52 protein-coding genes and 2 tRNA genes (2 of these 54 cut by a window edge) are annotated in these 57,208 nt (G+C 53.6%); 36 read left to right on the top strand and 18 right to left on the bottom strand.

Going from position 1 to position 57,208, the window contains the following annotated elements; genetic code table 11:
* Positions 1-501: the 5' portion of a glycosyltransferase family 9 protein gene (locus tag NQF89_RS06515; protein ID WP_266137802.1), read on the bottom strand. It extends 465 nt beyond the left edge of the window; the window shows 501 of its 966 coding nt (coding positions 1-501); it begins with the start codon at positions 499-501; its stop codon lies beyond the left edge, outside the window.
* Between the two features lie 24 nt (positions 502-525).
* A complete protein-coding gene (locus tag NQF89_RS06510; protein ID WP_155573823.1) occupies positions 526-1,125 on the bottom strand; it encodes a nucleotide exchange factor GrpE in 600 nt (199 codons plus the stop codon).
* 411 nt (positions 1,126-1,536) lie between these two features.
* Here NQF89_RS06510 and NQF89_RS06505 point away from each other — a divergent pair, with 411 nt between their 5' ends.
* From NQF89_RS06505 to NQF89_RS06480, 6 genes are all read left to right on the top strand, one after another.
* The gene (locus NQF89_RS06505) at positions 1,537-2,313 is read left to right on the top strand and encodes a response regulator transcription factor (protein ID WP_155573822.1); all 777 of its coding nucleotides are present in this window, start codon (positions 1,537-1,539) and stop codon (positions 2,311-2,313) included.
* Between the two features lie 22 nt (positions 2,314-2,335).
* Positions 2,336-4,132 (top strand): sensor histidine kinase, encoded by a 1,797-nt coding sequence (locus tag NQF89_RS06500; RefSeq protein WP_230880649.1) that lies wholly within the window; start codon positions 2,336-2,338, stop codon positions 4,130-4,132.
* 30 nt (positions 4,133-4,162) lie between these two features.
* Entirely contained in the window at positions 4,163-5,098 is a 936-nt protein-coding gene (gene rapZ, locus NQF89_RS06495) for an RNase adapter RapZ (protein WP_155579649.1), read from the top strand.
* Positions 5,095-5,646, top strand: coding sequence for a transcriptional repressor (locus tag NQF89_RS06490; protein WP_155579648.1), 552 nt, complete (start codon positions 5,095-5,097; stop codon positions 5,644-5,646). Before rapZ ends, NQF89_RS06490 begins: the two co-directional genes overlap by 4 nt.
* A gap of 71 nt (positions 5,647-5,717) precedes the next feature.
* Positions 5,718-7,127, top strand: a complete 1,410-nt coding sequence (locus NQF89_RS06485; RefSeq protein WP_155573819.1) for a sugar porter family MFS transporter — start codon at positions 5,718-5,720, stop codon at positions 7,125-7,127.
* 86 nt (positions 7,128-7,213) lie between these two features.
* Positions 7,214-8,647 carry a sugar porter family MFS transporter gene (locus NQF89_RS06480; RefSeq protein WP_370513606.1) on the top strand — a complete coding sequence of 478 codons (1,434 nt, stop codon included), beginning with the start codon at positions 7,214-7,216 and terminating at the stop codon, positions 8,645-8,647.
* A gap of 77 nt (positions 8,648-8,724) precedes the next feature.
* On the opposite strand, the gene NQF89_RS06475 is transcribed toward NQF89_RS06480, so the two are convergent.
* The gene (locus NQF89_RS06475; RefSeq protein WP_266137801.1) at positions 8,725-10,260 is read right to left on the bottom strand and encodes a glycosyltransferase family 2 protein; all 1,536 of its coding nucleotides are present in this window, start codon (positions 10,258-10,260) and stop codon (positions 8,725-8,727) included.
* 39 nt (positions 10,261-10,299) lie between these two features.
* The gene (locus NQF89_RS06470) at positions 10,300-11,358 is read right to left on the bottom strand and encodes a quinone-dependent dihydroorotate dehydrogenase (protein ID WP_155579645.1); all 1,059 of its coding nucleotides are present in this window, start codon (positions 11,356-11,358) and stop codon (positions 10,300-10,302) included.
* A 158-nt stretch (positions 11,359-11,516) separates the two neighbouring features.
* Here NQF89_RS06470 and NQF89_RS06465 point away from each other — a divergent pair, with 158 nt between their 5' ends.
* From NQF89_RS06465 to hflX, 7 genes are all read left to right on the top strand, one after another.
* The gene (locus tag NQF89_RS06465) at positions 11,517-11,810 is read left to right on the top strand and encodes a hypothetical protein (protein WP_155573816.1); all 294 of its coding nucleotides are present in this window, start codon (positions 11,517-11,519) and stop codon (positions 11,808-11,810) included.
* A gap of 80 nt (positions 11,811-11,890) precedes the next feature.
* The gene (gene dusB, locus NQF89_RS06460; protein WP_155579644.1) at positions 11,891-12,940 is read left to right on the top strand and encodes a tRNA dihydrouridine synthase DusB; all 1,050 of its coding nucleotides are present in this window, start codon (positions 11,891-11,893) and stop codon (positions 12,938-12,940) included.
* Positions 12,940-13,671, top strand: a complete 732-nt coding sequence (locus NQF89_RS06455) for a helix-turn-helix domain-containing protein (protein ID WP_155573814.1) — start codon at positions 12,940-12,942, stop codon at positions 13,669-13,671. The genes dusB and NQF89_RS06455 overlap by 1 nt, the downstream gene beginning before the upstream one ends.
* Positions 13,672-13,682: 11 nt before the next feature.
* A complete protein-coding gene (locus NQF89_RS06450; protein WP_266137800.1) occupies positions 13,683-16,046 on the top strand; it encodes a sensor histidine kinase NtrY-like in 2,364 nt (787 codons plus the stop codon).
* Between the two features lie 9 nt (positions 16,047-16,055).
* Positions 16,056-17,483 carry a nitrogen assimilation response regulator NtrX gene (gene ntrX, locus NQF89_RS06445; protein WP_155573812.1) on the top strand — a complete coding sequence of 476 codons (1,428 nt, stop codon included), beginning with the start codon at positions 16,056-16,058 and terminating at the stop codon, positions 17,481-17,483.
* Between the two features lie 11 nt (positions 17,484-17,494).
* Positions 17,495-17,722 (top strand): RNA chaperone Hfq, encoded by a 228-nt coding sequence (gene hfq, locus NQF89_RS06440; protein WP_155573811.1) that lies wholly within the window; start codon positions 17,495-17,497, stop codon positions 17,720-17,722.
* On the top strand, positions 17,719-19,035 hold the full coding sequence (gene hflX, locus NQF89_RS06435) for a GTPase HflX (protein WP_099026986.1): 1,317 nt from the start codon (positions 17,719-17,721) through the stop codon (positions 19,033-19,035). The genes hfq and hflX overlap by 4 nt, the downstream gene beginning before the upstream one ends.
* A gap of 24 nt (positions 19,036-19,059) precedes the next feature.
* On the opposite strand, the gene NQF89_RS06430 is transcribed toward hflX, so the two are convergent.
* Complete coding sequence (locus NQF89_RS06430; RefSeq protein WP_099026985.1) at positions 19,060-20,514, bottom strand: SulP family inorganic anion transporter; 1,455 nt, start codon at positions 20,512-20,514, stop codon at positions 19,060-19,062.
* 213 nt (positions 20,515-20,727) lie between these two features.
* On the opposite strand from NQF89_RS06430, the gene NQF89_RS06425 reads away from it, so the two are divergent.
* A tRNA-His gene (locus NQF89_RS06425) sits at positions 20,728-20,803 on the top strand.
* A 51-nt stretch (positions 20,804-20,854) separates the two neighbouring features.
* Here the strand turns inward: NQF89_RS06425 and NQF89_RS06420 are convergent.
* Entirely contained in the window at positions 20,855-22,471 is a 1,617-nt protein-coding gene (locus tag NQF89_RS06420; protein WP_266137799.1) for a hypothetical protein, read from the bottom strand.
* Between the two features lie 345 nt (positions 22,472-22,816).
* Between NQF89_RS06420 and rplM the strand changes: the two genes are divergently transcribed.
* The 3 genes from rplM to NQF89_RS06405 all read left to right on the top strand — a co-directional run bounded on the left by rplM (position 22,817) and on the right by NQF89_RS06405 (position 25,081).
* Positions 22,817-23,290 carry a 50S ribosomal protein L13 gene (gene rplM / locus NQF89_RS06415; protein ID WP_155573808.1) on the top strand — a complete coding sequence of 158 codons (474 nt, stop codon included), beginning with the start codon at positions 22,817-22,819 and terminating at the stop codon, positions 23,288-23,290.
* 11 nt (positions 23,291-23,301) lie between these two features.
* On the top strand, positions 23,302-23,790 hold the full coding sequence (gene rpsI / locus NQF89_RS06410) for a 30S ribosomal protein S9 (RefSeq protein ID WP_155573807.1): 489 nt from the start codon (positions 23,302-23,304) through the stop codon (positions 23,788-23,790).
* Positions 23,791-23,995: 205 nt separating this feature from the next.
* On the top strand, positions 23,996-25,081 hold the full coding sequence (locus NQF89_RS06405; protein ID WP_266137798.1) for a branched-chain amino acid aminotransferase: 1,086 nt from the start codon (positions 23,996-23,998) through the stop codon (positions 25,079-25,081).
* A gap of 13 nt (positions 25,082-25,094) precedes the next feature.
* On the opposite strand, the gene NQF89_RS06400 is transcribed toward NQF89_RS06405, so the two are convergent.
* The 5 genes from NQF89_RS06400 to NQF89_RS06380 form a co-directional block, all read right to left on the bottom strand.
* Positions 25,095-25,850, bottom strand: coding sequence for a tetratricopeptide repeat protein (locus tag NQF89_RS06400; RefSeq protein ID WP_266137797.1), 756 nt, complete (start codon positions 25,848-25,850; stop codon positions 25,095-25,097).
* 78 nt (positions 25,851-25,928) lie between these two features.
* Positions 25,929-26,015: transfer RNA gene (locus NQF89_RS06395), tRNA-Leu, on the bottom strand.
* A gap of 13 nt (positions 26,016-26,028) precedes the next feature.
* A complete protein-coding gene (locus NQF89_RS06390) occupies positions 26,029-26,700 on the bottom strand; it encodes a M48 family metallopeptidase (protein WP_266137796.1) in 672 nt (223 codons plus the stop codon).
* Between the two features lie 3 nt (positions 26,701-26,703).
* Positions 26,704-27,201: a YcgN family cysteine cluster protein gene (locus NQF89_RS06385; protein ID WP_266137795.1), complete on the bottom strand. Its 498-nt coding sequence runs from the start codon at positions 27,199-27,201 to the stop codon at positions 26,704-26,706.
* Between the two features lie 17 nt (positions 27,202-27,218).
* Positions 27,219-28,214, bottom strand: a complete 996-nt coding sequence (locus tag NQF89_RS06380) for an extracellular solute-binding protein (protein ID WP_266137794.1) — start codon at positions 28,212-28,214, stop codon at positions 27,219-27,221.
* A gap of 335 nt (positions 28,215-28,549) precedes the next feature.
* Between NQF89_RS06380 and NQF89_RS06375 the strand changes: the two genes are divergently transcribed.
* From NQF89_RS06375 to NQF89_RS06360, 4 genes are all read left to right on the top strand, one after another.
* Positions 28,550-28,993, top strand: a complete 444-nt coding sequence (locus tag NQF89_RS06375) for a hypothetical protein (protein ID WP_155573801.1) — start codon at positions 28,550-28,552, stop codon at positions 28,991-28,993.
* A 174-nt stretch (positions 28,994-29,167) separates the two neighbouring features.
* On the top strand, positions 29,168-29,362 hold the full coding sequence (locus tag NQF89_RS06370; protein ID WP_155573850.1) for a DUF1656 domain-containing protein: 195 nt from the start codon (positions 29,168-29,170) through the stop codon (positions 29,360-29,362).
* Between the two features lie 15 nt (positions 29,363-29,377).
* Positions 29,378-30,289 carry an HlyD family efflux transporter periplasmic adaptor subunit gene (locus NQF89_RS06365; protein ID WP_155573800.1) on the top strand — a complete coding sequence of 304 codons (912 nt, stop codon included), beginning with the start codon at positions 29,378-29,380 and terminating at the stop codon, positions 30,287-30,289.
* Between the two features lies 1 nt (position 30,290).
* Positions 30,291-31,799: an efflux transporter outer membrane subunit gene (locus NQF89_RS06360; protein ID WP_155573799.1), complete on the top strand. Its 1,509-nt coding sequence runs from the start codon at positions 30,291-30,293 to the stop codon at positions 31,797-31,799.
* Here NQF89_RS06360 and NQF89_RS06355 read toward each other — a convergent pair.
* Positions 31,789-32,727 (bottom strand): glycosyltransferase family protein, encoded by a 939-nt coding sequence (locus NQF89_RS06355; RefSeq protein ID WP_155573798.1) that lies wholly within the window; start codon positions 32,725-32,727, stop codon positions 31,789-31,791. The two genes, NQF89_RS06360 and NQF89_RS06355, sit on opposite strands and share 11 nt — an antisense overlap.
* Before the next feature lie 103 nt (positions 32,728-32,830).
* Here NQF89_RS06355 and NQF89_RS06350 point away from each other — a divergent pair, with 103 nt between their 5' ends.
* From NQF89_RS06350 to NQF89_RS06325, 6 genes are all read left to right on the top strand, one after another.
* Positions 32,831-32,989, top strand: coding sequence for a hypothetical protein (locus tag NQF89_RS06350; RefSeq protein ID WP_196424626.1), 159 nt, complete (start codon positions 32,831-32,833; stop codon positions 32,987-32,989).
* A complete protein-coding gene (locus NQF89_RS06345) occupies positions 32,989-33,939 on the top strand; it encodes a DnaJ C-terminal domain-containing protein (RefSeq protein ID WP_266137793.1) in 951 nt (316 codons plus the stop codon). Before NQF89_RS06350 ends, NQF89_RS06345 begins: the two co-directional genes overlap by 1 nt.
* A gap of 6 nt (positions 33,940-33,945) precedes the next feature.
* A complete protein-coding gene (locus NQF89_RS06340) occupies positions 33,946-34,092 on the top strand; it encodes a hypothetical protein (protein ID WP_155573796.1) in 147 nt (48 codons plus the stop codon).
* A gap of 57 nt (positions 34,093-34,149) precedes the next feature.
* Entirely contained in the window at positions 34,150-35,688 is a 1,539-nt protein-coding gene (locus tag NQF89_RS06335; protein WP_266137792.1) for a peptide MFS transporter, read from the top strand.
* Positions 35,689-35,905: 217 nt separating this feature from the next.
* Complete coding sequence (locus tag NQF89_RS06330; RefSeq protein ID WP_230873322.1) at positions 35,906-37,504, top strand: carbohydrate porin; 1,599 nt, start codon at positions 35,906-35,908, stop codon at positions 37,502-37,504.
* Between the two features lie 76 nt (positions 37,505-37,580).
* On the top strand, positions 37,581-38,891 hold the full coding sequence (locus NQF89_RS06325; RefSeq protein WP_230880647.1) for an outer membrane beta-barrel protein: 1,311 nt from the start codon (positions 37,581-37,583) through the stop codon (positions 38,889-38,891).
* Positions 38,892-38,903: 12 nt separating this feature from the next.
* Here the strand turns inward: NQF89_RS06325 and queF are convergent, their stop codons facing one another.
* Positions 38,904-39,386: a preQ(1) synthase gene (queF, locus tag NQF89_RS06320; RefSeq protein ID WP_155579633.1), complete on the bottom strand. Its 483-nt coding sequence runs from the start codon at positions 39,384-39,386 to the stop codon at positions 38,904-38,906.
* A 142-nt stretch (positions 39,387-39,528) separates the two neighbouring features.
* Here queF and typA point away from each other — a divergent pair, with 142 nt between their 5' ends.
* Together typA and NQF89_RS06310 are read left to right on the top strand one after the other, a co-directional pair.
* Positions 39,529-41,349, top strand: coding sequence for a translational GTPase TypA (gene typA / locus NQF89_RS06315; protein ID WP_155573793.1), 1,821 nt, complete (start codon positions 39,529-39,531; stop codon positions 41,347-41,349).
* A gap of 92 nt (positions 41,350-41,441) precedes the next feature.
* Positions 41,442-41,735, top strand: coding sequence for a putative quinol monooxygenase (locus NQF89_RS06310; RefSeq protein WP_180794229.1), 294 nt, complete (start codon positions 41,442-41,444; stop codon positions 41,733-41,735).
* 16 nt (positions 41,736-41,751) lie between these two features.
* Here the strand turns inward: NQF89_RS06310 and NQF89_RS06305 are convergent, their stop codons facing one another.
* Positions 41,752-42,780: an NAD(P)/FAD-dependent oxidoreductase gene (locus NQF89_RS06305; RefSeq protein ID WP_155573792.1), complete on the bottom strand. Its 1,029-nt coding sequence runs from the start codon at positions 42,778-42,780 to the stop codon at positions 41,752-41,754.
* Between the two features lie 131 nt (positions 42,781-42,911).
* On the opposite strand from NQF89_RS06305, the gene tsaE reads away from it, so the two are divergent.
* The 6 genes from tsaE (at position 42,912) to NQF89_RS06275 (ending at position 52,801) form a co-directional block, all read left to right on the top strand.
* On the top strand, positions 42,912-43,394 hold the full coding sequence (gene tsaE / locus NQF89_RS06300) for a tRNA (adenosine(37)-N6)-threonylcarbamoyltransferase complex ATPase subunit type 1 TsaE (protein WP_266137791.1): 483 nt from the start codon (positions 42,912-42,914) through the stop codon (positions 43,392-43,394).
* On the top strand, positions 43,394-46,474 hold the full coding sequence (gene addB / locus NQF89_RS06295) for a double-strand break repair protein AddB (protein ID WP_266137790.1): 3,081 nt from the start codon (positions 43,394-43,396) through the stop codon (positions 46,472-46,474). Before tsaE ends, addB begins: the two co-directional genes overlap by 1 nt.
* Positions 46,471-50,115, top strand: coding sequence for a double-strand break repair helicase AddA (gene addA, locus NQF89_RS06290; RefSeq protein ID WP_266137789.1), 3,645 nt, complete (start codon positions 46,471-46,473; stop codon positions 50,113-50,115). The genes addB and addA overlap by 4 nt, the downstream gene beginning before the upstream one ends.
* A 248-nt stretch (positions 50,116-50,363) precedes the next feature.
* The gene (trxA, locus tag NQF89_RS06285) at positions 50,364-50,693 is read left to right on the top strand and encodes a thioredoxin TrxA (RefSeq protein ID WP_155573790.1); all 330 of its coding nucleotides are present in this window, start codon (positions 50,364-50,366) and stop codon (positions 50,691-50,693) included.
* 143 nt (positions 50,694-50,836) lie between these two features.
* Positions 50,837-52,051, top strand: a complete 1,215-nt coding sequence (gene rnd, locus NQF89_RS06280) for a ribonuclease D (protein WP_266137788.1) — start codon at positions 50,837-50,839, stop codon at positions 52,049-52,051.
* Positions 52,052-52,141: 90 nt separating this feature from the next.
* On the top strand, positions 52,142-52,801 hold the full coding sequence (locus tag NQF89_RS06275) for a GcrA family cell cycle regulator (protein WP_196424625.1): 660 nt from the start codon (positions 52,142-52,144) through the stop codon (positions 52,799-52,801).
* 98 nt (positions 52,802-52,899) lie between these two features.
* On the opposite strand, the gene NQF89_RS06270 is transcribed toward NQF89_RS06275, so the two are convergent.
* Positions 52,900-53,400 (bottom strand): bactofilin family protein, encoded by a 501-nt coding sequence (locus NQF89_RS06270; RefSeq protein WP_155579628.1) that lies wholly within the window; start codon positions 53,398-53,400, stop codon positions 52,900-52,902.
* Positions 53,401-53,650: 250 nt separating this feature from the next.
* Between NQF89_RS06270 and NQF89_RS06265 the strand changes: the two genes are divergently transcribed.
* Positions 53,651-54,637 (top strand): adenosine kinase, encoded by a 987-nt coding sequence (locus NQF89_RS06265; protein WP_155579627.1) that lies wholly within the window; start codon positions 53,651-53,653, stop codon positions 54,635-54,637.
* A 27-nt stretch (positions 54,638-54,664) separates the two neighbouring features.
* On the opposite strand, the gene hpnK is transcribed toward NQF89_RS06265, so the two are convergent.
* The 3 genes from hpnK to hpnI form a co-directional block, all read right to left on the bottom strand.
* The gene (gene hpnK / locus NQF89_RS06260) at positions 54,665-55,501 is read right to left on the bottom strand and encodes a hopanoid biosynthesis-associated protein HpnK (protein WP_266137787.1); all 837 of its coding nucleotides are present in this window, start codon (positions 55,499-55,501) and stop codon (positions 54,665-54,667) included.
* A gap of 12 nt (positions 55,502-55,513) precedes the next feature.
* Positions 55,514-56,938, bottom strand: a complete 1,425-nt coding sequence (gene hpnJ / locus NQF89_RS06255) for a hopanoid biosynthesis associated radical SAM protein HpnJ (protein ID WP_266137786.1) — start codon at positions 56,936-56,938, stop codon at positions 55,514-55,516.
* 84 nt (positions 56,939-57,022) lie between these two features.
* Positions 57,023-57,208, bottom strand: the end of a protein-coding gene (gene hpnI, locus NQF89_RS06250; protein WP_155573783.1) for a bacteriohopanetetrol glucosamine biosynthesis glycosyltransferase HpnI. 1,005 nt of this gene lie beyond the right edge of the window; 186 of the gene's 1,191 nt are visible here — the last part of the coding sequence; its start codon lies off the right edge, out of view; it ends in the stop codon at positions 57,023-57,025.

Genomic DNA, 57,208 nt, shown 5'->3' with positions numbered 1-57,208 from the left:
GACAAGCACCACATAAGGTTCAGTAAGGAATGGGCCTTCATCCTTTAGAAAGGTTGGAATCGTGCGGGGCTGTAAAGGGACATTTGCGCTGCGGAGCTGGTCGCGTTGTCGGCAGAGCGTATGCATCTGGCGGGCTTGGGGATTATGATGAGGGAGGCTCGCCCGCTTTTGTTGGCCTGACCATAGGATAGTACGCGGTGCAAGCGTGCGATAACGGCTCGTACGACCAGAGTTTTGGAGGTCGAACACAAGGTCCATCTTGTGTAACAGGGCGCGGATATTACGCCAATGCCGCCAATGTGTGATGGGGGGGCGGTCATCAATCGCGATAGCGTCAAACCAAGGGGTGGAGACAGCAAGAGCCTGATAAGGGCTGCTGGTGAGGAGGGTAATATGGGCATGCGCAAAGGCCTGCCGAATGGAGGCAAAGGCCTCAAAGGCCTGACAAACATCCCCCAAGGCCCCATGACGAATAATAAGGATGTTCTGAATGTTCGTCATGGAGCCATGAGGGTGTTGTTTTTCTTAATCCTTCTTCGGTGCTTGACCGGTTGAGGAAGGGTTGGAGACTATAACCATAGCAGGTTTAAGCAGCCGGTCTTTGAGTAACCATGTTGGTGTCCATGCTTGGACGACATGCCCTGGTGGGAGGTGATCGACCTCTTGCTCCTGCATGGCTTGATGAAGATTGGCATCAAAAGGCTCATGGGTGGGGTCTTGTTTGGTGATGCCATGCCGCTCCAAAATGGAGAGGAAGGCACGCTCTGTCCCCTCAAACCCTTCACGCAGGCGGGTGATGAGTCCATCTTCGCCTTCTTCATGCGGGGGTAAAGCAGAGAGGCCTCGTTGAAGGTTCTCGGCAGCCTCTACAACATCGCGCGCAAATTTCTGCACCGAGTAATGACGGGCATCCTCAAGTTCACGCTTATGGCGGGTGCGAAGATTCTGGTTTTCCGCTTCAGAGCGTTTCCAGCGGTCTTCCATCTCGGCCAATTTCTCTTCTAAGGCGGCGATGCGTTCTTCGGCAGTACCCTCTTGCCCTTGCGTGTGGCCTTCATCTGCTGGGGCTTCATGCGGGGTGGGGTTAGGTTGTTCTGTATCGGTATGAGATGTTTGTTCTGTCATATCGTGACCCTATTCGCGTCTTATGGGATAGCGAGCCTGCTTTATATGGCAGAGACCATCATCGCACGCTAGTCTCCTGAGATTTTGAATGTCGTGGCTTTGCACGTCTTTTGCAAGGCCTTGGGCTGGGGGGAGGTGATTTCGTACAATATCGATAAGAGATAATAGCTGCATCGATAGATATGAGGAAAAAGGTTCTGTGCGGCATTCATAGGTTAATGAAAAGTAAAATAGAGGTACAATAACTTACATAGACCATATTATTAGGTATTTAAAAATTATGAATTTTTGGTGTATAAATTATGACCGGATATGGATTTTAGATATATCCGTCAGTTTTGAAATTATATTGTGCCATAGGGGCGAGATTCTCGGTTGTTTCTAGCTCCGTGGTTAATGGTAGGAGTTCCCATGGTGAAGAGTTCCTTCCCTGGTGTTTATAAACCTTTTGGGGAAGAAACATGTGGCGGCGGTGGGCAGAAGGCCCCCATCATCGCCCTTGTAGATGATGATCGTAATATTCTAGCCTCTGTGCAGATGACATTGGAGGCTGAGGGATTTACCGTCCATACCTATACGGATGGGGAAAGTGCCTTACAGGGTATTTTATCGCGTGCGGCGTCTTTGGCCGTGTTGGATGTTAAAATGCCGCGTATGGATGGGATGGAGCTTTTACGCCGTCTACGGATGCGCTCGAGCAGTTTGCCCGTTATTTTTCTGACCTCCAAAGATGAAGAATTAGACCAGTTGATGGGCTTACGGCTTGGAGCGGATGATTACATCACTAAGCCTTTTTCTGTTCGTTTGTTAGTTGAGCGTATTCGGGCTTTGCTACGGCGGCATGAGATAAGCCAAACCGGATTGGATGGTGAAGGCTCAGGGCGTAATGAAATCATCGTTCGTGGGGGGTTATCGCTTGATGAGGCGCGCCATCAATGTATGTGGAGTGGGCAGGATGTTGCCTTAACCGTGACGGAGTTTTTGCTCGTTAAGGCCCTTGTATTAAGGCCGGGGATGGTGAAATCGCGCGACCAGCTTATCGATGCGGCTTATGGCGATAGTATTTATGTTGATGACCGCACAATCGATAGTCACATTAAGCGGGTCCGCAAAAAGTTCCGCCATATAGATGACAGCTTTAACCATATCGAAACCCTTTATGGTGTTGGATATCGGTATCGGGAGTAATACAGCAAAGGTTGAGTACGTGATGGCGGGATTAGAGGCGGCGCGGCGATGGATGGCGCATATGTGGCTTGCATCGCGTTTGCCTAAATTGCGGCGGTGGGTGTCCCCACTTACAAGCCGTCTCTTGCTGGTTAATTTCTTACCCTTACTTTTTATGGGGGGGATGCTGCTCTCCATCAATGCGGTACGCAATACGCTATTGGAGGATAGTATTGAGGCCCTGCGCGAACAGGCGCGGATTTATGTCTCGGTCCTACGGCACGCACAATGTGATGATGTATCGTCCGGTAAGCAGTTGGATGTAACAAAAGCTCATGCTCTTTTAGAGGGCATGGTGCGGTTTAGCCGCAATGCAGAAGCCCGCCTTTATGCACCGAATGGCCATATTCTAACAGAAAGCCAAAAGCAGTCCTCCCCGATTGGAGGGGTAAGCTGGCAGCCGAATGTCAGTATGGCTGATAAGCTTTATACATGGGTTTTAGCGTTAATCCCGTTACATACGAAGGAAGGGCCGGTCCCATTAGATAATTCAACAACATCTCAAAACTTTGGCAATGAGACAGGCGATGGGGTTTTAATCAGTTCGCCGTTAGACATTCCACCTTATATACGTCTGACAGATGCTCATGAGCTTGTCATGACGGTTGTAGAGCCTGTCCTCATAGAGGGGCAGACGGTGGGTGTCCTTCAATTAACGCGCTTTAATGCGGATATTGATCGCTCTTTGATGAAGGTGCGGTGGGTTATTATCGTGATGATGTTGCTGAGCATGGGTGCGGCGGTTTTGCTCTCATGGTATCTTGCGATGACCCTCGCTATTCCTTTGCGGCGGCTTGTGGTGCGCTCTCGTGATATGCGCGAGCCGGGGGCGGGGCATATAGATAGCATGCCCTATACATTACTACGCCGCCGCGATGAGATAGGTGAGCTTGCGCGCGCTTTGCGGGAGAGTGCCTTGGCCTTATGGGCACGTATGGATGATGTGGAGCGTTTTGCTGCAGAAGTTAGTCATGAATTGAAGAATCCACTCTCTTCCATCCGTTCCGCTTTAGATACGTTACCGCGGATTACGAATATGCAGGCGCGGGACCGTCTTTTATCTATCCTCGGGGGCGATGTGCGGCGGTTAGAGCGGTTAATCTCTGATATTTCCTTTGCTAGCCGTGTGGAAGGGGAGTTGCAGCGGGAAGACAGGGTTATTGTAAATCTTGTTGAGTTATTAGAACAATTTGTTGATGTTCATGAGACTGTTCGTGAGGAAGGCGGGCCACATTTAGTCCTCATCGTGCCAGAGGGGCAGCGTATCATTTGTGTGCAAGTGGTGCGGGATCGCTTAATGCAGGTCTTCCATAATCTGATAGGTAATGCTGTATCCTTTTCTCCGGCAGAGGGAACAATACGGCTTGTGATTCGCCCTGTTATTGGGCCGCCTCAGTTAGAGGAGGACGGCTTCATCACCCCCGGTAGTCCAGCTGTAGAAATCGCTGTTGAGGATGAAGGCCCCGGTATCCCCCCAGCAAAACTTGATAGTATTTTCGACCGATTCTATTCAGAGCGTCCAGCGGGGGAGCATTTCGGGGGACATTCTGGGTTAGGGCTTGCCATTAGTCGGCAAATTATTGTGGCGTTTGATGGTGCCCTTTATGCCGAAAATTGTGAGCGTGTGGATGAGGAGAGCGGGGAGAGGCATATTTGTGGGGCCCGCTTCGTGATTCGCCTGCCTTTGCTTACCTGCTTTAGGCAGAACTACTCTATGCGCCAAGGGGGGGAGTGTTTCTTGCCTGTTGGAGAGTGTGTTATGCTGCGTAAAGGGGTTTAGTTTTACCATTTAAGCGCGGGATAGAGAGCTATGGGTATCAGGGCGAAGGAACACTCTGCGCAGCATATTGTGTTGGTAACTGGCCTCTCTGGTGCTGGTAAAGCCTCCACTTTGCGGATGTTGGAAGACCTTGATTATGAGGTCGTGGATAATCCTCCGCTTGATTTATTTGAGGCCCTAGTTAGCCGGGCAGGTCAACGCTTGGCTATTGGGCTTGATGTCCGCAGCCGTGGCTTTGAGGCGCATCGTGTGGCGGATTTCTTAACCCGCGCGCGGCGTCATCAGGATTGTGCGGTCCAGTTGCTGTTTGTGACAGCGGATTATGATGTGCTGTTGCGCCGCTTCACAGCGACAAGGCGGCGGCACCCTCTAGCTGGTGATGGGGGTGTGCGTCCCGCCTTGGAGTTAGAGGCCGAGATGCTGTCGCCCCTACGGGCTATGGCGGACCTTGTGATTGATACGAGCGACCTCCCCGTGCCAGATTTGCGCCAGATGATAAATGCTCGCTTTAGTGCGGGGGTTGAGGCGATGTTGTCGGTTACGTTGATGTCTTTTGCATATCCGGCGGGCCTCCCACGGGAGGCAGACCTCGTTCTTGACGCCCGCTTTTTGCGGAATCCTCATTATGATGAGACGTTGCGCCCTCATACAGGGTTAGAAAAGCCCGTGGCGGATTATGTCAAAGCGGATTCCTTTTATCAGCAATTCTACGCTCATGTTTTGGGGCTAATACGCACAGTCTTGCCGCGCTTTGCCGCAGAGGGGAAGAAATACGTTACCATTGCCGTGGGCTGCAGCGGCGGGCGGCATCGTTCTGTCACATTGATTGAAGCCCTCGCGCGGGATTTAGCAGAAGACCCCATGATTGATGAGCTGCGCACAGCTGTTATGGTGGTCCATCGGGAATTAGCGCGTGAGGGGTTGGCCTCATGGCGTTGGGCTTTTTTGCCAGATGATGCATCATGAAGGGACGAAGCGTCATGCCGCCGCATGTTGAGACGCCTTTTCCCGCTTATGTTACAGCGCGTTTGGAGGAGGTTGCACAATGGTGCCACCAACAGGGCCAGCGTCTCACACCAACAAGACGCCTTGTTTTGGGGCTTATTTTGGCAGAGGAGCGGCCATTAGGGGCTTATGATATACTCTCTTTATTGCGGGAGCATCACCCCAAGGCCGTACCGCCGACCGTTTATCGGGCGTTGGAGTTTCTTCTTGAGCAAGGGCTTATCCATCGCATTGAACGCTTGAGTGCCTTTGTAGGCTGTCATCATCGTTTGGCATGCCATGCGGATTGTAAATCGCATAGAGCGTGGGGTGTGCATCGCGCTCAGTTTCTTATCTGCCGCCATTGCGGGCGTGTGCAAGAGCTAGAGCAGGATGTCGTTGCGGCTGTTCTGCTGCAATCGGCCCGCGGGCAGGGCTTTCATGCAGAAGCGGCAACAGTGGAGATTGAAGGGACCTGTGCTGAATGTGCGGAAAAGAAAGTGGATAAACATGATATGATAAAGCATTAGGGTAAATTATAGTTTATGCTATCGCATGATTCTGATGCAAAATGCCCCTGAGATAGGAGAGGCTTGAGATTATGAACGAGACAGTTGAGTCCCCGCATTCGACTATTGACCCAACAGCTAGGCGACGTGTGTTGCTAGTCTGTATCCTTGCCTCCCTTGCCGGGTTGATGTGCGGGATGGATATTGGTGTCATCTCTGGTGTGTTGCGTCCTTTTGGGCAGCAGTTCCATGCCACAACGGTGGAGTTGGAATGGGTTGTCGGGGGGATGCTGGTTGGGGCGACCATTGGTGCGCTGACAGGCAGCAAGATAACATCATGCTTAGGCCGGAAGTTTACGCTAACAGTCGCTGCGGCAGCATTCTCGATTGGGGCGATTGGCTGTGCCACATCGCAATCAGTCGCGATGATGATTGCATGCCGTTTGATTGTCGGCTTCGGGATGGGCCTGTCAGATTTTGCAACACCGCTTTATCTCTCAGAGGTCTCACGCACAGAGCAGCGCGGGGCGATGGGTTCACTTTACCAGCTGCTTAAGACGATGGGCATTTTCTTAGCCTTCTTCTCTAATAGCTGGTTTGCCCCTTCTGGTGCATGGCGGTCTATGATGACGGTGGAGGCTATCCCGGCTGTTATTTTCTTACTTATCTTCCTGTTCCTCCCCCAAAGCCCACGCTGGTTGATGATTCAGGGGCGGAAGGAAGAAGCTTTGGAGACCATGACGCGTCTGCGTGATGGGCCTGCACAGGCACATAAGGAGCTGGCAGCCATCAGCGAGCAGCTGAAAACCAAGGAAGAAGGGTGGAAGCTCTTTAAGACGAATGGCAATTATCGCCGCTCTGTAGGGTTGGGGATGTTGTTGCAGATTATGCAGCAATTTGCCGGTATTAACATTATCATGTACTACGCCCCTCGCATTTTGGAGGCCGCCCATTTTGGCCTTTCTGCTCAGATGTGGTGTACAGCCCTTATCGGCCTTGTGAATGTGCTGATGACCTTTGTCGCTGTTGGATATTCCGATAAATGGGGTCGTAAGCCTATCCTTTATGCCGGTTATGGCATCATGGCTGCGAGCATGGCGATTTTGGCCTTCCTTCTCTCGATTGGGACGACAACTCTGCCCCAGCAGCTTCTTGCCTTGGCGATGATCATCATCTTCGTTGGTGGGTTTGCGATGTCCGCTGGGCCGCTTATGTGGGTTATTTGTGCAGAGATTCAGCCAGCAGAAGGCCGTAACTTGGGGATTTCCATCTCCACAGGGACGAACATGCTCAGCAACCTCCTTATCGGTACAACCTTCCTGAGTGTGATGGAGGCTATCGGCAGTGCAAATACCTTCTGGCTTTTTGCGATATTAAACGCTGTTGGTGTGGTTCTGCTCTATCTCTTTGTGCCAGAGACAAAGGATGTCCCGCTGGATGTTATTGAAAAAGACCTGATGAGCGGCGTAAAATTGCGCGACCTTGGTCATCGGAAAGATTGACCTTAGTGTGAGGGTGGGGGCGCTCTAGAGTAGAGGCCCCCATTTAGGTTCATTTATCTTTATTGTAGAGAGGGTATACTTCGCACATGGTAGATGATGTTGACCCCCGCATAGTTCCTCCCGGTATGAGTGATGAGGATGAAGATACCTCATTCTTTGACCCAACAAAGTTTAAGATTTTAGTCATTGGCGTTGTTGCCGCTTTGGCTGGGTTGATGTCTGGTATTGATATTGGTGTGGTGTCTGGCGCGTTAGACTTCTTCTCGCGGGAGTTCCATCCCTCTACGATGGCCCTTTCTTGGGTTGTGAGTGCTATGATGGCCGGGGCGGCGATCGGCTCTGTTAGTGCGAGTACCCTTGCCCATAAGATTGGCCGTAAACGGGCGTTAATCTGTGGTGCGTCTGTGTTTGTGATCGGTGCGGTAGGCTGTGCGATTAGCTGGTCTATCTCATCGATGATTTGCTTTCGTGTTGTGATGGGCTATGCGGTGGGGCTTTCGGCTTTTACAGCACCGCTTTACCTCTCCGAGATTGCCAGTGAGGACACGCGCGGGGCGATGATTTCTACCTACCAGCTGATGCTTACGGTGGGGATTTTCATCGCCTTTTTGGCTGATACATTCTTCTCTTATCGGGGGAATTGGCGCGGGATGTTCTGGTTTGCTTCAGCTCCTGCGGTGCTGTTCTTTGTTGGGGTGCTGTTTTTGCCCTATAGCCCGCATTGGCTGGTGATGAAGGGACGCCATAAAGAAGCACGCCGTATCCTGCTGGATTTGCGTAATGACCCGCTAGAAGCGGCTAAAGAGATTCAGGCCATTCGCGCGCAATTAGAGACAAAGCAAGAGGGCTTCTCTCTATTGAAGCGGAACAAGAACTTCCGCCGGTCTGTGCTGCTGGGGATTGTCTTGCAGGCTATGCAGCAATTAGCGGGCATTAATATCGTGATGTTCTACGCGCCGAAGATTCTCCATGCGGCGCATTTCGATACCCATTCGCAGGTTTGGTGTACGGCCATTATTGGGCTGGTGAATATGCTGGCGACCTTTGTGGCTGTAGGGCTGGTGGATCGCTGGGGGCGTAAGCCGATTCTATATGTTGGTTTTGCGGTGATGGCTCTGGCTATGGGCGCATTAGCGGGCTTGTTGAATGAGGGTATGACCGAGCAAGCCTCCCAAATGATGGCGGTGTTCGTGTTGATGATCTTCTGCGCAGGCCATGCCATGTCCGCTGGGCCATTAATGTGGGTGCTATGTGCGGAGATTCAGCCCATCCAAGGGCGGGATTTTGGGATGTCCATCTCTACCCTGACGAACTGGCTGGCTAATATGGGCGTGAGTGTCAGCTTCCTCCCTTTGATGGAGTTTTTCGGCGCGGCAGGGACGTTCTGGCTCCTTGCGGTGCTGAACTTCCTCTTTATTGGGCTGACCTACCTTTATGTCCCAGAGACAAAAGGCATGTCCCTTGCGAAGATTGAGGAGCGGCTGATGAGCGGTGTGAAGCTGCGTAATCTGGGCCGCTAAAGCGTCTTTTTAGAGTGCTACAAAAAAGGCTCCCCAAGAGAGGGAGCCTTTTTTATGGGTAAAAGAGTTTGTGCCTCTTATAGTATGAAGGGCGCAAAGGGGCCTAGATAGCTTCGTAGAGTCCGGGCTTCGGCTTCGTCCAGATGCGCTGCGAGTAGTGGCAGCAACCATGTTGTTATATGGCGGTCCAACGCCGTGAGGAGGGAAATATCCTCCAAGGTCAGGGCGGGGGCTGTAAGGAGCATCTCTGCAAGGTTTAAAGTAGGGAAGGTAAGCCAAGATTGCCCCGTGGGTAGAGTTGGCTGAGGGATAGCGGTAAAACATTCCCACATATCCGCTTTAAGACGGTTGGTGGTTAGAGGCTCTTTAGGGGGAGCGGAAAGGAAATAACCGCGTCGGGAGAACCCCCCTTTCTGGCGCAGCACAATCGCTTTTTGCTCCATAATTGGCAGCAGGTCATAACGGGGCAGCCCGCCTAGTCGTCCATCGCCAAGGAGGGCAAAATCCACAATTTTATGATTTTGGTCTAAAGCAAAGAGGAAGGCCGCTGTAGGGACGCGGCGGCTTTGGAGCATAAAAAGGCCAACGCCATTTTTATGCTGCTCTAGCTCTTGAGCCTCCACATCCTGAATCAGGCCCTCTTTAAGGCCGAGATGGCGTTCCTCTTTGGGGTAAAGAGCAAAAATAGTGAAGGAGGAGGGATTCTGGGTGGAGGATGGGGGAAGATGCTTTGTTAAGGGAGGATGGCGGCGGTGGAGTTGCTCCAACGCGCTGACAGCCCCGGAGGTAATAACAGGCCGTACCCAATTTAAAAGGGAGGCTGTGACGGCACGAGGCGAGTGGTCTTCCAGCTCATTCCATTGGGAGAAATTAACATCTGCTAGGTTAAGGTGAATATCCTTGCGGTTGCGTGTACGCTCAACAAATTGCTCCACACTACGGTTTTGAAAATGCCTTAAAAAGGCAACAGACCAATCCGCTTGCTCTGCTGTGATGCCTTGCGCCTCGGCCGACCATGTGACGGGCTTGCCGCTTGCGGTAACATATTGTCCTTTTTTGAGGGGGAAGTAATGAACATTCACCCAGCTTTTTTGGTCCCAATAAGACGGGCGGATGAAGCATTTCACATGCCGGTTTATGGCTTCCTCAACCATGCTATGTTGGATGAAGCTGTGGGAGGGCGGTAAAGTAGGGGCCGTGATATGGCCATTATGACCATAAACACGCCAATGCAGAGCCACCGCACCAACATCCGTCCCCATCGTAGCGAGGAAGTCAGGTAAGGTTTCGTGTTCGCATAGGGTGAGATATTCATCTGTATCAAACAGGCCCACCCAGTCGAACTGCCCCTTCACGGCATTGAGCGCATCGCAATAGACTTGCTGTTGCCGTTTAAGGTGGCTTTGCTCTGTGAGGTCTAAACTATGCTCACGAATGTGAAAAAGACGAATATCCCAATGCACACAAGCAGCGCGGATAAGAGCGCGGGTGCCATCATCTGAATCGTCATCAAAGAGGATGAAGCTATTAATGCCTAAGCGGGCATGCCAGCCAAGCCAGTATAGGATGTCATGGGCTTCATTCTTGATGATGCCGACCAGAGCAAGTTTCATAAGATGGTCCGTGGTCCTATGGTAATTCGTCAGGAGTGTTTAGCGTGGTAGAGAGGCAAGGCTGCGAATACCATCGCGGCTCATTTCTTGCAAAAGCTCCTGCTTTAAACGTGTGAGCGCAGCAGGCCCTTCATAAATAAAGGCGGTATAGATTTGGACAAGATTAGCCCCCATTTTGAGGCGGTCTAAGATGTCACGCCCGCTCTCAATACCGCCAGATGATATGAGGCAGAGCCGTCCTTTATTCAAGTCAGCGACCAGTTTTAGCACATCGCGCGCCCGGGTAGCGAGCGGTGCGCCAGAGAGGCCGCCTGTCTCTGTACGGTGGGAGCTTGTTAAGCTCTCGGGGCGGGCGAGAGTCGTGTTGGTGAGGATGAGGCCATCCGCCCTACCATCAATCGCCGCTTGGAGGATGGGACCGTAAGCCTCGTCCTCAAGGTCGGGTGCGAGTTTGATGAGCAAAGGTGGCCGGTCTGGATGGGCCGTTTGGATGGCTTCTAACAGGCGGGAGAGCATGTCCACCTCTTGGAGGTCACGCAAACCCGGCGTGTTGGGGGAGGAAAGATTGATTGTAATATAATCGGCGTAGGATTTTACCCTGCCAACAAGGGCGGGATAGTCCGTTAAGGGGTCGGCCCCCGTTTTGTTAATGCCTAGATTAATGCCCAGAGGGACGCCAGCCGCTTGGACGTGGCCTTCTTTATTGGGGCGGAATAGCGGTGTGAGATTTTGGCAGAAGCGATCAATCCCGCAGCTATTAAAGCCCATGCGGTTGATGATAGCATGGTCATTAATTAAGCGGAAGAGGCGTGGTTTGGGGTTGCCGGGCTGGGGGCGGGGGGTAACGGTCCCTGTTTCAATATAACCGAAGCCCAATTTTGCGAGGCCTCTTACAGCGCGGGCATTTTTATCAAACCCCGCGGCAAGGCCAATGGGGTTGGGGAAGGTTAGGCCCAAAGCGTGCGTCTTTAGGGCGGAGTGGTCGGCTTTGCCACGGCCTGCTAAGCCGTATGCAATGCTGTGGATGGCGATTTCATGAGCCGTTTCGGGGTCGAGGCGGCGTAGGAGCTGTGTGGCGATTTGTCCGAGGTCCAGCATTCTCTTTCCCCTTCATATCAATGGTCTTGGCTGTTTCAGACCTCATAGCGAGGGTTTGTCAAGTAGTTTCACGCCATTCATGCCGTGTGATGATGATAGTTTAATGATATTCGTGGACGCAATAAAGTGATGAAGCGGCTCATCAGAGAGGAAAACGCATGAGTTGGGATGAATTATATTTAGAGACATGCTGCCGCTCAGCCTTGCATAGGGTGGTGTTAAGCGGCGCAACGGGGCGGCCTGTTGGCCCCCCGCCGGAGGGGAAGATGCCGGACTTCCGCGCCCCGTTAAAGGACCGTGCATGCTTAGAGCGTCTTGCAAAAAAGGGGTTTACCCAGCAACGAGAGGATGGCCGGTTTGAGGTCACTGCGGCGGGACGACAACGCCATGAGCGGGAGATTCTGGCTATGCGGCGGGTACGTCATCGTAGAGGTGGTGGAGGGGCAGGGTAGGCCCTTGTTTGCTCTTTAGCAGGGAGAGCGGTAAAATCCCCCTCATGCCCTTTATAAAAACCCGTAGGTCTTAACGAGCGATGCCCACCCCGATTCCTTTGCCTCCTATCACATTAGGGCCGGATTGCGTGATTGAGGACCCTGTCATCCTCGCGCCTATGTCTGGTGTGACGGACCTTCCTTTCCGCCGCTTAACACGCGAGCTAGGGGCGGGGTTGGTGATTTCGGAGATGATTGCCTCTTGGGCCATGGTGCGGGAGAATGAACGTACATTGAGTATGGCGCGTAGTGCTGGGGCTGGCGGGATTAATGCCGTACAGCTTGCAGGCTGTGACCCTCAAGCTATGGGTGAGGCTGCTAAAATCGCCGTGGCAGGTGGGGCGGATGTGGTGGATATTAATTTCGGCTGCCCGGTTAAGAAGGTGGCGATCGGGCAGATGGCAGGCTCCTCCCTCATGCGGGATGAGGCATTAGCCGCGCGACTTTTGGAGGCGACCGTTAAGGCAGTAAATGTCCCTGTGACGTTGAAGATGCGTATGGGGTGGGACCATGCCAGCCTTAATGCGCCTCAGTTGGCGCGGATTGCGGAGGATGTGGGCATCCGTATGATTACCGTCCATGGGCGGACACGGCAGATGTTCTATAATGGTCATGCTGATTGGCGATTTGTGCGGACGGTAAAAGAGGCCGTAAAGCTACCTGTGATTGTAAATGGGGATATTATCAGCATGGCTTCAGCCCGTCAGGCTTTGGCGGAATCAGGGGCGGATGGCGTGATGGTAGGGCGGGGCTGTTACGGGCGGCCTTGGTTTTTAGCACAGCTTGTACAATCCTTGCGCAGTGGGGTGGATGTGCCAGACCCTGACCTCGCCACCGAGAGAGATATTGTCCTAAAGCATTATCATATGATGATGGAGTATTTTGGAGAGCGTCCCGGCCTGCGTCTCGCTCGTAAGCATGTATCTTGGTATTCGGCAGGGTTGCCGGGGTCTGCGGCTTTTCGTGCTGAGGTAAATCGGCTGGATGATCCGGGTGCTGTCATCGCGCTGCTTACGCGTTTTTATGATGAGGCGATCGCCGCAGGCATTGTAAGGGACCGAGAAGCCGCCCTTGCTCGGCATGCCGCATAATGGCAGAGCGTACTGCCCGCGAGGCCCGTGCGATGCGGCCTTTATTCCTCCACGGGGCTAGCGCGCGGGAGCGGCTGGATATTGCCCAGCAGATTCATGTTCACAGCCCTTGCGCGCATGGGGCATTTGTGGTGGCGGGCCTAACAGGCGTGCCACGGGCTTTGCGGGAGGAGCGTCTCTTTGGCACGGCAGGGAATGGCTGGTTAGAGCAAGCTCAAGGAGGCACGCTCTTAATTGATGAGCTGGATTGCCTCTCCCCCCAGATGCAGCATCGCTTTGCGCTGTTTTTAGCCGGGCGGACTCATGTGAGGCGGGAGGAGCGCGTACGGATTATTGTAGCGAGCTGCCATGACCATGCGACTTTGTTGCGTCATGGGGGGCTGGAGGACGGCTTGCGGCATTGGCTAGCCTCTTTGCCGGTGGAGCAATGTTTAGGCCCGGAGCGTTTGCAGGCTGTGGGTAGTTTAGCGGCGGCCTCTAAAGGCGGTTTGGCGGCGATGTTTGAGCCTGTGATGCGGAGCTACGTGCGTGCAGGGTTAGAGGCAGGGAGTTGTAACCTCCATAATAGTGTGGTGGGCGCGGTAGAGAAGCCTCTTATTATGATGGTCTTGCAGCATACGGGGGGTAATCAGCTTAAAGCCGCTGCTTTATTAGGGTTGAACCGGAACACATTGCGCAAGCGGATTCAGGAGCTTCAGATTACGATTCCCCGTCCGCCAGGGGCGCGGTAGGAGAGCGCGTGATGAGGCGGTTCTTTTCTGGGAAAATGAGGGCCTCCCTCTGGCGGCTTACCAGCCCTAACGGTATGGTGGTGCTGACGGTTGTGGCGTTGGTACTGACCTTTGTGACCTTCATCGTCTTAGCTGGGGGTGTGTCTCTCGCGCGTGTGCCGCGGGCCCAAGCTTTGCTTTTTCTGCTCGATTTCATCACAATTATGCTCATTGGGGCGGCGGCAGTGCGGCAAATTGGCCGGATGTTGGCCGAGCGGCGCATGGGCCAAGCAGGTGCGCGGCTGCATACCCAGCTGGTTATGCTCTTTGGTGTTGTGGCTGTAGCCCCTGCTTTGATGGTCGGGGTATTGTCTGCGCTATTCTTCCATTACGGGGTGGAGATTTGGTTCTCCAATCGGGTGAATAATGCGTTGAGTGAGGCACGCTCTGTCGCGGCGGGGTATTTGCGGGAACATAATGAGAATACACGGACAGAAGCCTTCGCTTTAGCTAATACGCTGCTGACGGTTCAGAATGATGAAATGTTCACCCATGGGACAGATTTGTTCCATGATCATTCCCGCTTACAAGCGTTGTTAGAAGATGAGGTGACCGAGCGCGGGTTGAATGATGCGATTATCTTTAACCCGCTGACTTATAAAATCATCGCCACTGGGGGATTGCTGGCCATTCGGGCGGAGGACCCGCAAAAGGAGCTTCCTCCACGCTCTGTTGCGGCTATGGCGCGGACGGGTGAGGTCGTGCTGCTGGACCAACCAGAGGCAAAACTGGTCCGCGGGGTCGTCTCGCTGGGGGGTAATTCTGGCTTGATGCTCGTCATTACCCGCCCGGTGGACCCTGAGATTCTTCATCATATGACACGGACAAATGCGCTGGTGCAGGATTATCAGCGCATGCTCAATAATCGTGGGAAGGCGCAGCTTGTCCTTATTGTGATTTTGGCTCTTATGGGGCTGCTGGTGTTAGCGGTGGGGATGTTAAGTGGCCTCTCCCAAGCTAATCGCATTACACGGCCGCTTAGCCAGTTAATCCGCGCGGCACAGCGTATCTCACGGGGGGATTTAACAGCGCGTGTTCCCGTGGAGGGTAAGGGGAATCGGGAAGATGAGTTGATGGCACTCTCTCGGGCGTTTAACCTCATGGCCAGCCAGCTTGCTGACCAACGCTCTGAACTCATGCTGGCTTATGACCAAATTGATGAACGCCGCCGTTTTACCGAGACAGTCCTTGCCGGTGTGTCTGCTGGGGTGATTGGCTTAGACCATAATCAGCTTGTTGAGCTGCCTAACCGGGCAGCGTCTTTTATTCTTCAGCGGGATATGGAGCAAGCAAAGGGGCGGCCCTTAGTGGCCTTCGTGCCAGAGTTTGCCGCTTTGCTGCAAGCGGTGAAGGAGCAGCCTGATAAAGAGCATGGCGCGGAGATTCAAATTGATGCTGAACATGCTCATGCCCCCGGTGGCCCGGGGAGTGGTGGCGGGGCTGGGGCAGGGCGGACCTTGCTTGTTTGTGCTGTGGCGGACCAAAATGATCATGCAGGGTCAACGGGTTATGTTGTCACGTTTGATGATATTACCCTCCTCCAAGTCGCGCAGCGTAAAGCCGCATGGGCGGATGTGGCACGCCGTATTGCTCATGAGATTAAAAATCCACTCACGCCGATTCAATTAGCGGCAGAGCGATTGCGGCGGCGTTTTCATAAAGAAATTACCAGCGACCCGGAGATTTATGACCGTCTCATCAGCACGATTGTGCGGCAGGTGGGGGATATAGGGCGCATGGTGGATGAGTTTTCCTCCTTTGCGCGGATGCCCCAGCCGGAAATGGCCGAGCATGACCTCGTCCGGCTTTGCCGGGAGACGTTGTTCCTCCAGCAAAATGCCCATCCCGAAATTGCTTATCAGTTGGATATGCCAGAGGGAGGGGCGGTTATTGTACGGTGTGACCATCGTTTAATTAGTCAGTCTCTTATCAATCTGTTACAAAATGCAGCAGATGCTATCCTCATGACCAAGCGGCAGGTTGGGGAAGGGCACCCTGTTATCGGGACGATTATCCTGCGCTTGACGCAAGAGGAGGGAGCGGCAATCATAAGCGTTGCAGATAATGGCGTGGGTCTGCCTGCTGGGGAGCATCAACGCCTTACCGAGCCTTATGTAACCCATAAGGAGAAGGGGACGGGGTTGGGGCTGGCCATCGTTCATCGTGCGATGGAGGCTCATCACGGTCAGGTGCGGTTACGCCCGTTGACAGAGCAGGAATGTCAGATGTTCGTTGGGCCTCTTGAGGCAGGACAAGAGGCAACAGGGACGTTGGTCGCATTGCATATCCCTTTGATGGATAAAGACCTTGCAGGAGATGGCGAAAGCAGAGCATGAAGGTAAGTCATGGAGCATGAGATTCTGATTGTTGATGATGAGCCGGATATCCGCTTTCTCTTAGCTGGGATTTTGGAGGATGACGGCTATCTAACCCGTGAAGCGGCGAATTCTGATGAAGCGATTCGTCTCTTTAGGGAGAGCCGTCCCTCGCTCGTCATTTTGGATATTTGGCTGCAAAACTCGCAGCTTGATGGTATGGCCCTTTTAAAGCTCTTTAAGGAGCAACGTCCTGATGTGCCCGTGATTATGATCTCTGGCCATGGGACGATTGAGACCGCCGTCTCTAGCCTTCATCATGGGGCTTATGATTTTTTAGAGAAGCCATTTCAGACGGACCGGCTATTGGTCATTGTGCGCCGTGCGTTAGAGGCAGCACGGTTGCGAAAGGAAAATGCCGAGCTACGTTTGCGGGCGGGTGAGCAAGGGACATTGATGGGCGATAGCGCGCTGATTAATGCTTTGCGTGGGCAAATTAGCCGTGTGGCCCCTACAAACTCACGCGTGTTGATTTCCGGCCCGGCTGGGGCAGGGAAGGAAGTGGTCGCGCGGATGATTCATGCGCAATCTAAACGCGCAGAAGGCCCTTTCGTGGTGTTGAATTGCGCGGCTCTTGCGCCTGATCATTTTGAGGAAGAACTTTTTGGGGTGGAAGGGAGTGAGGGCAAACCCGGCCGTCCCGGCTTGTTAGAGCGCGCCCATAAAGGCACGCTCTTGTTGGATGAAGTCGCAGATATGCCGCTGGAGATTCAGGGCAAAATTGTGCGCGCTTTGCAGATTAATACCTTCGAGCGTCTCGGTGGGACGCATAGTATGAAGGTGGATGTCCGCGTTTTAGCGGCAACAAGCCGGGATTTGCAGGCAGAGATTACAACACGGCATTTCCGGGAGGATTTATATTACCGCCTCGCTGTTGTGCCGTTGCAGGTCCCCTCTTTGGCGGAGCGGCCAGAGGATATCCCCATGCTGGCCCAATATTTTTTGGAAAGTTGCGCACGCTCCTCTGGCTTGCCTGTGCGGACATTGTCGGTCGATGCGTTGGCGTGTCTGCAAACTTACGATTGGCCGGGCAATATTCGTGAGCTGCGTAATTTGATGGAGCGTATGCTCATTATGCTTCCCGCTGGGGAGGGGGAGCAGTCCAACATCATCCGGGCGGAGATGTTGCCTGATATTGTGCGCGAGGGGGCCCCCTCTATGACATGCCTTACTGCGGAGGCCGATGTGATGAGCCTGCCCCTGCGTGAGGCGCGGGACCATTTTGAGACGCAATATCTGCAAGTCCAGCTTATGCGCTTTGGTGGTAACATCAGCCGGACAGCGAATTTTGTGTGTATGGAGCGCAGCGCGCTACATCGTAAATTAAAACAACTGGGCGTCACGCAAGAGGATCGCTCTGCTGCTCAATCAGCGCGAAGCGGGCAGGAAGCAAAGTGAAGAAGGACCATATGGTAGAGCCAAAAGGGAGCGATGTGCAGAGGCAGTTTTTGGCCTATGTGCAGCAGCAGGAAGAAGCGGTGACGGTCTTTTTAGTCAATGGGGTGAAGCTACAAGGCGTCATCGTTCAATTTGATGATGAGAGCGTGTTGCTACGCCGGGATGGTCATGTGCAGCTCGTCTATAAACATGCGGTGAGCACGATTATGCCTGTTGCTGCTTTGCCGGACATGCTGTGAAGCAGCCTTTGCACGATACAGCCCGTAAGCCGACCCTCGCTGCTGTTATCCTTCCCGCAGAGAAGCAGGCTTTTCTTGAAGGGCGCGCGGCTGCGGCACGCCTTGAGGAAGCCGTAGGGCTGGCGGCATCGATTGGGTTAGAGATTGTCCATACGGCGATTTACCCGCTAAGGGCGCGGCGGCCAGCGACCTTGCTGGGGGCAGGGCAGGTGGAGGAACTGACGGAGATTGTCAAAGCAGAATCCGTTGGGGTTGTGGTAGTAGATGCGCGCCTCTCACCTGCGCAGCAACGTAATTTAGAAAAAGCGATGGGCTGTAAGGTCGTGGACCGTACGGGCTTAATCCTTGATATTTTCGGCGCACGGGCTGCCACGCGGGAAGGTGTGTTGCAGGTCGAGCTTGCACATTTGGAGTATCAACGCTCCCGCCTTGTAAGGCTTTGGACGCATTTGGAGCGGCAACGCGGTGGGTTTGGCTTCCTCGGGGGGCCGGGGGAAACGCAGATTGAGGCTGATAGGCGGATGCTGGATGAGCGTTTGGTCAAGCTGCGTAAGGAGCTAGAGCAAGTCCGCCGGACGCGTGGGCTGCACCGTCATGCGCGCCGGAAGGTGCCCTTCCCCGTTGTGGCGTTGGTTGGCTACACGAATGCAGGGAAATCAACCCTTTTTAATAAAATCACAGGGGCGGGTGTGCACGCGCAGGACCAGCTTTTTGCAACGCTAGACCCCACAATGCGCAATCTGACGCTCCCTTCCGGGCGGCGGGTGATTTTATCGGACACGGTGGGGTTTATTAGCGACCTCCCTACGGAGTTGATTGCCGCCTTCCGCGCAACTTTAGAGGAAGTGGCGGAGGCTGATATTATCCTCCATGTCCGCGATGCTGCGCACCCAGATAGTGCTGCCCAACGTGATGATGTGTTGTCCGTACTTAATGATATGGCGGCCGATGGCATGTTGGATGAAGCATGGCCGGAGCGCGTTATCGAGGTCCTCAATAAAGCGGATTTGCTTGGTGGGACAGCCAGTATTCCTGTGCGGGAGGGGAGTGTTGCTGTCTCTGCCCTGACAGGGGAAGGCCTCCCAGACCTTATGGAGGCGATTGATGCCTTCATGACCCGCTCTATGAAGCGTTTTAGCGTATCCATCCCCGTGACAGAGGGAGCCGCTTTAGCGTGGCTCTATGAACATGGGGAGGTGACAGAGCGGCATGATGGGGAGGAGCGTCTCACCCTCATGGTCCGTCTCTTCCCAGCTGACCAGCAGCGTTTTGTGCGGCATTACCCGCATCTCACCCTCCAGCCAGAGGGTTAGAGTACGGCGTAAAGAGAGCTGCCTTCAGAGAGTGAAGGCATCCTCGTTAGATTGCTCGGTCAGGATGGCATGTTGGGCGTGATTTAACCCGCAGACAGTGACCTCCTTGCCGTGTTTACGGAACTTCTCGACAATCTTTTCCAAGGCTTGCACGGCGGTAATATCCCAAAAACGGGCATGGGAGAGGTCTAGCGTTACGCGGGGGGCTGAGGTTTCATAATCCATGAAATCGGCCATGAGGTCAGCTGAGGCGAAGAAGATTTGCCCCTGTATCTGGTAGGTGAGGATGTTATGTTCCTCCACGGCATGGACATGAACAAGCCGTGCTGTATGCCAAGCAAAGAACAAGCCAGAGAGTAAAACACCGACCAACACACCAGCTGCGAGATTATGGGTCAGCACCACCACGATGACGGTGATAATCATCACAAGGCTGGTTAATTTGGGATGATGGAAAATATCCTTTAGGCTCCCCCATGCAAAGGTGCTGATGGAGACCATAATCATGATGGCCACCAAGGCTGCCACAGGCACACGGGCGACCCATGGATGCAGCACAACCATGAGGAGCAATAAGAAGGCCCCTGCGGTGAAGGTAGAAAGCCGGCCCCGCCCGCCATAGCGGAGATTACCCACTGTTTGGCCAATCATCCCACAACCGGCGATTCCACCAAACAACCCGACAAAAATATTGGAGATTCCAAGGCCGGTACATTCTTGTTGGGGTTTCCCATGTGTATCGGTGAGGTCATCTACCACGCTGGCTGTCATGAGGGATTCCAACAACCCAACAGCAGCTACAGCAAGAGCGTAAGGGAAGGTGATGGATAATGTTTCTGCCGTGAGGGGGATATGCGGCAGTGTGAAATGCGGCAGGCCAGTCGGTAGGGGGCCGAGGTCCGCAATCGTGCGGACAGGCATAGGATGAATCACGGTGATGAGCGTGAGAATAACAATGCAAATTAGAGGTGAGGGAATGGCTTGGGAGAGGCGCGGCAGCAAGTAAATCACCGCTAGCCCAATGAGAATCAGCATATGAGTTTGCCACCCGACCCCCAGCATTTGAGGCACTTGGGCAGAGAAGATGAGAATCGCCAACGCATTGACAAAGCCCGTGCGGACTTCGCTGGAGACAAACCGCATGAGGGAATGAAGGCGCAGCACGCCAAAAAGGATTTGCAGTCCCCCCGCCATGAGGGTGGCGAGGAGCATGTAATCGACCCCATGAGCATGGACCAGTGGGGCTAAGACCAAGGCAACGGACCCCGCCCCGCCAGAAATCATCCCCGGTCTCCCCCCAAAAATAGCGATGGAGACGGAAATGACAAAAGAGGCAAAGAGCGAGACGGAAGGGGCGACCCCCGCAACATAAGAAAAAGCGATAACTTCGGGAATCAGCGCAAAAGTCCCCACCATCCCAGCGAGGAGTTCTTTAACGGGGCGTTGGGTCCATTGTTGGATGTAATGATTCATAGCCATAGATGCTGTACGTTGTTCCCTATTATTATAACGATATGCCAAGGATTCATGCGGTGATATGTCTCGCAACTATAAGCTGCTGGCTCGGGAGTGTGAAGCCCGCGCCCCCGTTTGGAAGGGGGGCTGTGTCATCTTGCAAAAAAAGATGACAAAAATCTTTGTAAGGGGCTGGACGCGGCAAGCAGGATTTAATAAATATCGGGTCGCTGTGTGGCGGATGTAGCTCAGTTGGTAGAGCGCCGGTTTGTGGTACCGGTGGTCGCGGGTTCAAGTCCCGTCATTCGCCCCAGCCTCTTTCCCTTACAAAATGATGATAGACGCCTCTGTAAGAGCTTAAGGCTTATTGCATCTCCTGCGTTGTGACGCTGAGGATATGTAACCGGTCGAAGCGGGATTCATCAGTGGCATCGGTCGAGATATGGGCGAGGTCCTCCAAGGAGAGGGGGCCGGTTTTGATAGATAAAGTGCGTCCCTTCGGGCTGAGGAGAAAATCCAACACAGGGGCAAGAATGGGCCGTTGTAAGGCTAACGCGTTAAAGCGTGGGGCAATGGTTTTGTTCGCTTCTGCGGGCGGGGTATTCTCACCACTGCTTTCTCCCTCTGTAGGGGCAGGTGCAGCAGGTTGATGGGTGAAGAGTTTGTAATAAGAGAAGAAATCCGCCCCTTGGATAGAAAGCTCCGTGCTCAGGCACTGGCCTGTATGGAGGAATCGTGCTGCGTTATTATCGGTAAGATGGAGCGGGTTAATCTCTGGAAGGCTCAGCTCCATGGAGAGCAAGGTGGGACTATCGGTGCCAAAAGTGGTCCGTAATTGGAGGCTCTCACGCCATGATCCCATCTCAAGGCGTGAGTTCGCGTTAAGATGATACATAGCGGGCATGCTCACTGAGGGCGCGGTAAGCGATGACGGAGGGGCGAGTCGTGTTGTCAGCCCTTGTAAGTCGGCTTCCGTATGGAGGTTATTTTTCTCATTACGCCGTTCTCCTGTGAGATGAGCGAGATTGATCGTGCGGCGGTGGTCAGCTTGATTAACGATGAGCGACAGCCCTGCAACTTCAATTTTACCCGGTTTTTCCCATAGAGGGGCAGCAGGGTCTTGCCAAAAAACCTCTGCAGGGTCGCTATCGTGATGGGTGGGATGTTTCAGCCATTGAATATAGCCTTGCCGTGCCTCCAAATGCTGGAGAGCAAGATGAGCAGCAAGCGGAGCTTTTGCTTGCGGTGCTGATAAGCCCTGTGAGGGGAGGAGGATTTGCCGCAGAATAGCGGGAATTGCGCCATTTGGCTCGCTAGGGAAGCGGACATCCAGCGTAACATTATCCATTAATGTATGGACGCGGACCCCTTTACCATAACCCTCTACAATAAAATCCTCTGCTGAGAGGGCTTGTATCGTGAAGGGGCGTGGAGGTGTGGGTGTTTGTGGCGTTGTGGGGGGGAGGCTACTTACTTGCAAATGCGTAAGTTCCATATGCTCAAAGCGTAAGGAAGTAATATCTTCTGGCTCGAAGGACATAATCGCCACGAGGGAGTGCATACTATCGGCTTCATCATGGCCTTCATGCAATGTCTCGGCGGAGGAGGGGATGAGCAGATGATGGAAGTTAGCTTGTGTGACTGTGATGTGATGGGTGTGGTTTGTATAGCTTGGGGTTTCTAAGCGGAGGCTAGAGAGGCTTAATGTCCCGTTGGAGAGAAGTTTAGGATAGCCAAAACGGACCCGCTGCGCTTGGAAGGTTGTATCTTTATAATGGAAGGATACGTCATAAAGGGTGATTCCTCCCAATAGGAGGGCTGGGCGAACCTTACGGTAATGAAAGCTGGCCTCTGCGGGCAGAGCGGTACGAAAACGCTCTAACGCATGGGAAAGGCGTACGCCGGCCTCGCGATAGATGCCGAGTCCTCCCATAATAATGACAAGGGAGGCCAGACATAGGGAGAGCCATAACCGTTTCATGCAGAAAAACCTTATCCGGGCACGCCATTAACAGGCCGTACAATAGCATTGGTAGGCTTATGGGCAAGCGGGGGGCAGGTAGGAGAGCGAGAAAAAGGGTAAAAGAGGGTCATTATTTTGCGGTAATATAATACCATACACTAAAAAACGGCTATTTTCTGCCCGTCTCTCGCATGGGGATGGAAAAGAAAAAGCTTGACCTTTTCGCTGCTGCTCGCGATAAGGCACCCATCTTAGAACTGTTCTTTGCATCTGGTGCCTTCATTTATAGGGGAGAGCCGTGCTGGGGCGGTCCTTTTTCTGGCACTATTATGGTGTGGTGCCTCAAACAGGAAATGATACGTCATGAAGACTACACTTTCGCTGAAACCCGCGGAGGTGACGAGAAAATGGATCCTGATCGATGCCGAAGGGCTGGTCTTGGGTCGTCTCGCCACCATCATTGCTAACCGCCTGCGTGGTAAGCATAAGCCGCAATACACACCGCATGTTGATTGCGGGGATGCGGTTGTCGTTATTAATGCAGAGAAGATTGCTCTGACAGGCAACAAGGTCGGCCAGAAGCTCTTTCACTATCATACCGGTCATCCCGGTGGGATTAAAGAGCGCAGCATCACTCAGCGTCTTGAAGGGAAAAACCCCGGTCAAGTCGTAGAGAAAGCTGTCGAACGGATGATTTCTCGTGGCCCGCTTCAGCGCGCACAGATGAAGCATCTCTATGTTTATGCGGGTACAGAGCATCCGCATGATGGGCAGAAGCCAGAGGTGCTGGATGTTGCATCCCTGAATCGTAAGAATATCCTGAAACGTCAGTCGTAAGGCCTGTCACTATGTCAGAAACTCAAGAGCGTACCGGCACATTGCAGGACCTCGCCAATGCGGCCCCTGCTGTTGCTAATGCAGCCCCCGTTTATGAAGTTAAGCGCGATAAGCAAGGCCGGTCTTACGCGACAGGCCGCCGTAAGGATGCCGTTGCCCGCGTATGGATTAAGCCTGGTAAGGGTGAGATTGTTGTTAATGGTCGCCCGGTGGCAACATATTTTGCCCGCCCCGTGCTGCGCATGCTCATCAATCAGCCTTTCTTGCTGACGGATCGTGATAATCAGTTTGATGTTTATTGCACTGTGAGCGGTGGTGGTCTGTCTGGGCAGGCTGGGGCTGTTCGTCATGGTATTTCCCGTGCTTTGACTCATTATGAGCCAGAGTTGCGTGGCGTGCTGAAGATGGCTGGCTTCCTGACGCGCGATAGCCGTGTTGTCGAGCGTAAGAAATACGGTAAGGCCAAGGCTCGCCGTTCCTTCCAGTTCTCCAAGCGTTAATTTCCTTCTTACGTGGAGGCTGGCTTGGGCCAGAGAAGAAACCCTCACCTCTTGCAGGTGGGGGTTTTTTTATAATGAGGCTTTTTTCGTCAGGCTGTTTTGAGATATAAAGTTTCAAGAAAATATCTTTAAAAGACATAGTATGTCTTATATCCTACTTTAAACGTTGGTTTTGAGTCGCGCTGGGAAGATTAGGAGAGGTTCCATGGTAGAGTTTACGGTTGAGCAAACAACAAGACCGACATCAGCTGAGCAACGGGCCGCTTTAATGGCCGACCCCAAGTTCGGGCGTGTATTTACCGACCATATGGCGGTTATTCGCTATAAAGACGGGCAAGGGTGGTATGATGCCAAAATTATTCCCCGTCAGCCGCTGCAAATCGACCCGGCCTCTACCGTGCTGCATTATGGGCAAGAGATTTTTGAGGGGCTAAAAGCCTATCGTGGTAAAGATGGTGCGGTAAGCTTATTCCGCCCGGAGGCCAATGCAGCACGTTTTGTAGCCTCGGCACGCCGTCTTTCTATGGCGGAATTGCCTGAGGAGCTTTTCCTCGGGGCTATTAAGGCTTTGTTGAAAGTGGATCGGGATTGGGTTCCCGCGGAGGCAGAAAAGAGCCTCTATCTCCGCCCCTTTATGATTTCTAATGAGGTTTTCCTTGGCGTAAAGCGGGCTAATGAATATCTCTTCATCGTGCTGGCAAGCCCAGTGGGGGGCTATTTTAGCGGGAATGGCAGCATCCCTGTTTGGGTATCGGAGCATTATACACGCGCCGCTATAGGGGGTACGGGAGAGGCAAAATGTGGTGGTAATTACGCCTCTAGCTTGCTCCCTCAGCAAGAGGCAAGCGATAATGGCTGTAGCCAAGTGCTGTTCCTTGATGCGAAGGAACGCCGCTTTATTGATGAAATGGGCGGCATGAATGTTATGTTCGTGCGGAAAGATGGCAGCGTGGTGACCCCGCCATTAGGGGGCACGATTCTGCGCGGGATTACACGCGATAGTATCCTCAAGCTGGGCCGTCATATGGGCCTTACGATGGTGGAGGAGCCTTTGGCGATTGAGGATGTCTTTAAGGCTGCGGCCACAGGGGACATTACCGAAGCCTTTGCATGTGGCACGGCTGCCGTTATCTCCCCGATTGGAGAGTTCCGCCGTAAGGCGGGGTCTGTTGCCTTTGGGGATGGCAAGACGGCTGGGCCTGTTACGATGAAGTTGCGCAACGCTCTCTGCGGCTTGCAACGTGGTGAGGAGGCTGACCCATTCGGTTGGGTCCATCCGGTCGCCCTTTAATCTATTTGAGGCTCTAGCTCTTTTTGGCTAGAGCCTCTTTTAGCCTGCGTTGCAGGGTCGCCATGAGTTCTGGGTCTTGAGGCGCGTCAGGCTCGCTTAAATCTCGGTGCATGGCTTGGAGAATGTCAGGCGTGGCGTCTTTTACCGCTAGTCGCCAATAATGTAATGCCGCTTCTGGCTGGCCCATGCTGAGGAGGGCTGTGGCGTAATTATGTTGGCCACGATAATCGCCCCCTTCGGCAGAGAGGCGATACCAATCTAGCGCGGCGGCGGGGTTTGGCGGTGTCTCCCATCCTTCCTCAATAAAGCGGGCAAGGAGGTTCATAGATTTAGCATGACCGCGCAGAGCTGCACGGCGGAAGAAGATGAAGGCGGCTTTGCGGTCTGCCTCCACCCCTAAGCCGCGCATATGGCAAATGCCGAGATTATAAATCCCCCATAAATCCCCAGTTTGGGCAGCTCTCTCGTAATGGCGTACGGCTTCGGTGAGGTCTAAGGGGCAGCCCCACCCAAATTGAGAGCAACGGCCAAGCATATTATGGGCAGGGCCATAATTGGCCGAAGCTGCAACCATAAACCATTCACGGGCTCGTCCTTCATCGCGCGCAACATACCGGCTATTGAGCAAGGCTTTGCCGAGGAGGACTTGCTCTAACACATGGCCTTTGCATGCTTTACGATATATGCGGACTAACTCAGGAGAATAGTCGCTATGTGCTTCGGAAACAGTAACACGGCCGAACAAGCGACGGATGCGTGCAAGCACCATGGTAAATCCTAATCCTCACACTTTCTCTAGCCGTAGGCCTGATAACGGGGAGGGCGCTAAGGGGGCTATACAGCCCCCTGGTGCGCGCTGCGGGACTTGAACCCGCACGTTCTAAGCGAACTCGAGATTTTAAGTCTCGTGCGTCTACCATTCCGCCAAGCGCGCTCTGGATGGTCCCCTATATCATAGCTAAAAGATTAGCACCATTCTGTAAAAGCCATTTTTCTGCTTTTTTACGTCCAATTTGTCCGTGCGGGGTGTAAGCATCCACTAAGGCCCAGAAATCTGGCCCATGATTAAAATGGGTGAGGTGGGCTAATTCATGCACAATCACATAATTATAAATATCCGGCGGGGCCATGATAAGCCGCCAGCTAAGCATGATGCGGCCTTGTTGTGTGCAGCTTCCCCATCGGCTTTTAACATCGCGTAAGCTGAGCTTTGTTGGGCGTGTCTTCATCCGCTGGCTATGATGTTGGAGAAGGGATGGGAAAAGAGCCTCCGCACGGCGTTTAAGAAAAGAGCGTACATAACGAGGATGTTCATCAGATGGATGGCCAATATGGAGGCCCTGCTCTGTTAGGCGTGTACGGCCATCCATCGTAATGGTGGGGAGGAGAGGGGTGATGCTGCCTTCTAGCCAGATATATCCTTGCTCTATGGCAGTGCGGGGGAGGCTCTCCATCGCTTGGGCAAGCCATTGTGATTGGCTTTGGAGAAATTGCATCCCCTGTTGGCGATTCACACCGGGGGGTAAGGTGATGACGATGGCACGTTTGCGGAGGTCTAAGCGCAAAATAATGCGGCGCGCCCGCGCAGAATGACGCCAAAGGAGTGGCGGCAATAACATGGATTATGAGCGTGTATGGCGGTTATGGCGTGCTAGGCAGGGTGGAGCATGTTCGGGCCACGCACCGGGCCAGTCGGCGATATAGTCTTCTAATAATCCGGCCTGTTTCTCATTCAGGCAGCGACCACTTGCGGAGGCTCCCGCTTTGATGACCGTCTCGCTCGTCCCGCTGCGGAGGGGATGCCAGTCTGGCAGATCATATCCATCATGGAGGAGGCGATAGGCGCAGCTTGGGGGGAGCCAATCTATCTCATCCAATAAAGCGGGGGTGAGGGAGATACAGTCAGGAACGCGCTTATGCCGGCGGTGATAATCTGTGCAACGGCATGTGGTTGTATCGAGTAAGCGGCATGAGACATCGGTCCAGATAATCTCATCAGTATCATCATCGCGTAGTTTATTGAGGCAGCAACGACCACAGCCATCACAGAGGGATTCCCATTGTTCTGGTGTCATATCCATAAGGGACGTTGTTTTCCAGAAAGGGGGATGGTTAGTCATGAGCAATACTATGTAGGTTAGGGGATGGGAGGAGAATGGGCGAGCCATCTATTAAAACGCTCACCTAAGAAGAGTGCATGTGATGCCCAGAAACTATCACTAATTTCAAGTGATTCGGGCGGTAAGGAGGCAGGAAGCTCGGCTGTACGAGGGGGGTCGGTGAGGAGTTTCTGCTTTGTTTCATTGCTTTTTTGGTAAGGTAAAGTGATGGGAATATCCCACATAGCAGGGCTATAGAGGATTGTTTTCATCTGGACACGATAAGGGGGTGCGGTCCCATGTTGAGATTGGCTGGAGAGGACGATTGTACAAGGGGCCACGCCCATAAGGACAGAATGTTGGGCAAGGATATGATGAGCTTGCGAGGTTGAACGCCACCATATGATGTAAGGGCGTAGCTGGTCTAGTTTATGGAAGGCGCGGTCTGCCCCTTGAGGGGTGGCAAGAACTTGGTAGAGGTGGGAGGGAGGTACGCTATCAGCGAGTAGGGCAATCTCTAAAAGTGGACGCGGCCCTTGGAAGAAGATGCGTTGACCAGGATAGCGCGCCACATCCCAAAGGTCAGCCCAATGGGGTGGGGTAGTTAAGCGTGAAGGGTCCCAGAAAATAACATCGCGGAAATACCCAGCAGGCTGCCCACACTCTCCTGTCGCTTGGAGTGGCTGTGCCCAACCGCGTGCGCAAATGATGGCCGATGTTGTACTATCAAGGAGGATAGCCTGCATTCTTTGGGGATAGGAGAGTGTGAGCTTTTTAATATCATCTAGGGCATAGCTGTCACGTTCTAGGAAGTAAGGAAGGGTCTGCTCAGTTTTCTGCGTAATCATGGCTGTAAGGCTTTGCTCTGGTATAGCCCAATAAGACGGTGCTGCGCTTGGTAAAGAGGAAGCAGCCCAAGAGGAGGGGGAGAATAGAGCTATAGTGAAGATATAAGCAATGGTGGTCGTGCGCCGCCATAACGGCATGGGTTTTAGAAAAGATGCAAAGAAGCACCATAATTGAGAAGAGAACATGACACGCATGATGATTGTGAAGACCATATATCGAAGAACAAAATGTTACAGCTGAGCTTAGGCTCGATGGGACGGCCGTAAGGCTTTTTAACGAAAAAGTCTTGCAATATGATTAAAAGCAAAAGGTTAAAATTACTACTGTCATTTTTTTGCCTTCTTCCTGCCTTAGAATTAAACGCTATTTATGACGCGACATCGCGCCTTATGGGGGAGATTGTTCTTTTCCCCAATGCGGTGCTATAATCGTGCTCTACCCTATGCGGGCCGTGGATAGACTCATCTCGGTTATCCGGTTATGGCGTGTTTGGATTAAAAGAGGGGGCAGCAGTCACATTATGAGCGATTTACTGGAAATTGGGCAGGCGATTTTTTCTGCTCAAAGCAAGATTTTTCAAGAATGTGCAAAGCGGCACGGCTTACGGGTTGGGTTCCTTATTGTCGCGATTGTGTTTCTCACTTTTGCAGCGATTACCTTTCACGCTGTTTTATGGGCTTTGTTTTCGCAGCTTTGCCATCTTAGTGCGTTGCTATCTGCTGTATGTGTCTTGGGTGTGGACCTTGTCTTCTTCTTTATCTTCTTGTTGTTGGGGCTGCGTGCTGGTCGCCCGGGCCTTGCAGAAGCACGGGCGCGCAAGGAGCGGGAGGAGAAATGGAATGAGCTTAAACAAACATTTGCTCTTACAGCTCTGCTAGGTGTAGCGGGCGGGCCGGTAGGTCGGTTTGTAGGGGGGCAAGCGTGGCGGTTTGCACGCTCCATGTTCACGCGCCGGAAAAAGTGATTTTACGGGTCTTTCATTTTTATGAGAGGAAAGAAGCGGCTTTTTAATTAAGGCCGCACCTCTATGCAGAAGGCTAACTCTCTTTAAAGAGAATGGCCTAGTGGGGAGTAACGTGAGTACAGCACCCATAATATCACCCAATAAGGCCCTTATGAGGGGAGGTAAGGGGATATGATGCTTTCGGAAGTAAGCTTGTGCGGTGTGTTTGTCTCCCCCATTTCTGTCTATGCTGTCGCTGCTGTGTTTGTCACATTAGTGCTACGGTATATATTGTGGCGTTTGGGAGCGTTAGGCTGGTTCTGGCATGTCGCTCTATTTGAGATCGGGCTTTATGTCTGTGTTCTCTGTCTGCTTGTTCTTTATGTGTGAAGTGGAGAGGGGAGTATGAACTGGTTTCGGCGTCTTATACGCCCAATTTTGACCTTGATTGTCATCGCGGCGGCTGTTGGGCTTGGTTATGTGGTATGGGACCTTTACGTCCTTGACCCGTGGACGCGCGATGGGCGTGTGCGTGTGTATGTTGTTACAGCTACGCCAGAGGTTTCAGGCACGGTTGTGTCTGTCCCCGTTGTGGATAATCAGTTCGTCCATCGTGGTGATCCGCTTTTTACCATCGACCCATTACGGTTTCGGCTAAGAATTGACGAAGCACGCTCTCGTCTTGCTGGCCTTACAGAAGATTATAAATTGAGCATGATGAACGCTCATCGTCGTATGGGACTCGGTGGCGTGGTCTCGCGAGAGGAGCAGGACGTCTTTAACTCCGAGATGGAAGTGCGCCGTGCCCGCGTAGAGGAGGCGCAATCCGCTCTCGATACCGCTTTGCTGAATCTCCAACGTTCCACTGTTTATGCAGCTGTTGATGGCTATGTGACGAATCTTAATTTACGGGTCGGGGATTATGTCACTGCGGGTCAGCCGCGTATGGCCGTGATTGATGCTCATAGCTATTGGGTTTACGGCTATTTTGAAGAAACAAAGATGCACGGCGTGCATGTAGGGGATGTCGCGCGGATTAAGCTTATGGGGTACCGCCATATCCTCAAGGGGCATGTTGTGAGTATTGGTCGTGGTATTAACGATACAAATGGCGTGTCTGATAAGCTTGGCCTACCGGATGTGAACCCAATCTTTACATGGGTGCGACTTGCTCAGCGCATCCCTGTGCGTATTGAACTTGATGAAGTTCCCCCCGAGGTTATTCTCTCGGCTGGTATGACGGCCACCGTTGCGGTGGGGAAAGAGAAGGCCGGTGGACGGGGCTTACTTACAACATGGTTGCAGGATCACCTTTGAGATGAAACCGCGTTTTCTCCCCCTCCTTGTAAGTAGCTGTCTTTTTCTGACCTCTTGCATGGTAGGGCCGGAATATAAACCGGAGAAAATGAAGGTACCGGACCATTTCTCTAGCCAGCCTCACCCTGCCACAAAAGAGGAAATCGCCGAGACAGAGGCAAATTTGCGGGATTGGTGGGCACAGTTCCGGGACCCGGTGTTAAATCGCTTGGTGGAAGAAACACTTAAAGGCAATTATGACCTCCAAATTGCCACTCAACATATTTTGGCGGAGCAATCCATTCGCCGCCAAGCGCAGGCGAATTGGTATCCACAGCTTGATGCTAATGCGGGTGGGGGTGATAATCGCTACTCTATTAATGTTGATAACTGGCCATTACGTCCGGGTAACCCTAACAACCACCCTAATGCCTCTGTTCTGACCTATGGCGCGCGTGCGAGTTGGGAGATTGATATTTTTGGCCATATCGCTCGGCAGGTGCAAGAGCGTAAAAGATTAGTTGAAGTCAGCATCGAGGAACGCCGCGGCCTTTTGCTCTCTCTCCTTAGCCAGCTTGTGACAGATTATATCGAGCTACGCACCGTTCAGACGCAAATCACCGTGACAGAGCAATCCATCCGCACGGCGCGTGATAGTACGCATATGGTGGAGCGTCTTTATGCGAATGGGGTGAGCAATTCGCTGGCTATTGCGCAATCCCGAACAGAAGAACATGCCGAATTAGCGCGTCTCCCCCCCCTCCATGCGCGGCAGGAGCAGTTGATTCATTCTATTAATGTGCTGATGGGGGAAATGCCCGGTAAAGAGCAGCCAGACCTAGAGGAACGGCAGCCTATCCCGACATTGCCGCCTTTCCCGGCGATGTTGCCGTCCACCGTGCTGACCAATCGGCCTGATATTCGCTCCGCAGAGCGGCGTTATGCTGCCAGTGTGTCCCGTATTGGGATTACAATTTCTAATCTGTATCCTAACTTCAGCATTCCGCTGACGTTTAACCCCAATGCCTCTGCGGCCTATCAGGCCTTTCAGATTGGTGGGATGAGCTGGAATGTCATGATGATGGCTTCTTTACCCGTCCTGCATGGGGGGAAATATAGCGCGCAAATCGCCCAAGCGCGGAGCGAGGCTGAGGCAAGCCGCTTACAATATCGGCAGACTGTCTTAAATGCTTTCCGCGAGGTGGAAGATAGTTTGGACGATTGGGAGCAGGATAATGAGCTTGTCCGCCAAGAGCGCGAATCCGCCACGCAAGCTGCATTAGCGTTATCACGCGCGCGTAAGCTTTATGGGGCGGGGCTGACAGGTTATTTGGATGTTCTTAACTCTCAACAAGCTTTTTTATCCCGCCGGACAGCCGCTGTAGCGGCAACGGGGAAGCGCATGGATGATGCTATCTCGCTCTATGTAGCTTTCGGGGCCGGTTGGCAGGGGCGTGAACTTGCAGGTACCACTTTGAAGGTGGAGGAGCATAATGGGCAGAATATGTTCCTACGGGCCTTTACGCGTTAAGATTCCCGCTTTGCTCTTGCTGAATCTGTATGAAGGGGAAGCGTAGATTGAGGGCGTGAGAGGTGCCGTTTAGGTCTGGGATGGTCAATGTTACCTTGGGGTCTAGCCGCATGGCATCATATCCTGCGAGATGAACAATCCCCACCGGGTTATGAGGGAAGGTAACCTCGCAGAGCTGACTTGTTTGCGGGTGAAGCATCCATGGCCCGAGATAGTTACACCCTGTAGGCATAAAGGCGATGGGGTAGTTATCATGATAGCTGGTTAAGGCAAAAGCGAGTTGGCTGGAGCTAAATATCTTCCCATAGCGTAAGACACGTTCTTGCCAATAGCGTAAGCGCGGCCAGTGCGGTGCAGTGCGGGAGAGGGCAAAGACCCCGCCATTGAGGGTGGGGCGTACCCCAATGGCGCGGCATAAATGGCGGGGCAGGCGCGCTATACGGGCATTTTTATAAAGAATGGAGCGCAGCTGCGTGAGTGAAAAAGCAAGCCAGCGGAGCCGAAATAACGGCTTATGGAGGAAAAGCTCCGGGATGATGGCGAGGGGTTGCCCCTTTTGCTCTGCAGCGCGGAGGAGGAGGTCAATAGCGGAGCAATCCTGCACCCAACTATCGGCATCTAGCCATAATAGCGTGTCATAATCAGGGAAAAGCTGGTCAAGTGCCATTTTAGAGAGTTCAATGGCGAGATGAGGCCGTTTGCGGAGGGCGCGCGGGGAGACATGAGGAAAGTGACGCGGGGCGCGGTGGAGGATATGCTGTTGTTTAAGCCAATGGATTTGCGTTCGCTTTAGCCCGCCGTCAATGCAGGCAATCTCTATCGTTGCGAGATGAGGGAAACGCCGTAAGGAGGCCACAAGCTCTTGGAGGAGCGGGAAATAGCGGTGGTCGCTCCCTGTAATAATGAGGCGGCGGGGTGGGGTGGTCATAAAGCAAGCCATAATGGGGGAAGGAAACGCATAGGTAATGTTTGTATCCTCTATTGACCTTATCTGACAAACACCCCACTTCTTTTAAAAGAGAGAGGTTTATATGGTTGAAGCATCGACAGAATCAGCAGCTGATTTTTTGCGTCCTCGTTTGCAATGCCTCATTAAAGAGGCCGAGACGGCAGGTTATGGGCGGGACCGCGTTTTGGCGGTGTTGATTGATTTGTTGGATGATACGAATCTGGAGGCGACAGGGCAATAATGGCAACCGACCCTTACAAGGTTCTTGGCGTAAGCAATACAGCCACCGATAAAGAGATTCGGAGTGCGTATCGCCGTTTAGTTAAGCAATATCACCCTGACCGTAACCCCGGTGATATTAAGGCGGAAGAACGGTTTAAGGAAATTGGTAAAGCTTACGAAGTCCTAGGGGATGAGGAAAAGCGCGGACAGTTTGACCGTGGCGAGATTGATGCAGACGGCCAGCCGCGTGGTCCTTTTGGGGGTGGTTTTGGTGGGGCAGGTGGTGGCTTTGGTGGTTTTGGTGGGGGCTTCCAAGGGGGGAGTTTCACCGCGGAAGATTTAGGCGATATTTTTGGCGGTGCCTTTGGTGGAGGCGGTTTTGGTGGGGGTGGCTTCCGCTCTGCACGGTCGCGCCGTGGTGAGGACCTCCATGGCGAGTTGCGGATTAGTATGGAGGAATGTGCCTTAGGGACGCGCCGGGAGGTAAGTCTTGGCGGAGGGCGTGAGGTCTCAGTTGGCATCCCCGCCGGGATTGAGGACGGTAAGACTCTGCGTTTAAAAGGCAAAGGTGAGCCGGGGCAACCCGGTATGGATGGCCGCCCCGGCCCTGCGGGGGATGTGTTGTTAAAGGTCCATGTCGCAGAGGACCCCTATTATAAACGTGAGGGGCGGGACCTCCGCGTTGTGCAGGATATTGACTTAGCAACCGCTATATTGGGGGGGAAGATTCATGTGCGGACCCCTGCCGGGACCGTGGCGTTGAAGGTAAAGCCACATTCCGATAGCGGGACAATCCTTAGGTTAAGCGGGCGTGGCATCGCTGAGACTAAGACCCATCCGGCTGGTAATTTGCTGGTGAGCTTACGCATTGTTCTTGGGACAATCTCCCCACAGCTTGAAGCCCTTATACGGCGGGAAGCTGAGGAGAAAGAGGCGCAAGAAGCCGAGATGGAAGCAAATAAAGGATAAGTGGCCATGTTGTGGGGCATGTCTTTTTGGCAACGTGTTCGGCAATCGAACCTGCTTGGCCTTTTGGTTGCGGTGGTTTTTGTGGTGGGGCTGTGCCTGCTAGGTCTGGCAGGGGTTGCGCTGGTGGATGGGTTTCACCTCGCTGGTGGTTGATTTTTGCGTAAAGGGATGAATAGTAGTTTCTCCCTCGTAATGGAGTAACATGGCCTTATGTCTGACCTTCCGCGCTTAGATGTGACATTCCTCTCCGCGCGGCGGCGGGCTTTTGCTGTTGTCATGGCTATAGAGCTATGGGAGCGGTTTGGCTATTACGGTATGCAGGCCGTATTGACGATCTTTATGGTCGCGCAACTTCATATGCGTGATCATGACGTCAATCTCATGCAAGGGGGGTTAGGCTTCCTTATGTATAGTCTTCCCGTTTTGGGAGGGCTGCTGGGGGACCAGTGCTTAGGCACACGGCGGACCATGCTTTTAGGGGCTTTTGGCTTAACAATAGGCTATGGTTTGTTGGCCCTCTCCTTAGGGCATCAGATGGTATTTTTGCCTGCCCTTACATTAATTGCCCTCTCCAATGGTTTGTTTAAGCCCAATGCCGGGACGTTGGTCCGGCGGATTTATGCGGGGGATGGCACGGCCTTGGATGCTGCTTTTACGCTTTATTATATGGCCATTAATGTCGGCTCGACCGTTTCAATGTTGCTGACACCGTGGCTTCAGCAGCGTTACGGGGCGGCGGTGGCGTTTCTTGCTTGCGTTGTAGGGTTGTTGATTGGGCTGGGCTATTACGCCTTAGAGGGCGGGTATATGCGCCGCTTCCTCGCCCAACGTAGTGCAGAATCTGTGACCTCTCAGTCTGTGGGGGAGCCGCCCTCCATGCCGTTGGTGGAACGGTTGGTAAGCCCGTTATCCAAAGGGATGGTGAGTGCAGGCGTGTTGCTTGCGCTTATTGTGGTGTGGGGGTTTTGCACATGGGTGTTGCATAGTGCGGCATTAGTGCGCTTATGCATCATCATCGCTGGGTTTGGTTTGGTCCTTTTATGGGTGTGGCTATATCTCCGAGCAGAGCAGACAGAGCGGCCGGGTTTGTTGCTGACTTATATCTTGTCCACTCAGACGATGGCCTACCAGATTTTTTATCAGCAAATGCAAACTTCGCTAACGCTTTTTGCGATGCGGGATGTCTCTGGTGTGTATCAGCTAGGGCCATACCGGCTCTTTACGATGTCTGCGGGGCAGTTTCAGGCCCTCAACCCGATTTTCGTTATGCTTTTTAGCCCGTTTTTGGCGTGGCTCTACCGGCGGAGTGCGATGAAAGGGCGTGACGCGTCCCCAGCGGTAAAGATTATCTGTGGTTATGTTTTAGTGGGGGTGGCGTTTCTTATTTGGTGGGTGGCGACATCACAGAGCACAGGGCCTGTTTCACCATGGGTTATGGTGGCGGGTTATGGCACGATGTCCCTTGGGGAGTTGCTGACGATTGGCCTAGGCCTTGCCATTGTTGCACGTTATGCCCCGGCGCGGGTGAGCGCGCTATTAATGGGCGGGCTGTTCCTCCTCTGGGGGGTGGGGATGTATCTTGGTAGTCTTGTAGCAGATTTAGCAAGTTTACCCGCTGATGGCAGCGGCGGTATGGCCGGTTATGGCGCGTTGTTTAGAACCCTCTTTTTAGGCTGCGTGGGGCTATGTTGCGTATTAGTGATGTTGCTACCTGTTTTGCGCCGGTTAGAGCGCGCTCATTGGCTTTAAGGAGAGGGTGGATGCGCCGATTATGACGGTATCTTACTTTATAAATAGATTTCACCACTGGAATTGAACGATAAAATTTATATAAAGGGGGACGAAGTGTATCCTTCCTTCATGCTGCTGCGTTTTAGGGTTTGCTGGCATAGAGGGGTTGTATGTGGGGGTCTTCTTTTTATGAAGGCCCCGGTTTTATCCGCGTAATGGCTATAAAGGCGTGTGTATGTGTGGAATATGGCAAAAAGCTAATGCAGCAATGGCGGGGGCCATTTGTGTGCTGCTGAGCTGCCATGGGGCTTTAGCGCACACCACAGCCCCGGATGATTCACCTCATAACGGGGCGGATATAGCCACAAACACGGCAGCGGCTGAGGCGGAGGTGCGGGCGGTATTATTGAAGCCTAGCCCTCATGAGCATGTAACGCAGGATGAAGAAAAAGCTTTTGGCTCTATGCCATTACCTATTCCCGGTGATGCATTTTCACGCGGGGCAGTGGAGGAGCCAGCACCAACGGCGCGACAAAAAGGGCTACTACCCAATAGTTGGCACGACTTTATCAATCAGGATGGTTTTTTTGGGGATCCGTGGGGTGCGCGTACATGGTTGTCTGACCATGGTGTGAGCGTTAGCGGGCGGTATTTTTCTGATTCTGCGGGCAATCCGTTTGGTGGGAAGTCCCGCGCAGCACGTTACGCCGATGAGGAAGCTCTATCGATTGATTTTGACCTAAAGAAGTTAGCGGGGTTAGAGTTTAATGCCGGTGTGTTGCATTTCCTGACTCTTGCGCGGCAGGGGGCAGGGTTGGGGAATACCTTGCCTGTGATTAACAGCCCGATGGAGATTTATGGCGCAGGTGAGACTATGCGCTTAGGGCGGTTAAGCTGGGAAATGCACTGGAATCACTACGTCCAGACTGAAATTGGTGAAATTAATACCGAGAATGACTTCGAGCAATCCTCCACCTATTGGGGGGCGAACTTATATTGCCAATTTCAAAATAACGGCATTTGCGGGATGCCCCAATCCATCGCGATGAACTCAGGTTATGGGTTTTACCCTACGGCGCATCCGGGGGCATGGGTAAAGTTTTTCCCTGCGGGGAATGATCATTATCTGGTGCAATTTGGGGTGTATAGCGTGGACCCAACCATCTCTGGCGTGCGTAATGGTTGGAAGATGAATCTACACGGGGCGACAGGGACGTTTCTGCCCTTTCAGTTAGGCTGGCACCAAGGGGGAGAGGATGATTATAGCGGCCCGCTGCAAACCAATGTGAAGGTGGGCGGTTATTGGGATACTTCTGAGGTGAAGAATGTATACGGTCAGATGGGCACTTACGGGATTCCCCCTTCAGCTGCGGAGGGAGCCCCGCTTACTAAGGTGCGTGGTCGTTTTGGTGGGTGGTTTCAATTTGACCGGATGTTACAGCGCGATGAGGCGGACCCGCATCGTGGGACGGCGTTTTTTGGCTCCTTTACTTGGGGGGACCCGCGCACGGCTATTGCGCCCTATTATATGACGGCCGGTATTACGCGGAAGGGGACATTCGCAAGCCGCCCAGATGATACAATCAGCCTGGGGATGAAGGTCCTGTGGGCGAATCCTAAAGTGACGCATTGGATTCAACATCTCCAACGCTCTGGCCGTGGGGCGGGACTGTACGCGCCTCACTCTGAGGAAGCGATTGAGCTGAATTACGGCTATCGGCCTGCTCGTTGGCTGCTTTTGCGCCCCGGCTTGCAATATCTTTGGAACCCCGGGGCCATTAAACGCTATAAAGATGCGATGTTGATCGATCTTGAGACGGCCATTGCCTTTTAACGGCCTATTTTGCGGTTGTTTTGTTTTTGCGGAAAAGGATATGCTTACGCAAGCGAAACAATAAGCGAGACGTTTCATGTGGAACTGGCGGTATCTTCTGGTGATGGGGCTATGTGGTACGGCTGGTTATGAGGGGCAGGCTGCTTTTGCTGCTCCCCCAGAGCAGGGAGGGACGCTCTCCTCGGCTCCTATTGTGTCTGCTTCAGCTACGGGGCAGCCTGTTGCAGCGAAAACGGAGACGAAGACTTGGTTCTCCGATATTGATGTCGGCCTTCAGCTAGAGGCGGGGGCTATGGCTAATAGTGGGCACCCTCATAACGGGATGAACTTTGGTCAGCTTTTGCAATCACATAGCGATACAGGGTTGCTGAATCAGGTGGCGTTGACCATCACCAAACCGGTTGATCCTATTGGCGGAGGCTACGGGTTAGGGGCGAATATTCAGATGCTCTATGGCTCGGATGCGCGGGCTTATGTCATCACGGGGATTTCTGATCGTTGGTTGAAGCATGATCGCTATCAAATCACGCCCATTCAAGCCAATATTGCTCTGCATATGCCGTGGTTGACGAAGGAAGGGCTGGATGTCCAGGCGGGTATTCTCGCCTCCCCTATGGGGGTAGAGGTGCTAAACCCGGCAGGGCGTGCGTTTTATACGATGACCTATACCGCGCAATATTCTAACCCGTTTGAGCATGTTGGGTTTTATGGGCAATGGCATCTTAACTCACATTATGCGGTGTTGTTTGGTGTAGATGCGGGGAATCAAAAATCCTTTGGCCGTGGGAATAATAATGGGCGTCCTGCTGGCTATGTGGGGTTTAATGCCAGCCAGCTTGCCGGGGGAGCGGTATCGGTAACCTATCTGCTGCGTGTCGGGCCGGAGGATGCGCGCCGTCAGTTGGGGACTCATCGTGCGCATGAAGCGCAACGTTACTGGAATGACCTGAATGCGACATGGCAGATTACCCCTAAATGGAGCCTCACAGCCGAGGCCACACAGGTCCATGATGAAGGGTTGGAGGCCAATACATGGAGCGGCGTCCTCTGGGGGGCTTATGCGGCGACTTCTAGCCTAACCTTTAACGCGCGCGCGGAAGTCTATCGGGATTCGACAGGGCAATTCATCGTGCAATATCCAGAGGATGGCTCTTATGGGCGCGCCCTATTGGGTTTACCGGCGCGGACTTATAGCGCACCAGCGACCACTTATGGGGATTTTTCCCTCAATGCGGTGTGGCGGCCGCAGCTTGGCCATCATGTAAAATTGCTGCAAATTCGGCCAGAAATCCGCTTTGACCGCTCTTTAAACAACACGCGGCCCTTTGCGGATTTCCGGCATCAGAATCGTATTTTGATTGGCGGTGATGTTACACTCGGTTTTTAAGGGGAGAGCGGCTTAGCCACGCCCCCGATAACCGGGCACATCTTGAGGGGGAATCCAAACCTCTGTAGGGGCAGGGCCTGTTTGCCAGAAAACATCAATCGGCATACCCCCGCGCGGGTACCAATAAGCCCCGATGCGGAGCCATTCTGGGTCTAGCAATTCTACAAGGCGTGTGGCGATTGTAACGGAGCAATCCTCATGAAAGGCTCCATGATTGCGGAAGCTGGTAAGATAGAGCTTGAGGGATTTGCTCTCTACAATCCAATCGCGTGGGATATAGTCAATGACGATATGGGCAAAATCTGGCTGGCCTGTCACCGGGCAGAGGGAGGTGAACTCTGGTGCGGTAAAACGGACAACATAACGCCGTCCCTTATGAGGGGCGGGGACGCGCTCTAGCTCCGCTTTATTGGGCGACTCCGGTTGGATGGTTTGGCGGCCGAGCTGGCTTAGGGCATCTGTGCCGGGGGCCGTTGGGCGTGGGGGATGGCTCATAAGGGCCTCCTTTATCTGGGGTTATGGCATAAAATCTATGTTTATGCTCGTCTCATACACGGTTCGGATTTGCAAAAAAATCAGTTTCGGTGCAGTAAGGGCATCATTCTGTTTTACTCTGTTATTTCCTGAAAGATCGTCTATGGACATCCGTAACATCGCCATTATTGCCCATGTCGATCATGGGAAGACAACGCTGGTGGATCAGCTTCTCCAGCAATCGGGCACATTCCGTGAGAATCAAGCCGTCACCGAGCGGGCGATGGACAGCAACGACCTAGAGCGTGAGCGTGGTATTACTATCCTCGCTAAATGTACGTCCGTTGTATGGAAGAATACCCGCATTAACATCATCGACACACCCGGCCACGCCGACTTTGGCGGCGAGGTGGAGCGCATCCTGAGCATGGTTGATGGTGCTGTGATTTTGGTGGACGCTGCCGAGGGGGCCTTGCCGCAAACAAAGTTTGTGTTGGGTAAGGCTTTGGCCCGTGGTTTGCGCCCGATGGTTGTTGTTAATAAGGTGGACCGTGGCGATGCCCGCCCTGATGAGGTGCATGATGAGGTGTTTGACCTCTTTGCAGCATTGGGCGCGAATGATGAGCAGCTCGACTTCCCGATGCTCTATGCGTCTGGCCGCCAAGGCTGGGCAGACCGGGAGCTAGAGGGCGCGCGTGAGAATCTTCATGCTTTGTTTGACCTTATCTTAGAGCATGTACCCAGCCCCGGGCTGGATAAAGATAAGCCCTTCGCGATGGTCTCCACAATTTTGGAGAGCGATAACTTCCTTGGCCGTATCCTGACAGGCCGTATTGAGCAGGGGCGGGCGAAGGTGAACATGCCCATCCGTGCGCTGCGGGCTGATGGAAGTGTGGTCGAGACAGGCCGCATCACCAAGCTTCTCTCCTTCCGTGGGTTGGAGCGTGTGCCTGTTGAGGAAGCTGAGGCGGGCGATATTGTTGCGATTGCTGGTCTCTCTGAAGCTACGATCCCTGATACATTGGCCGAGCCTTCTGTTGAGGAGCCGCTGCCCTCCACACCGATTGACCCGCCGACTCTCTCTATGACCTTCCGTATTAATGATGGTCCGCTCGGGGGGCGTGAGGGCAAGAAGGTGACCTCTCGCCAGATTCGTGACCGCCTCTTTAAGGAGACGGAAGGTAATGTGGCTATTAAGGTGACAGAAAGCCCAGAGAGCGAGGCTTTTGAGGTCGCAGGCCGTGGTGAGCTTCAGCTTGGCGTATTGATTGAGAATATGCGCCGTGAAGGCTTTGAGTTGACCATTGGTCGGCCTCGCGTGTTGTTCCGTGAGAATCCGGAGACAGGCGAGCAGGAGGAGCCGTTTGAGGAGGTCGTCATCGATGTGGACGAGCCTTATTCCGGCGTTGTGGTGGAGAAGATGTCTCTGCGTAAGGGTGTGATGCAGGATATGCGTCAATCCGGTGGGGATAAAGTCCGTCTTACCTTCATGATCCCATCGCGTGGATTGATTGGCTATCATGGTGAGTTCCTCACCGATACACGTGGCTCTGGGTTGATGAACCGTCTCTTCCATTCCTATCAGCCTCACGCTGGTGCGATTGAAGGCCGCCGTAATGGCTCCCTCATCTCTGCTGAAGATGGTGCAACGACTCCATATGCGTTGTTCTCGCTTCAGGACCGTGGGACACTTTTTGTGGATGCGGGTGAGAAGATTTACGTTGGCATGATTCTGGGTGAACATTCCCGTGAGAATGACCTAGAGGTGAATGCCGTGCGTGAGAAGAAGCTTACGAACATGCGGGCCTCTGGCAAGGATGACGCCGTTGTGCTGGTTCCTCCGCGTAAGATGAGCCTTGAGCAGGCCATTGCTTACATTGAGGATGATGAGCTGGTGGAGGTCACACCTTCTGCGATTCGTCTGCGTAAGCGGTATCTGGACCCGCACGAGCGTAAGCGTGCGGCACGCGGTGCGAAGGGCTAAGCTTTCGCCCATTTGTGAGAGCGTGTAACAAAGGGGAGGCCGGGGCATTATTGTCTCGGCCTTTTCTTCATATGATAGGAGATGAATGCGTCATGGCGAAAAACCTTTATGCCACGATGAAGGCTCTACCCGGCCATCGGGAAAAGGTGGCCAGTCTGCTTACCGCTTTGGCCGAGAATGTTCGTGCCGAGCCGGGCTGTGTGCGCTTTGTGGTCTATACGTTAGAGGCTGAGCCGGACCTCTTTCATGTTGAGGAAAGCTACCGCGATGAGGCCGCCTTTAAGGCCCATATGGGGACCGAGCATGGCCGTGTGTTCAACAAGGCTATCGAGACCCTCGTGGAAGGTGGGGCCTCTAAGGTTGTTTTTCTAAAAGAGATTGCCTGAGGGCAGCGGGGAGGGGTCAGACCTTACCCGGCTGGCCCCGGCTAGTGGAATGTTCAAAACGCAAGGCTTTATCGGGCCGAGCGACATGGTGTGCGGCATGGGCTGCTACGGCCCCTTCGGAAAAGCCTTGGAGAATGAGCTTCATTTTGCCGGGATAATGCGCCACATCACCAATGGCGAAGATGCCCTCTAAGTTGGTTTGCATGGTGGCAGGCTCTACTGCAATCGTGCTGCGCTGCGTCTCCAACCCCCATGAGGCCACAGGGCCAAGGTCGGTTGAAAGACCATAAAAAGGCAGTAGCACATCAGCTTCTAAGGCGCGGACGGTCTCATCTAGTGCAATGACCTCAACATGGCTGAGCTGCCCATCAGTCCCGCGTAGGCCATGAAGTTGATAGGGGACGATTTTCTCAATCGCACCAGCTTCAATTTTGGCTTCGATTTGGGCCAGTGTCTCCGGGGCCCCACGGAAGCGGTCCCGCCGGTGGACGAGATAGAGCGTCTCGGCAATGTCGGAGAGGGATAATGCCCAATCCAAGGCGGAATCACCACCACCTGCTACGACAATGCGTTTACCCTCAAAAGCGGCACGTTTTTTTACATAATATTGCACGCTACCGCTGCGTTCATAAACATCTAGCCCCTCTAGGGGAGGGCGGTTCGGGCCGAAGGCCCCAGCCCCAGCGGCGATGATGATGGCTTTCGCGTGGATGACATCGCCGCGCTCATTACGCAGGGTAAAGGCCCCAGCCTCCCCCTCTAGCTGGCTGATGCGGCTGCCAAGGAGGCGCGGGACGTTAAAGGGGGCGATTTGCTCCTCCAACGCAGCGATTAAATCCCCCCCCGTGATGGAAGGATGAGCGGGGATGTCGTAAATCGGCTTTTCAGGGTACAGGGCCGCGCATTGCCCCCCTACACAATCAAGAACATCAGTTAAGATGCAGTCGAGGCGCAACATGCGGCATTCAAAAGCGGCAAAAAGAGCTGCGGGGCCTGCGCCAATAATGGCGATGTCGGTTGTGTGGGTGGCAGATGAATGTGTCATAATCGTCTCCATAAGCATTTTTTGCCGCGGGGAGTAGGGGGTGATGCCTTTTGCGCGTCATTTACAGGGTATTATTGTGCTATGTTATAAGCCCATAAAGTTAAAGAATAGGGCATAAAGAGCGGTAGAGGGTGGTTTTGCTGATGGATGTGCGTCTTTCCTCCCCAGAGCAAACGGCGGTTTTTGCCCGGCATGTGGCGGGTTTGTTGCAACGGGGGGATTGTCTGGCCCTGCATGGGGAGATGGGGGCAGGCAAAAGCAGCTTTGCCCGTGCCCTGATTCGCGCCCTTGCTGATGATGAAGCGTTGGAGGTTCCCAGCCCGACTTTTGCGTTAGTACAGTCCTATAACACAACATTGGGGTTGGTGTTTCATTATGATTTATGGCGGCTCTCCAGCCCCGATGAGCTTTATGAGTTGTCGTGGGATGATGCTTGTGAAGGTATTATGCTGGTGGAATGGCCAGACCGCGCGGCGGAATTGCTGCCAGAGGGGGCGTTTCATCTCACCTTTACACCGGGCGCAACGGAGCAAGAGCGGCATATAGCTTTTCATGGTTGGCCAGAAGAACGCTTAGATACGCTTGCGATGATGTATGAGGGAAATCAAAGCTGATGGCCTCTCATACCCCTATGAATAGTGCGACAATCCCCGCCTCTTGTGCGTTTTTGGATGAAGTGGTTCATCAATGGCTAGCCCGTAATGGGGAGGAAGCAGGGGATGAGATGCGGCGTGGGGGGCATAGCGGAACCATCCTTGTACCCGGTCGCCGTGTGGCACGCGCCCTTATGGAAGCGTTTTTGCGTGTGCTAGATGGCCGCCCTGCTCTTTTACCGGCTATTGTTTCTTTGAGCGATGTGGAGCAGCAAACGCTTTTCCCCATGGCGTTGGATGAGGCCCTCCCCCCCGCTGTAGGGCCTGTTTTTCGCTTAGCCATTCTTGCGCGTTTGATTTTAGCGGCCCCTTTTTTCACTACGGTCTCTGGTCGTGAGGGTGGGACGATTGATCGTGTATGGCCATTAGCCCAAGCGTTAGCAGAGCTTATGGATGATGCTGAGCGCAGCGGGGTGGATTTATATGAGGCTCTCCCGAATGCCGTTGCGGATGATTTTGCTGGGCATTGGCAAAAGACGTTAGAGTTCCTCAAAATTGTAACGGAAGCATGGCCTGCCATCCTCAAAGAGGAGGAGCGGAGCAATATCATGGCTCGCCAGGTCGCGTTGATTGAGGCGCAAGCGCGGTGTTGGGCAACGATGCCGCCAGATTATCCGCTTTGGGCTGTAGGGTTTGTGGATGGCTCGGCAGGCGTAGCGGCGATGTTAGGCACGGTGGCTGCCTTACCGCGTGGGATGGTGGTCTTCCAAGGGGTGGATTGCCAGATGGAGGATGCTTTGTGGGAGCATCTCCCCCCCACACATCCGCAAGCTTTGTTCCGAGATGTGTTGGAGCAAATGGGGATAGAGCGGCGCAGTATCGCTCAATGGGGGCGTGTGCAGCGGCCTGCGCGGGAGCGGCTCTTCCAATGTGTGATGGTGCCAGAAGCGGGAATTGCCTCTTGGGGCCAGCCTTTGGCCGATATAGCAGCGTGTTATGAAGGTTTGTCCATTCTACCCGCTGCGGAATCCCAAGAGGAGGCACAGGCGATTGCGCTTATCTTGCGGGATGTGGCGGGTAAGCCGGGTCGTTCTGGCGCATTAGTCACGCCAGATCGTGCTTTGGCAGACCGTGTGAGGGCGGCTCTGCTCCGTTTGGGGATTCATGCTGATGATAGTGCGGGCGAGCCTTTATCTCGCACGCCTAGTGCTGTGTTTATGCGCCTTATTGCTCAGGCGGTGACACGGCAATTCAGCCCGGTGGCGTTGCTCTCTGTCCTCAAACATCCATTGACGGCTCTAGGAATGAGCCCCGGACGTGCCCGGGCGAGTGCCCGCCTTTTAGAGCGGCGGCTTTTGCGTGGCCCTGCTCCGCAGCCGGGGTTGGAGGGCTTGCGTCAGGCTTTGGAGAGGATGGAGGAGTCCCAAAGGGTGGATTATGGGCATCAAGCTGATGCGCCAGACCAGCCTGAAACATTAGAGAGCTTCTTGGCAGCCTTAGAGGCCGCTTTTGCTCCGATGCGGGCATTAGAGGCTACAGCACGCGTGCCGGAGATGCTGACAGCTTTGCTCCAAACAGCGGAAGCCCTCGCCGCTACGGAGGAGGAAGGAGACGGCCCCGACCAAGCGCGCCCCGGCTCTCGCTTGTGGCGTGGGGAGGATGGCGGTACGCTCTCCCGGCATTTTGTGGAATTGATGAGCCATACAGGGGACATTCCCCCTCAACCTCTCAGCGCGTTAGATGGGTTCTTGACCACGAGCATGGCTGGTAAGAGTTTGACGGGCTTGCGGGGCTATCAAGATGGTGTGGAGCTTGCTCATCCGCGTATTGCTATCTATGGGGTGTTGGAAGCCAGGCTTTTAGCGTTTGATACCGTAATTCTGGGTGGGTTGAATGAGGGTGTTTGGCCTCCCGTTGCTGATTCCGGCCCGTGGATGAGCCGCCCGATGCGCCAGCGTGTGGGGCTGCCCTCACCAGAGCGGAAGATCGGAGCCCAAGCGCATGATTTTGTTATGGCCGCTCTTGCCTCGGCGCATGTTGTTCTCTCTTACGCTCAGCGGCGCGATGGTGCGCCCACGGTCCCTGCGCGGTGGGTGATGCGTCTTTCTGCTTTTTTGGAGGGGCAAGGCCACGCTTTACAAGAGCATCCCGCCCTAGCATGGCAAGCGATGTTGGATATGCCTGTGGGGGAGGCACGCCCCGTTGCCCCGCCAGAGCCAAAGCCGCCCTTGGCTTTGCGCCCACGCCGTTTGAGCATTACGCGGATTGATACGTTAAAGCTGGACCCGTATGCAATTTATGCACGGTATGTCCTTGGCTTAAAAGCCCTTGCCCCGCTGGAGGAAGGAGCAGAGCATGTTGATTATGGGAAGGTTGTTCATGGTGCGTTAGAGCGCATGATGGCACGTTATCCCACAACGTGGTCCGATCAGGCTTCAGAGCATTTGCATCGTTATTTTGATGACGCGTTGGATGAGGCACAAGTCCATCCTGCTCTTGCAAGTTGGTGGCGGCCCCGCCTGCATCGCATTGCCGATTGGGTGTTAGAGCGAGAAAGTTGGCGGAATGCCGGGCGGGTGAATTGCACCTCGCAAACGGAAATTGCGTTGGATTACGTCATGCGGGATTTACCGGGCGGGGCGTTTTACATCACAGGGCGAGCCGACCGGATTGACGTGCTGGCAGAGCCGGGACAAGAGCCGCAAGGGCGTCTTTTTGACTATAAAACAGGTCAGCTTCCTTCCCAAAAGGATGTTGTTGCGGGGTGGTCATCTCAATTAGTGCTGGAAGCTGCGCTCTTAGCCAAAGGGGCCTTTGAGGGCTTACCCGCCATGGAGGTTGAGGCGTTGCGTTATTGGCGGTTAAGCGGGGGAGAGACACCGGGTGAGGAGGTGCGCATACCCTCTGCCAAAGCAAAGGCGACGTTGGGGGAGCTTATAGGCCCTGCTTTGGAGCAATTACGCCAGCTATTGGCAGATTATGATGAGCCTAACCGGCCTTATCGCTCCCAGCCATGGGCGGGGCGGGAGGCACGTTATAGCGATTATACGCAGCTAGCTCGTGTAGCGGAATGGCGTCTTGCGGGAGGGGATGAAGCATGAGCGCGCATCAAGAGGCTCTTAAACAGGCCAATGAGGCTCAGAGATTAGCATCAGACCCTATGGCCTCGGCCTTTGTGTCGGCTTCTGCAGGGTCGGGTAAGACGAAGTTGCTGATTGACCGGCTGTTGCGGCTTATGTTGCCCATCGCCTATCCCGGTGAGGATGGGCAGCTTATATTGCTCGAAGGCTCGGCCCCTTCGCGTATTTTATGCTTAACTTACACTAAGGCTGCTGCGGCTGAGATGGCGCATCGTTTGCAGCAGTATCTTGGGCGGTGGGTCTCCCTTTCTGATGAGGCATTAGGGGAAGCCCTTACGGCGTTAGATGTCCCTAATCTAGCAGAAACGCGGGATTGTGCGCGTGGGCTTTTTCTAAAAGTTCTGGACGCGCCGGGTGGATTGCAGATTGAGACCATCCATGCTTTTTGCCAATCTTTATTACGGCGTTTCCCGCTTGAGGCGGCATTAGACCCTCATTTTTCGCTCATCGAGGAGGCTGATACAAAGCTTGCTCTCCGCCATGCGTTGGAGGAGAGCCTCGCACGCCATCAAGACCCGGTGCAGGTGCTGGCAGGGCTGACAGGCTTTGATAAATTGATGGGGCTTTTAGGGCAGTGCAATGCGCAATCTGGCCTTCTCCAACCGCTTTTGAAGATATGGCAGCATGAGCCAGAGCGCGTTAAGCAGGCTTATCAAAGGCTTTTAGCGTGTGGAAGCCACGGTACGGATGACGTGCTTAAAGAGGCTTGTAGCCTTAAAGATGAGGCAGCATGGCGGGCGGATATTCAAGAAGCCTTACCGGCATTGGCAGAGACAAAACGTGCCCAATTTGAGGAGATTTTAAGCTGGTTGGGTAAGCCCGCAGCCCAGAGGGATAGAGCTGTTCTTACAGGGCTGCTTTTTACTGATAAGGGAGAGATACGCGATTTAAGCCGCCATCTAGGGGCAAAGGCCCGCAAGGCAGCACCGAATTTAGCAGAACGCCTCATAGACGAAGCCAAACGTCAAGAAGGGCTAGAGGATTCTATACGCGCTCAGCGTTTATTGGAGGTGAATACCGCTTTTCTCGCCCTCGCTATGCCTGTGATGATGCGCTTTGAGGATGATAAGAAGAATCGCGGCGTTGTGGATTATAATGACCTCATCGCTCGGACGCGGGATGTCTTGCAGGAGCCGGGGGCGGCGTGGGTTCTCTATAAATTAGATGGGGGGATTGACCATCTTTTGTTAGATGAGGTGCAAGATAACTCCGCCCTGCAATGGGAGATTGCCGGGGCTTTGACGGCCGATTTCTTCTCCGGCATCGGGGGGCGGGAGGATACGCCACGGCCTAGGACAGTCTTTGCGGTGGGGGATTTTAAGCAGTCGATTTATAGCTTCCAAGGGGCGGAGCCAGAGCAATTTCATAAATGGCGGCAGATTTTTGCACATCGTGTGCAAGAGGCCGGGCTTTTATGGCGGGAGCCAGAGTTGAATGTCTCATTCCGCTCTCTGCCGCCGGTTTTGGCAATGGTTGATGCCGTCTTTACGGGGGAACAAGAAGGGGCGCGGCAGGCGATTGATGGTTTGCGGGAGGCAGGGGATAGAGCCCCGCTTATCCATCAATCGGCACGTTCTGGCGGTGGGGGGCGTGTGGAGTTATGGCCGCTTGTCCCTGCTGATGCTCAAATAGCGTCACAGTTGGACATAATAGAACCAGCAGAGAATAACCCATGGCGGGCCCCTCATAAAAATGAGGAGCAGCGCAGTGCCCCCCAACGTCTTGCTGATGCGTTAGCGCATTATATCCAACAGCAGATAGGCCAACCCTTACAGCCCGGCGCAGCCCCGCTAAAAGCCGGGGATGTGATGATTCTCGTGCCGAAACGCTCGCCTTTCTTGCGGATGCTCATCCGGGCTTTAAAGACGCGCGGCCTCCCTGTGGCAAGCTTCATTCGGGCTGGGCTGGTGGAGCAAGCAGCCGTGCAGGACCTTATGACGCTTTGTGATGCGTTGCTTTTGCCGCAGGATGATTTAAGCCTCGCGAGCGTGCTGACCTCTCCTTTTGGGGGGCTAAGTGATGAATCGCTCATGGATTTGGCGACATGGGATGGCAAAAAACAGGCTCTCAAGCAGGTTCCGCTTTGGAGTGTGTTAAATCAACGCCATGAGGAACGGCCAGACTGGCATGCAGCTTGGGTGTGCTTGCAGGGCCTTTATAAGCGCGTAGATTATGACACGCCCTATGAGATTCTCGTGCAGGCCCTTGGCATACAAGGCGGGCGCACACGCTTCCTCTCTCGCCTTGGGCCTGAAGCTGCAGAGCCGATTGATGAGCTTCTTACAGCAGCTTTAACCTATGAGACGCAACATCCCCCATCCTTGCAAGGGTTTTTGCAATGGTTGCGTGCCAGTACGGTGGAGAGCCAGCGTGAAGCTGAGACGGTGATTGATGCTGTACGGTTAATGACGGCTCATCGCTCTAAAGGGTTGCAAGCGCGGCTTGTTATTCTACCGCATACAACGCACGGCCCCGGCAAAGCTGATCCTTTATTATGGGCTGGGCTAGAGGGAGATGATGTAGAGGGGCCGTTATGGGTCCCGCAGACGAAAATGCATTCAGAGCAAACAACATTCTACAGCGCGCAAGAGCAGGAACGCCAGAGGGAGGAGAGTAACCGCTTGCTCTATGTGGCTCTAACACGGGCGAGTGATGCGTTGCTCATTTGTGGGTGGGAGCCGAAGCAAGCCCCTAAAATCCCCACATGGTATGACTATTGCTATCAGGGCTTGCGTGCACTTCAAAGTCAGACAATCGAGCGTTTGGCTTCCTATCAGCCGGTTGCTTCACCCTTTGAGGGAGGATGGGAGGGTGAGAGGATCGTGCTGGAAAGGCCTGTCGAGGCGGCGGTCTCGTCTAAAGTAGCAGAGCCTCATCCGGTGGTTCCCCCCATTTTGCCGGAGTGGATGGGCCATGCCCCTGATTGGCAGATACAGCCCGCCCCGCATGAGGATGCGTTGGCCCGCCCGCTCGCACCGAGTCGGCCTGATAGTGCGGCTTATGGTCCATTACCAGCAGCGCGTTCACCTTTGGAGATTATGCGTGAGGGGTTGGTGATTCCACAGCCTGTTAAACGGCGGCAAGATGCGATGGAGCGGGGTGTGCTGGTCCATCGCCTGTTGCAATTCCTCCCCGATATTGCGGCGTTAGAGCGGCAGGAGAAAGCAGAATCATGGTTGCGGCATACGATGCCGGGTGTGGATGAGGTGGAGATTATACAGCTTGCAAAGCAAGTGGTCTCTATTGTGGAGATGCCTTTATTAGCCCCGCTTTTTGGGCCGGGAAGCCGAGCCGAGCAAGGCATATCAGGGACGTTGGGCCGTGCGGGAGATGGCACAGGCCGCGTTGTGTTGGGTCAGGTCGATCGCTTTTGTTTTGATGGACAAACGGTGTGGCTGTGCGACTATAAAACGGGTCATGTTCCTTCCCAACCGGGGCGTATTCCGGCGGCGTATCGGGCGCAGATGGCGAGTTACCGGCGTGTTATGCAAGGGCTTTATCCGGGGCATGAGGCACGGTGCTTCCTTGTATGGGTCGATGGCCCGTTGGCAACAGAGTTACCTCCCGCCTTATTGGAGGAAGCGTTGCAGTCCGTAAGGTAGAGAGTTGGCTAAGGGCAATGATTTATAGGATTTACATATAATTCAGACCAACAATACCGATTTCCCAAGGAGCAGCATCAACGGCATGGATAAGCGTACTAGGTGAGTTCACATTTCTGGGTAAAAGAGCGTTCAAGTGGCTCAAGAGCAAAGCTGCTTTGTTGAGTAGCCCAGTGGTCAGCGTCTCTGAACTATGGCAGGGACAACAGGATGTGAGAGTTTATAGAGAGTCCGAGGGGGAGTGTACGATGAGTGAACATACGATTGCAGTGACGGATCAAGCCTTTGAGAATGATGTGCTGAAGGCAGAAGGCTATGTTCTGGTGGATTTTTGGGCAGAATGGTGCGGCCCATGCCGGATGATTGCCCCAGCGTTAGAGGAAGTCGGCAAGGATTATAAAGGCCGTGTCACCGTTGCGAAGTTGGATATTGATGCTAACCCAGAGACACCAACAACCTTTGGTGTGCGGAGCATCCCGACCTTAATTCTCTTTAAGGAGGGTAAGCCCGTTGCGCAGCAGATGGGGGCATTGCCGAAGAGCCAGCTTAAAGTATGGTTGGACTCTCATATCGGTTAATCAGCCTGATGCGCTTTGCGCACTAAGGTAGAGATGAAAGCTCGGTAACAGGGAGGGGGTCTTCCTGCATTGCCGAGCTTTTTTATGGTGTTATCGTGCGGCAGAGAGATGGTCAGCTTTTGTAGGAGGGTGTAAGAGGGGGTATGTCTAAAAAGCGAGTGTTCCCGGCCCCTGTTATGATAACCACCTCTGCCGGGGTGGCCTCTATATGCGCTAAATTGCAGCATGAGCCTTTTGTTACGATAGATACGGAGTTTGTTAGGGAGAGGACCTATTGGCCACGTCTCTGCTTGGTACAGCTTGGCGGGGTAGATGATGTTGCCTTGATTGATACATGCGTACCGGGGATAGACCTCTCCCCTTTGGCGGCTTTGTTGGCTGAGCCAGATTGTGTGAAAGTTTTCCACGCAGCACGGCAAGATTTAGAGATTTTCCTGCATTTATTTGGGCGGTTGCCCGTTAATGTGTTTGATACACAAGTAGCGGCTATGGTGGCGGGTTTTGGGGAGCAAGTGGGGTATGATAACCTCGTAGCCTCCCTTACGGGGCAGTCGATTGATAAATCGCATCGTTTTAGTGATTGGGCGGCGCGTCCGCTCTCAAAAGCGCAAATTGCGTATGCAAGTGCTGATGTAACGCATCTGCGGGTGATTTATGAGATGCTCCTCCATCAGTTAGAGGAGCAAGGGCGGCTTGCATGGGTTAAGGATGAATTATCTGCTTTGGCAGATGAGCGTGTGTTCCGGCCTGATGTGCAAAAATTATGGAAGAAGCTAAAGCCACGGACGCATAACCGCAAAGTTCTTGCGATTTTGCGGGAGATTGTCGCATGGCGCGAAGGGGCAGCACAGCAAGAGGATGTCCCGCGTCAGCGCATTATTCGTGATGAAAGCTTGTTGGAGATTGCCGCAGCCCATCCGCATACTATAGCCCAGCTGATTCGGATTCGCGGGGTGACGGCGGAGTTTGCAGAAGGGCCGTTAGGGCGGGCTTTATTGGCAGCAGTGCAGCAAGGTGAGCAATGTCCAGAGGAAGCTCGGCCAGAGCTTCCCTCTCGCCGCAAAGGCGATGGCCCGCGCGCTCCGGCAGGAGTATTAGCCTTATTGAAGGTGCTTCTTACTGTGCGGAGTGAGGAAGGCAAGGTGGCCTCACGGCTTATTGCCTCTGCTGAGGAGCTGGAGCGTCTGGTCCAAGGAGAGCAGGACTTACCTGTCCTGACAGGGTGGCGGGCGCGTTTATTCGGCCGGGAGGCGCAAGCTCTTTTGCGTGGTGAGACCGTTTTATGTGTGGAAAAAGGGCAGTTGCGGATTATTGAGCGGGGGGCTCATGCCCCTATGAATATGGGGCAGAAAGGTTAGTTTTGAGCTAACCTTATTTTCCTGATAAAAGCGTAGCATAAGAGCCCCGTAACAACGCTACGGGCAGGAGTGGAGAGAGCAGCAATGGCTATGGAATGGACAGATGAGCTGATTGCTCGTCTTAAAGAATTGTGGGAGCAAGGCCTCTCCACAGCGGAGATTGGCCGTCAGCTTTCTATTACAAAAAATGCGGTTGTTGGTAAGGCTCATCGTCTTAACTTACCCTCGCGCCCGTCCCCCATCCGTAATAAAACCGCTACGGAGGGCGGGGCCAAGCCTGCGCGCCCGCGTGCTAGTCGTGCTAAAAAAACTGCTGAGGGAGAGGCCCCAGCTGCCACAGCGAAGCAGAAAAAGGCATCCGCTGTGACGGAGGAGCTGTTCGCTACGCCCCCTGTGGAGGAGAAGGCGAAGGTAGAAAAGCCGAAGAAGCTTGCCTCAAAGCCGCAGGAGGTGCCGGCGGTACCGCCTACCCCTCAAAAGACAGTTGCGGTTGATGAGCCAGCATTAAAGGATGTAGAGGAGGCGAGCCGCCCTGCTGTTGTGGCTGCGCCGCGTAAGGTTGCGCCGCCGCGCCGGGTACGGGAGGTGATGGATCGCTCCACACGACAAGGGCCAACATGCCAATGGCCCCATGGGGATCCTGGTACGCCGGAGTTTCATTTTTGTGGGGCTACCCCTCTTGCGGGCAAGCCTTATTGTGCTGAGCATGCGGCCATAGCTTATGTAAAGATTCGAGACCGCCGCCATTAAAATGGCCATATAAGCGGTACAAAAAAGCTGCCAGTCCTTTAAGGAAGCTGGCAGCTTTTTTGTAAGCTGAGGCCATAGCGTAACAGATAGAGCCGGGCTTAGGCGTGATGAGACCCGGTGCTATGTTTTTCGCTCTCATGATGGTGGGACACGTTATGGTCTTTATTGCCGGGGAGGGCTGAGGTAATCATGCCCAACTTCCCTGTGACTTGGCCGCCTTCATCGACCTGCAAGCGGCGACATTCTGCATTGCCGAGTAGCCGCCCACTAGCGCGGATAGTAAGCATATTGCGGACAGTGAGGTCACCTTCTAGTGTGCCAGCAACTTCAGCCGTTCCCGCTTCTGCTGAACCATGAAAGTGCCCGTCGGGGGCGATGATAAGTTCTTTCACCGTTAAATGTTCTACAGCAACTGTCCCTTCGACAATGAGACGTTCAATATTCTCAATCGAGCCGCGGATGGTAATGCTGTTATGGACGATGAGAGTCCGCGCATTGTCAACTGTGCGTGTTTTTTCTTGGTGATTATTGCGGTTGGGGGTTATCCGCTGGCGGGGAGCGGGACCCGGCATAGGGGAGGGGGGAGTAGGTAGAGACATGATTTCCTTTAATCAGGCGATAGAGTAGCACGCAATAACGGCACATCTCCTAAGGGGAGCCATGCCGAACTCTGCCCTGTCATCAGGCGTATCCCTAAAATAGAGGGAAGTCGTGCCCTTGGCTAGGTAATCCATGCAGGTAAGTGCATCTTTTCCTTATCACGAGAGGATAAAGAGAGATGGCTCTACAAGGTCTGAAGGTTATGGTAGGGAATATTTAATGTCAGACTATAAAAGAAAGTGACCTATCATGTCCGCTACCCCTCCGAAATATGACCTTTTATGCATTGGCAATGCCATCGTGGATGTGCTGGCAACTGTCACGCCAGAGCTGTTGGCAGAGTTTGGGGCTGTACCGGGGAGCATGACGCTCATTGATGCTGCTACCATGGCAAAGTTGGAGCAGCGTATCCATATCGAGCATGTAGCAGGGGGTGGCTCAGCAGCGAATAGTGTGGTTGTTGCTGCGCGTATGGGGGCAAAAACAGCTTATCTTGGTAAGGTTGCAGCCGATAAAGCGGGCGAGGATTTTACAGCGGATTTACGCAAACAGGGTATAGATGTTCCCTCCACGCCCCTAGCGGCTGGCGAGGCTATTCCTACAGCGCGTTGCATTGTGTTGATTACGCCCGATGGCCAACGCACGATGTTTACATATCTAGGGGCTTGTGTGGAGTTCACACCCCATGATGTTTTAGAGAATATCGTGGCCGAGTCGGCTATTACCTACCTTGAGGGTTATTTATTTGATCGCCCCCAAGCGCAGGAGGCTTTTTATCAGGCAGCCCGTTTAGCGCATAAAGCGGGGCGTAAGGTCTCTTTAACGCTCTCTGATAGTTTCTGCATCCAACGTCATCAGGCAGCTTTCCGGGATTTTGTGGCAGAATCGGTTGATATCCTCTTTGCCAATGAGGCTGAGATTCTCGCCCTTTACGAGACAGAGACGCTTGATGATGCTTTAAAAGCCCTCTCTCATGATGTTGCCCTTGGTGTTGTGACCCGTGGGGAGAAGGGGGCTGTTATCCAAGCGGGTGAGGAACGGCACGATGTCCCCACTAAGCCGGTGAAGCTGGTTGATACAACTGGTGCGGGTGATGCTTTTGCAGCGGGCTTCCTCGCAGGCTATAGCCGCCATCATTCTCTTGTGGAGTCTGCGCGGTTAGGCAATGAGGCTGCAGGCCATGTGATTGCTCGCCTTGGTGGTCGTCCAGGTGCGGATTTTGCCCTTAAAGCCTAAGGCGTAGCACTAGGGGGCGCGGTGTGTTTACAGCGCGTCCCATGTTGTCAGTTGGATGTTATGTGGGGCGAGTAACGCGCGCGTAGCAGGGTCTGTTAAGGCAGCTAGCTCTTGCTCTGGCTGATAGCCGGGCATGAGGGCAGCCATTTGTGCGTTTTGGCTCTTGGCGGGGTGGAAATAAACCTCACTCACCCCGGCAGGGAGTTGAGGGATGAGGCGTTGGATGCGCTCTGGCGTCATATGGCCAGACCACCGCAAACCAAAGCAGGAATCGTTGGTTTTCATCCCGGCTTTCCAAATTTGCCAGCGTAGGACACGCGTCCATTGCTCCAACGCGCGGTCACTTAGGTGAGGCGTTTCCCCCAAGGGGCCCGCAGGTTCCATAGGTGTGCGAACGGCCTTTAACCCATAGATTTTGCCCGTTTGGAGCAGTAAATGCCCGATTGTGGGATGGAGATGCATATGCTTATGCGCATTGGCATGGTCCAACCGCAGCCCTGTGCGTGCAAATTGCTGGAATTGAGCGTGGATTTCCTTCTTTAACGCAGAGCGCGTAGCGGGAGAGAAGAAATATTGAAAGCCCAGCCCTACTTGATTCCGACCAAACCAGCCTTTTTCATCCGTAATAACAGGCAGATGCAGGCAGGAATCGCCCTCTATAACGACAAGATGTAACCCCAACCGGAGGTCTGGCATACGTTGGGCACGGCGTAGAGCGTCCTCAAAAGCCGGGGCGGCAACCATGAGGCTTGCCGTGCTGAGGAGGCCTTTGCGATGGGCCTCCTCAATCGCCTCATTGACCTCCACACTCATACCGAAATCATCAGCAGAGAAAATGACACGGCGTTGTGTGGAGGTATTCATGCGGCGTTCGCCTTAGGCAGAATGACGCTGACGGAGGAACTGGAAGAACTCCACACCCTCACGCAAGCGGCGTTTGAGCATTTGTGGGTCTGTTGCCATTTCCTTGACGATAGCGAAAATCTTGGAGGGGCGGAAATAGAACTCCTTATAGAAGGTCTCCACGCTCTTAAAGATTTCCGTATGGGAGAGATGGGGGTAATGCAGCGGGGCAATCTGCACACCATTCTCGTCAATCAGCTCCGCTTCATCAACATTCAGCCAGCCATTCTCAGAGGCCTGTTTATGCAGGAATGTCCCCGGATAAGGAGCTGCGAGAGAGACCTGTAATGTGTGCGGGTCAATCTCTTTTGCAAACTGAATGGTCTCGCGGATAGTCTCGCGTGTTTCACCGGGCAGACCAACAATGAAGGTCCCGTGAATCTTAATGCCCAGCTTGTGGCAGTTTTTGGTGAACTCACGCGCTGTCTCAATCCGCATACCTTTTTTGATGTTATGCAGGATTTGTTGATTACCGCTCTCATACCCTACCAGCAGCAAGCGTAAGCCGTTATCACGTAGAACTTTTAGCGTGTCATAAGGGACATTGGCTTTAGCATTGCAGGACCATGTTACACCCAGCTTGCCCAGCTCCCGTGCGATGGCCTCTGCGCGGGGGAGGTCATCGGTGAAGGTATCATCATCAAAGAAGAACTCTTTCACCTGCGGGAAGTATTTCATCGCAAGCTTAATTTCAGCGGCTACATGCTCTGGGCTGCGGGTACGGTAGCGGTGCCCACCCACAGTTTGCGGCCAAAGGCAGAAGGTGCAGCGGGACTTACACCCACGGCCTGTATAGATGGAGATATAAGGATGCTTGAGATAACCGATGAAGTAATCTTCAATCCGTAGGTCGCGCTTATAAACCTCAGTTACGAAGGGGAGGCTATCCATATCCTCAATCATCGCACGGTCTTTATTGGTGATAATCTCACCATTTTCATTACGCCATGTGATGCCATCAACCTCTGCGAGAGGTTTCCCCTCGGCAATCTCTTTGATGGTGAAGTCGAACTCATTGCGGGCTACGAAGTCGATCGGGCTGCCTTGGGCAAGGCTCTCATCGGGCTGGACGGCAACTTTTGCGCCAACCATACCAATCTTCAGCTTCGGGTTGGCGTCCTTCAGCATTTGTGCCACGCGGACATCAGAGGGGAAGGAGGGTGTGGAGGTGTGCATGATGACGAGATCACGATTCTTCACATCCTCAAGGATAGGCCCCATGCCCATTTTAGCCGGTGGAGCGTCAATCAAGCGAGAGCCGGGGACCATTGCTGCAGGTTGGGCCAACCATGTAGGATACCAGAAGGAGCGAATCTCTCGCTTCGCCTGATAACGTGAGCCAGCACCACCATCAAAGCCGTCGAAGGATGGGGGCTGTAGAAACAATGTTCTCAACATGTATGGACACTCCTGATAATGTCGGGCCTGTCAACGCCGGTTTCGTTGATCAGGATTAAGGGGCACGATCGTTGTTGGGGTTCGTTATAGGGACTTCGTACGTGTTTTGCCACGGGAGATGTGCATTGTCTGCCCCCGCCATGTTACACGCGAGCCACGGGCACTTCCGAGCATCACACAAGCAGAGAGGCAGTCTCGGAATATAAGGAAAGGGAAAATGCCGGGTAAAGCGCAGTTTGTCAGGTGGTTAATGCGCCGTGTCACGGCTCC

This window comes from Bombella pollinis (genome assembly GCF_026385485.1).
GTDB classification, from domain to species: Bacteria; Pseudomonadota; Alphaproteobacteria; order Acetobacterales; family Acetobacteraceae; genus Bombella; species Bombella pollinis.
Note: the sequence above shows the minus strand (reverse complement) of the source record. Positions and strands in the feature narration are given on the sequence as shown.

Bases quoted from the DNA above. Each gene is read 5' to 3' on its own strand.
- NQF89_RS06340 (WP_155573796.1), top strand. From the start codon at position 33,946: ATGTTGTGGGGCATGTCTTTTTGGCAACGTGTTCGGCAATCGAACCTG.
- NQF89_RS06385 (WP_266137795.1), bottom strand. From the start codon at position 27,201: ATGACTAACCATCCCCCTTTCTGGAAAACAACGTCCCTTATGGATATG.
- NQF89_RS06475 (WP_266137801.1), bottom strand. From the start codon at position 10,260: ATGAAACTTGCTCTGGTCGGCATCATCAAGAATGAAGCCCATGACATC.
- ntrX (WP_155573812.1), top strand. From the start codon at position 16,056: ATGGAGCATGAGATTCTGATTGTTGATGATGAGCCGGATATCCGCTTT.
- NQF89_RS06500 (WP_230880649.1), top strand. From the start codon at position 2,336: ATGGCGGGATTAGAGGCGGCGCGGCGATGGATGGCGCATATGTGGCTT.
- NQF89_RS06450 (WP_266137800.1), top strand. From the start codon at position 13,683: ATGAGGCGGTTCTTTTCTGGGAAAATGAGGGCCTCCCTCTGGCGGCTT.
- rplM (WP_155573808.1), top strand. From the start codon at position 22,817: ATGAAGACTACACTTTCGCTGAAACCCGCGGAGGTGACGAGAAAATGG.
- NQF89_RS06390 (WP_266137796.1), bottom strand. From the start codon at position 26,700: ATGTTATTGCCGCCACTCCTTTGGCGTCATTCTGCGCGGGCGCGCCGC.
- addA (WP_266137789.1), top strand. From the start codon at position 46,471: ATGAGCGCGCATCAAGAGGCTCTTAAACAGGCCAATGAGGCTCAGAGA.
- NQF89_RS06505 (WP_155573822.1), top strand. From the start codon at position 1,537: ATGGTGAAGAGTTCCTTCCCTGGTGTTTATAAACCTTTTGGGGAAGAA.
- NQF89_RS06265 (WP_155579627.1), top strand. From the start codon at position 53,651: ATGTCCGCTACCCCTCCGAAATATGACCTTTTATGCATTGGCAATGCC.
- NQF89_RS06485 (WP_155573819.1), top strand. From the start codon at position 5,718: ATGAACGAGACAGTTGAGTCCCCGCATTCGACTATTGACCCAACAGCT.
- NQF89_RS06345 (WP_266137793.1), top strand. From the start codon at position 32,989: ATGGCAACCGACCCTTACAAGGTTCTTGGCGTAAGCAATACAGCCACC.
- hpnJ (WP_266137786.1), bottom strand. From the start codon at position 56,938: ATGTTGAGAACATTGTTTCTACAGCCCCCATCCTTCGACGGCTTTGAT.
- NQF89_RS06355 (WP_155573798.1), bottom strand. From the start codon at position 32,727: ATGACCACCCCACCCCGCCGCCTCATTATTACAGGGAGCGACCACCGC.
- NQF89_RS06375 (WP_155573801.1), top strand. From the start codon at position 28,550: ATGAGCGATTTACTGGAAATTGGGCAGGCGATTTTTTCTGCTCAAAGC.
- dusB (WP_155579644.1), top strand. From the start codon at position 11,891: ATGCCCACCCCGATTCCTTTGCCTCCTATCACATTAGGGCCGGATTGC.
- NQF89_RS06490 (WP_155579648.1), top strand. From the start codon at position 5,095: ATGAAGGGACGAAGCGTCATGCCGCCGCATGTTGAGACGCCTTTTCCC.
- addB (WP_266137790.1), top strand. From the start codon at position 43,394: ATGGCCTCTCATACCCCTATGAATAGTGCGACAATCCCCGCCTCTTGT.
- NQF89_RS06310 (WP_180794229.1), top strand. From the start codon at position 41,442: ATGGCGAAAAACCTTTATGCCACGATGAAGGCTCTACCCGGCCATCGG.
- NQF89_RS06510 (WP_155573823.1), bottom strand. From the start codon at position 1,125: ATGACAGAACAAACATCTCATACCGATACAGAACAACCTAACCCCACC.
- rpsI (WP_155573807.1), top strand. From the start codon at position 23,302: ATGTCAGAAACTCAAGAGCGTACCGGCACATTGCAGGACCTCGCCAAT.
- queF (WP_155579633.1), bottom strand. From the start codon at position 39,386: ATGAGCCATCCCCCACGCCCAACGGCCCCCGGCACAGATGCCCTAAGC.
- hfq (WP_155573811.1), top strand. From the start codon at position 17,495: ATGGTAGAGCCAAAAGGGAGCGATGTGCAGAGGCAGTTTTTGGCCTAT.
- NQF89_RS06465 (WP_155573816.1), top strand. From the start codon at position 11,517: ATGAGTTGGGATGAATTATATTTAGAGACATGCTGCCGCTCAGCCTTG.
- hpnK (WP_266137787.1), bottom strand. From the start codon at position 55,501: ATGAATACCTCCACACAACGCCGTGTCATTTTCTCTGCTGATGATTTC.
- NQF89_RS06380 (WP_266137794.1), bottom strand. From the start codon at position 28,214: ATGTTCTCTTCTCAATTATGGTGCTTCTTTGCATCTTTTCTAAAACCC.
- NQF89_RS06430 (WP_099026985.1), bottom strand. From the start codon at position 20,514: ATGGCTATGAATCATTACATCCAACAATGGACCCAACGCCCCGTTAAA.
- NQF89_RS06420 (WP_266137799.1), bottom strand. From the start codon at position 22,471: ATGAAACGGTTATGGCTCTCCCTATGTCTGGCCTCCCTTGTCATTATT.
- trxA (WP_155573790.1), top strand. From the start codon at position 50,364: ATGAGTGAACATACGATTGCAGTGACGGATCAAGCCTTTGAGAATGAT.
- NQF89_RS06370 (WP_155573850.1), top strand. From the start codon at position 29,168: ATGCTTTCGGAAGTAAGCTTGTGCGGTGTGTTTGTCTCCCCCATTTCT.
- rnd (WP_266137788.1), top strand. From the start codon at position 50,837: ATGTCTAAAAAGCGAGTGTTCCCGGCCCCTGTTATGATAACCACCTCT.
- NQF89_RS06365 (WP_155573800.1), top strand. From the start codon at position 29,378: ATGAACTGGTTTCGGCGTCTTATACGCCCAATTTTGACCTTGATTGTC.
- typA (WP_155573793.1), top strand. From the start codon at position 39,529: ATGGACATCCGTAACATCGCCATTATTGCCCATGTCGATCATGGGAAG.
- NQF89_RS06330 (WP_230873322.1), top strand. From the start codon at position 35,906: ATGTGTGGAATATGGCAAAAAGCTAATGCAGCAATGGCGGGGGCCATT.
- NQF89_RS06405 (WP_266137798.1), top strand. From the start codon at position 23,996: ATGGTAGAGTTTACGGTTGAGCAAACAACAAGACCGACATCAGCTGAG.
- NQF89_RS06325 (WP_230880647.1), top strand. From the start codon at position 37,581: ATGTGGAACTGGCGGTATCTTCTGGTGATGGGGCTATGTGGTACGGCT.
- NQF89_RS06400 (WP_266137797.1), bottom strand. From the start codon at position 25,850: ATGGTGCTTGCACGCATCCGTCGCTTGTTCGGCCGTGTTACTGTTTCC.
- NQF89_RS06335 (WP_266137792.1), top strand. From the start codon at position 34,150: ATGTCTGACCTTCCGCGCTTAGATGTGACATTCCTCTCCGCGCGGCGG.
- NQF89_RS06350 (WP_196424626.1), top strand. From the start codon at position 32,831: ATGGTTGAAGCATCGACAGAATCAGCAGCTGATTTTTTGCGTCCTCGT.
- NQF89_RS06360 (WP_155573799.1), top strand. From the start codon at position 30,291: ATGAAACCGCGTTTTCTCCCCCTCCTTGTAAGTAGCTGTCTTTTTCTG.
- NQF89_RS06275 (WP_196424625.1), top strand. From the start codon at position 52,142: ATGGAATGGACAGATGAGCTGATTGCTCGTCTTAAAGAATTGTGGGAG.
- NQF89_RS06455 (WP_155573814.1), top strand. From the start codon at position 12,940: ATGGCAGAGCGTACTGCCCGCGAGGCCCGTGCGATGCGGCCTTTATTC.
- NQF89_RS06470 (WP_155579645.1), bottom strand. From the start codon at position 11,358: ATGCTGGACCTCGGACAAATCGCCACACAGCTCCTACGCCGCCTCGAC.
- NQF89_RS06305 (WP_155573792.1), bottom strand. From the start codon at position 42,780: ATGACACATTCATCTGCCACCCACACAACCGACATCGCCATTATTGGC.
- NQF89_RS06480 (WP_370513606.1), top strand. From the start codon at position 7,214: ATGGTAGATGATGTTGACCCCCGCATAGTTCCTCCCGGTATGAGTGAT.
- rapZ (WP_155579649.1), top strand. From the start codon at position 4,163: ATGGGTATCAGGGCGAAGGAACACTCTGCGCAGCATATTGTGTTGGTA.
- NQF89_RS06270 (WP_155579628.1), bottom strand. From the start codon at position 53,400: ATGTCTCTACCTACTCCCCCCTCCCCTATGCCGGGTCCCGCTCCCCGC.